Here is a 57069-nt window from a genome sequence, read left to right on the forward strand (position 1 = left end):
ATTCTTCGACTCGATTCCCGAGGACCTGATGTCCGCGGCGAAGATCGACGGCGCCGGGCCGCTGCGCACGCTGTGGTCGATCGTGCTGCCGATGTCGCGTCCGATCCTCGGCGTCGTGTCGATCTTCGCGGTGGTCAACGTCTGGAAGGACTTCCTCTGGCCGATGCTGGTGGAGCCCGACCCGAAGAACCAGCCGATCAACATCGGCATCAACTCGCTCTCGCAGGGCGTACCGCAGAACGTGCTGATCGCCGCGCTGGCCATCTCCGCGGTGCCGACCCTGCTGATCTTCCTGCTCTTCCAGCGCAACATCATGTCCGGCCTGACCGCGGGCAGCCTCAAGGGCTGACGGGTCACCGGACCGCAAGCCTTCCGTAACGCACCCCCAAGCACTCCGCCGCCGGCCTCTATGCCCACATCCCCGCCTCCGGGGCCGGCGGCGGGGTCCCACCTGCCCGAAAGGACGTTGACGTGGCAGACACCCCTCAGCCCGAGGCCGACGAGAACTGGTGGCGCGGCGCGGTCATCTACCAGGTCTATCCGCGGAGCTTCGCCGACAGCAACGGCGACGGCACCGGAGACCTCGCCGGGGTGCGTTCCCGGCTGCCCTACCTGGCCGAGCTGGGCGTCAACGCCCTCTGGTTCAACCCCTGGTACCCGTCGCCGATGGCCGACGGCGGATACGACGTGGCCGACTACCGGGACATCGACCCGGTCTTCGGCACGCTCGCCGAGGCCGAGAAGCTGATCTCCGAGGGCCTGGCGCTGGGCATCAGGACGATCATCGACATCGTGCCGAACCACATATCGGCGGCCCACCCGTGGTTCCGCGAGGCGCTGGCGGCCGGTCCCGGATCGCCCGCGCGCGACCGCTTCTGGTTCCGCCCCGGCCGCGGCGACGACGGCGAGCTGCCGCCGAACAACTGGCCTTCGCAGTTCGGCGGCCCGGCCTGGACGAGGACGACCGACCCGGACGGCACGCCCGGCGACTGGTTCCTGAACCTCTTCGACTCCGAGCAGCCCGACCTCAACTGGAACCACCCGGACGTCCGGGCCGAGCACGAGGACATCCTGCGGTTCTGGTTCGACCGCGGCGCGGGCGGCGTACGGATCGACTCCGCCGCGATGGTCGCCAAGGACCCGGAGCTGCCCGACCTGAGCAGCGACCCGGCCGCCCCGCACCCGTACATCGACCGGGACGACCTGCACGAGATCTACCGCGGCTGGCGGCGGATCGCCGACGGATACGACAACACGCGGATCCTGGTCGGCGAGGTGTGGCTGCCGGACGCGGTGCGTTTCGCGCACTATCTGCGGCCGGACGAGATGCACACCGCGTTCAACTTCGACTTCCTCGCCTGCCCCTGGGCGCCTGAGCAGCTCCGCAAGTCCATCGAGACGACGCTGGCCGCGCACGAGCCGGTGGGCGCGCCCGCCACGTGGGTGCTGTGCAACCACGACGTGACGCGTACGGTCACCCGCTACGGGCGGGTCGACACCGGCTTCGACTTCGCGACCAAGGCGTTCGGCATCCCGACCGACCTGGAGCTGGGCACCCGCAGGGCGCGGGCCGCCGCGCTGCTGACCCTGGCGCTGCCCGGATCCGTCTACCTCTACCAGGGCGAGGAGCTGGGGCTGCCCGAGGTCGAGGACATTCCGGCGGCCAAGCTCCAGGACCCGATGTACCTGCGGTCCGGCGGCACCGACCCCGGCCGGGACGGCTGCCGTGTGCCGCTGCCCTGGTCCGGTGACTCCTCGCCGTTCGGCTTCAGCCCCGAGGGTTCGGCGGAGCCGTGGCTTCCGCAGCCGGCCGACTGGGCGGGGCGCACCGCCGAGATCCAGTCCGCCGACCCGGCGTCGATGCTCTCGCTGTACCGGGCGGCGCTGCGGATTCGCAGCGCGGAGGCCGGTCTGGGCGACGGTCCCATGCACTGGCTCGACTCCGACCCGGGCGTCCTCGCCTTCAGCCGCACCGACGCGTTCGTCTGCGTCGTCAACCTGGCCGACACCCCCGCGGAGCTGCCCGCGCACAGTGAGCTCCTGCTCACCAGCGGACCTCTCCTCGACGGCCGTATCCCCGCCGACACCGCCGTCTGGCTGCGCCGCTGAAACGATTTTCTTGCGAGGGACGGTAAGCCGATCTTCTCCGGGGCGCGGCCCCGGCCGGTTCCCTGACCGGGGCGGTACGCCGAATTTTTGAGGGGCGCGGGGAACCGCGCGGCCAGCCACCAACGGGCCGGTGGCCCGGAGACAACCGATCCGCCCCGCGGGGGCCGGTGGTGACCTGCGGGAGCACGGTGGCTGAGCGCGCGGTTCCCCGCGCCCCTTGGGGCCTGACCCCCACCGCGAGGTGGCCGCGCGGTTCCCCGCGCCCCTTCGGGGCCGACCCCCTGGGCACGGGCACCCCGGGCGACATCTCGTCGCATTGACGATTAAGATGAGGCCATGCCTCAACTACGCCTCGCCCTGAATCAGATCGACTCCCGCGTCGGCGACATCGCCGGGAACACCGAGACCGTCGTGCGCTGGGCCCATCACGCGTCCGCGCGCGGAGCGCACCTGGCGGCGTTTCCCGAGATGATGCTCACCGGGTACCCGGTGGAGGATCTGGCGCTGCGCGCCTCGTTCGTGGACGCGAGCCGCGCGGCCCTGGTGGCGCTGGCGAAGCGGCTGGCGGACGAGGGCCTGGGCGAGCTGCCGGTGGTCGTGGGGTATCTGGGCCGCAGCGAGAACGCGCGGCCGAGGTTCGGGCAGCCCGCGGGGGCGCCGCAGAACTGCGCGGCGGTGCTGCACGGCGGCGAGGTGGCGCTGCGCTTCGCCAAGCACCACCTGCCCAACTACGGGGTCTTCGACGAATTCCGGTACTTCGTGCCGGGCGACACCATGCCGGTGATCCGGGTGCGGGGCGTGGACGTGGCGCTGGCGATCTGCGAGGACCTGTGGCAGGACGGCGGCCGGGTCCCGGCGGCCCGCGCGGCCGGCGCCGGTCTGCTGCTGTCGGTCAACGCGTCGCCGTACGAGCGGGACAAGGACGACACGCGTCTGGACCTGGTGCGCAGGCGCGCGCGGGAGGCGGGCTGCACGCTGGCGTATCTGGCGATGGTCGGCGGCCAGGACGAGCTGGTCTTCGACGGTGACACGATCGTCGTCGGCGAGGACGGCGAGGTGATCGCGCGGGCCCCGCAGTTCGCCGAGGAGTGCGTGCTGCTCGACCTCGACCTGCCCGCCGCGCCCGGGCGGGCGCCGTCCGGGCGGGTGGCCGACGGCCTGGAGATCCGCCATGTGACGCTCTCCGAGGCGCCGGTCGAGCCGTATCCGGCGGAGTTCACCGGCGGCGAGGCCGAGCGGCTGACCGACGACGCCGAGATCTACGGCGCGCTGGTCACCGGCCTGCGCGCGTACGTCGAGAAGAACGGCTTCCGCTCGGTGCTGATCGGTCTGTCCGGCGGCATCGACTCGGCCCTGGTGGCCGCCATCGCGGTCGACGCGATCGGCGCGGCGAACGTGTACGGCGTGTCGATGCCGTCGGCGTACTCCTCGGACCACTCCAAGGGCGACGCGGCGGAGCTGGCCCGCAGGACCGGCCTCAATCTCCGTACGGTGTCGATCGCCCCGATGTTCGACGCCTACATGGCGTCGCTGTCGCTGACCGGCCTCGCCGAGGAGAACCTCCAGTCGCGGCTGCGCGGCGTCACGCTGATGGGGATCTCCAACCAGGAGGGCCAGATCGTGCTCGCGCCGGGCAACAAGAGCGAGCTGGCGGTGGGGTACTCGACGCTGTACGGCGACTCGGTCGGCGCGTACGGCCCGATCAAGGACGTCTACAAGACGACCGTCTTCCGGCTGGCGCGCTGGCGCAACGCCGACGCCGAGGCGCGCGGCGAGACCCCGCCGATCCCGGAGAACTCGATCGCGAAGCCGCCGAGCGCGGAGCTGCGCCCCGGCCAGGTCGACACCGACTCGCTGCCGGACTACGACGTCCTCGACCGGGTCCTGGAGATGTACGTCGACCGGGACCAGGGCCGCGAGGCGATCATCGCGGCGGGCTTCGACGCCGAGTTGGTGACGCGTATCCTCAAGCTGACCGACACCGCCGAGTACAAGCGGCGGCAGTACCCGCCGGGCACGAAGATCTCCGCGAAGGGCTTCGGCAAGGACCGCAGGCTGCCGATCACCAACCGCTGGCGCGAGGGCGAGCAGAGCTGACCAACACCGCCCGGTGACCGCCGCGTTCGGCGCGCCGGAGCCGCGGGCGGCCGGATCACGCGCAGGATCGTCCTGACGGAGCCGAGCCGCGCCCCAGCGCCCGGCGCACCGGGAAGGGGACGCGGAAGTGGACGACGAACGCGAGCACCCGGCCGCGAAGGGCCCGGCGCCCCAGCCGGGCGCCCAGGGCCCGCCGCCCGGCCCGTACGCCCGTCCCGCGGACGACGGCGCGCCGCCCGGTCCGGCCCGGCGGCGCGTGCTCCACGCGGCCGTCGCCGGGGTCGTCGGCGCGGCGGCGGCCGGGTGCGACAGCGGCTCCGCCGCGGTGCGCCGCACCCCCACCAGCGGCCCCACCCCCGTCCGGCGGGCGGGCACCGACGACTGGCGGATCCGCTCGCTGGGACCGCCGGACGCGATCGAGGGGTACGCCGACAGGGTCAGCGTCCGGCCCGGTGAGCGCGTGGGGCTGTACGTGTCGACGACCGCGCCCGGCTTCCGCGTCGCCGCCTACCGGGTCGGCTGGTACGGCGGGTCGCAGGCCACACGGGTGTGGACGTCGCCGCGGACAGCGGGGCACCGGCAGCCGGGGCCCAGGACGTCCGGGTCCACCAGGACCGTGACGGCGGGCTGGGAGCGCGGCCTCGACGTCCCCACCGACGGCTGGCCCGAGGGCGCCTATCTGCTGCTGCTCACCTCCGACGACGGCCATCAGCGGTACGTCCCGCTCGTGGTCCGCTCGGCCGCGGCCACCGGCCGGACCCTGATCATGCACGCGCCCGCGACCTGGCAGGCGTACAACGACTGGGGCGGCTACAGCCTCTACAACGGCCGGGACGGCGGCTACGGAGACCGGTCGCTGGCCGTGTCGTTCGACCGGCCGTACGCGAAGAACGGCGCCGAGAAGTTCCTGGTGTACGAACGCGCCCTGGTGGTCCTCGCCGAGCGGCTCGGGCTGCCGCTGGCGTACACGACGGGGATCGACGTCCACCGCGACCCCGGCGTGCTGCGCGGCGCGACCACGGCCGTGGCGCTCGGCCACGACGAGTACTGGACGCCGGAGCAGCGCGCGCACGTCACGGCGGCGCGGGACGCGGGCACCAATCTGGTCTTCCTCGGCGCGAACACCTGCTTCCGGCGGATCCGCCTCGAAGCCGTCCGGGGCGGCGAACCGCGCACCGTGGTCTGCTACAAGACCGATTATCAGAGCGACCCCGGCCTCGCGCGCGACCCGGCGAAGCCGACCAACGACTTCCGCGCCCGGCCCGCCCCCGACCCCGAGTCCTCGCTGACCGGCGTCATCTACGAGGGGTATCCGACCGACGCCCCGTACGTGGTGGAGAGCGCCGACCACTGGCTCTTCGCGGGCACCGGCGCCGCGCGGGGCGACCGCTTCGCGCACCTGGTCGGCGTCGAGTACGACCGGGTGGACCCCGGCTACCCGACTCCGGCGCCGATCGAGGTCGTCGCCCACTCGCCGCTGGTGTGCGACGGCCGCGCCAGCCACTCGGACTCGGCGTACTACACGGTGCCCGGCGGCGCGGGCGTCTTCGCCACCGGGACGATGCGCTGGGTCGAGGGGCTGATGGCGGGCACCGGTCTGATGGGCCGCGACCACGGCATGGACGAGCGCACCCGGACGTTCGTCACCAAGGTCACGGAGAATCTGCTGACCGGCTTCGCCGCGGGGCGGGCCGCCGCTTCCCGGCCCGCCCCGCGGGCGAACGTGAGCCGGCTGTACGGGACCTGAGGCGGGCTCCGCGGGAGCGCGCCGCGCGGGCCGGGGGCGGGGACTCGGTACGCAGCGCCGTGGTCACCACGCGGCCCGCGACGGCGAGGAAGGCGAGCCCGGCCAGCGGGTAGCAGGCCGCGAGGAGCATCTGGGCGGGGTTCTCGCGCAGTTCGGGGCGTCCCCGGCCGTGCGGGAGGGCCCAGAGCGCGTACGAGCAGAACACCAGGACGGCCGCCGCCGCGCCCCAGACCCACCGCCGGTCGTGGCGGCGTACCCCCTCGGCGACGAGCAGCACGGCCATGGGCACCGCCCAGACCCAGTGGTGGGTCCACGACACCGGGCTGACCAGGAGGGCCGTCACACCGCAGGAGACCGCGGCCCAGGCGGCGGCGAACGGCAGCCGGTCCCCTGCCGTGAGCGCGCCCACCGCGACGGCCAGTCCCGCGAGGGCGACGGCGAGCGCGACGCAGAGCCAGAGCGTGCCGGGGTCGCCGCTGTGCGTCAGCCGGGCCAGGACGCCGCGCAGCGACTGGTTGGCGACCTCTTCGGCGTAACCGGCGCGGTCGGGCGAGAAGACGTCCTGGGTCCAGTAGCGGACCGAGTCGTGCGGGAGGGCCAGCGCGGCGACTCCGACGGTGGCCGCGAAGGTCCCGGCCGCGACCGACGCGCGGCGCAGATACGGGGTGCCGCGCCCGCGGGTGGTGAAGGCGGCCAGGGCGAGCAGCGCGACGAACAGCACCGGGGTGAGCTTGATGCCCGCGGCGATGCCGATGCCGACCCCCGCCCACCTGCGGTCGGCCCGGCAGGTGAGGTCGGCCAGCACCAGCACGGCGAGCAGCAGATTGACCTGCCCGTAGCGCAGGGTCGCCCAGACCGGCTCGCACCACACCACCAGCGCGGTCAGGAGCAGCGCGGACGCCACGGTCGGCCGCCGGTCGACCAGCCGCAGCGACAGGGCGGCGAAGGCCACCGCGAGCAGCAGATTCGCCACGGTCGCGCCGGTGCGCATGGCGCCCACGTCCAGCCAGGTCAGCGGGACGAACAGCAGTCCCGCGAACGGCGGATACGTCATCGGCAGTCCGTCGGCGCGCAGCGAGTACAGGTCGCCGCCGGTGCGTACCGTCCAGCCCGCCGCCCGGTAGACCATCACGTCGATCATCGAGACCCGCACCAGGCGCTGCACCAGCCACACGCCCGCGACGGACAGCAGGCACCACCCGGCGGCGACGGCGGCCCGGGCGGGGGAAAGCCACTCACGCCACCCGCGTCTGCGCGCGGCGGCGGACATCGGTTCTTGCATGGCGACACCCTCACGGCAGCGGACCGGGCGCCGGCGACGAGCACCTGCGGGTCACGCTCGCGCAACCGCCGCCGGGCCGCCACCTCGGTGCGCCATCCGGCGGAGCGCGCCGAGCCGCGGGAAAGCCGTGTGCGGAGGGGCTACGGCACCTGGAGGCGGGCGGCGACCGGGAGGTGGTCGCTGCCGGTCTTCGGCAGGGTCCAGGACGCCTTGGGCTCGATGCCCTTGACCATGATCTGGTCGATCCTGGCCATCGGGAAGGACGCGGGCCAGCTGAAGCCGAAGCCGTTGCCCGCCGCGCCCTGCGTGGAGCGCATCTGCGAGGTGACCGAGGCCAGCGCCCGGTCGTTCATGGTGCCGTTGAGGTCGCCGAGCAGCACCACGCTGTGCAGGTTCTCGCCCGCGATGGCCCGGCCGAGCGCGTCGGCCGCGTTGTCGCGCTGTCCCGCGGTGAATCCGGCGTTGAACTTCACCCGCACGGACGGCAGATGCGCCACGTACACCGCGACCTGGCCGTCCGGGGTCTTCACCGCGGCCCGCATGGCGCGGGTCCACCCCATCTTGATGTCCACCGTGCGCACCCCGGACAGCGGGTACTTGCTCCACAGTCCGACCGTGCCCTGCACCGAGTGGTACGGGTAGGCGGCGGCGAGGTCGCGGGTGTAGCGGGGCGCCTGGCTCTCGGCCAGTTCCTCCAGGGCGACGATGTCGGCGCCGGCCGCGATGACGTCCTTGGCGGTGCCGTCGGGGTCCGGGTTCTCGGCGTTCACATTGTGGGTGAGCACCGTCAGATCGCCGCCGGAGGACGTCTTGTCGGTGACCAGGCCGCCGAAGAGGTTGAGCCAGATCACCGACGGCAGCAGCAGGGCGATCAGCGCGGTCGTGGAGCGCCGCAGCACGGCGGCCAGCAGCAGCACCGGCACGGCCAGGCCGATCCAGGGCAGGAAGGTCTCCAGCAGACTGCCGAGGTTGCCGATCCGGTTGGGCAGGTCGGCGTGCACGAGCAGCAGGACGGCCACGAGGACGGCGACGACGGCGAGAATGACGCCGCGCCGCCACATGCCTTCGGGCTGCCACCAGTGACGGAACCGGGCGCGGGCTCCGGAGGCGTTCCTGGGCGGCATGGCGCTGCCGTCCGTGGTCGCGTCCGTGCCGCTCTGCGCCTGGGTCATGAGGGTCCTCACTGCCTTGCCGGGTGCTCTGCCGACCTTAGGGGATCGTTATGAGAACCGACGGACAGCGGGGTGCGGCGGGTTCCTTCACCCACCGCATCGGCCCCACCTGTGACACGACGGGGACACGGAGGACATATGTGGGGGGCGCGGTGGAGATCCCCCGCGCCCCCGTGTACTCCCGTACGCCCCGCCGCTGGTCAGCCGCGTGGGCGCATCCCGTCGAGCAGCAGATCGACCAGCCGTTCGGTGAGGTCGGGCGACAGTTCGGCGTCCGGCCGGAGCGTGGAGCGCGCCAGCATCGGTCCGGTCACGAAGTCGACCAGCAGCTCGACGTCCCTGCCCAGTTCCGGCCGGATGTCGCCGTCGGCCATGCCGCGCCGCAGCAGTTGGGCCAGCGCCTCACGGCGGGTGGCGATGACCGTGTCGTGGTAGCAGCGCCACAGATCGGGGCTGCTCTGCGCCTCGGTCAGCATCGTCCGCATCAGCGCGGACTCCCGCTTGGCCACACCGCGCCGCCGTATCGACTCGACCGCGACGATCAGGTCGTCACGGAAGGACGTGCCGGGCAGTTCGGGCAGCGGGTGGGAGTCGACCGTGGCGAGCACGTCGATCAGCAGCGCCTCCTTGCCCGGCCAGCGGCGGTAGACCGTGGCCTTGCCGACCCCGGCCTCCCGCGCGATGCCCTCCATGGACAGCTCGGACAGCGAGGTGCCCTCGGCGATCAGCCGCAGCACGGTCTCGATGACCGCGCCGTCGACGGCCGCGGAGCGCGGGCGACCGCGCCGCGCGGCCGACGTACTGGGAGGGTCGATCACTGCTCGGCACCCACCTTCTCCGGCTCCGCCGCGGCGTCGGGCGCCTGTCCGACCCGCTCCTTGGCGGGCAGGAAGACCAGGGTGACGACGGCGCCGACCAGGGCGACCGCGGCCGAGCACGCGGCGGTGATGTGCATGGCGTGGATGAAGGCGTCGTTCGCGGGCTGGATCAGCGACTGGCCCTTGGGGCCGAGCTTCTCCGCGATCCCGATGGTGGCCTGGATGGACTCCCCCGCCGAGTGCCGCGCGCCGGCGGGCAGGACGTCGAGGTGGTCGTCGATGCCGTTGCGGTAGACGGTGGACAGCACCGAGCCGAGGACCGCGACGCCGATCGCCCCGCCGACCTGCCGGAAGGTGTTGTTGACCGCGGACCCGGAGCCCGCCTTCTCGCGCGGCAGCGACGACATGATCATGACGGTGGCGGGCGGCATGACGTGCGCCATCGCCGTACCCATCAGGAAGAACAGCACTTCCAGCACCCAGATCGGCGTGGACTGGCCGAGCAGCAGGAAGCCGAGGAAGGAGATCGCGGTGAGGGTCAGGCCCGCGGTGCACACCGCGCGCGCCCCGAAGCGGTCGACCACCAGCCGGGCGCGCGGCGCGAAGACCATCTGCGCGGCGGCCAGCGGGAGCAGCAGCAGACCGGTCTTGAGCGGGCTGTAGCCGCGCACGGTCTGGGTGTAGAAGACGATGAAGAAGGTGACGCCCATCAGGGCGAAGAAGACCAGGCCGATGGCCGCGACGGAGGCGGAGAAGCGGCGGTCCTTGAAGTAGGTGACGTCGAAGGCCGGGTGGTCGCTGCGCTTCTCGAACAGCACGAAGGCGCCGAGGACGACGAGGCCGCCGACGATCGTGGCCCACACCTCGGGCTTGGTGAAGTCGCCGAACTGGCCGCCCTTGATGATGCCGTAGATCAGCAGGACCAGGCCGACGATGGAGAGCACCACACCGACCGGGTCGAGGCGGCCGGGGCGCGGGTCGCGCGAGTCGGGCACCAGGATGAACATGGCGATGAGCGCGGCGATCACGATCGGCACGTTGATCAGGAAGACCGAGCCCCACCAGAAGTGTTCGAGCAGCGCGCCGCCGGTGATCGGGCCGATGGCGATGGCGAGGCCGACCACGCCGGTCCAGATGCCGATCGCCTTGGGCTGCTCCTTGCGCTCGAAGACGTTCATGATGATCGCCAGGGTGGCGGGCATGATGAAGGCGCCGCCGAGGCCCATCACCGCGCGGTAGCCGATCAGTTCGCCCGCGGAGCCGGAGAACGCGGACAGCGCGGAGCCGGCGCCGAACACGACCATGCCGAAGAGCAGGACCTTCTTGCGGCCGAGGCGGTCGCCGAGCAGGCCGGCGGTGAACAGCAGGCCCGCGAAGACCAGGGTGTAGGAGTTGATCGCCCATTCGAGCTGGCTCTGCGAGGCGCCGAGGCCGGTGGGTGAGGGCTGGGCGATGGTCTTCATCGCCACGTTGAGGATCGAGTTGTCCAGCACCACCACGAGGAGGCTGAACAGCAGCACGGTGAGAATCGCCCAGCGGCGGCGGTGGATCGCCTCCGGCACGTGGGACGGCGGGGCGGTTATCGAGTTGTCGGCCATGAGGGTCAGCCTAAGGTCTTATTCGATACGATCCCGTCTCGTATCGTAAAGGGGCGGCAAAAACGTGCCCCCTCTTTCCGGACCGGGCGAGCCGTGCCAGCATGGAAGGGATCCGGGGACGCCGTCAGGGCGCCTCGAGATGACTGAAGGAGCCGTCACCATGACGCAGCTTTCGGCTGCCCGCGCGCAGGGCCGTGACTCCCAGGCCGGCCAGGGCACGACCGCGACCGGCACGTCCGGCGCCCAGCCCGCCGACCACCCCAAGGCGCTCTACGGGGGCACCGGCACCCGTCGTATCACCGTCCGCGATCTGGCCCTGGCCAAGGAGCGCGGCGAGAAGTGGCCCATGCTCACCGCCTACGACGCGATGACCGCGTCGGTCTTCGACGAGGCCGGTATCCCGGTCATGCTGGTCGGCGACTCGATGGGCAACTGTCACCTCGGCTACGAGACCACCGTCCCGGTCACCATGGACGAGATGACGATCCTGGCCTCCGCCGTCGTACGCGGCACCAGCCGCGCGCTGATCGTCGGCGACCTGACCTTCGGCGCGTACCAGGAAGGTCCCGTGCAGGCCCTGCGCAGCGCCACCCGGCTGATCAAGGAGGCCGGGGTCGGCGCGGTCAAGCTGGAGGGCGGCGAGCGCTCCCTGGCCCAGACCGAGGCGATCGTCCGGGCCGGTATCCCGGTCATGGCGCACCTGGGCCTGACCCCGCAGTCCGTGAACACCATGGGCTACCGCGTGCAGGGCCGCGGCGACGAGGCCGCCCACCGGCTCGTCCAGGACGCCAAGGCCGCGCAGGAGGCCGGCGCCTTCGCCGTCGTCCTCGAACTCGTCCCCGCCGAGGTGGCGGCCGAGGTCACCCGCTCGCTCCAGATCCCCACCATCGGCATCGGGGCGGGCCCCGACACCGACGCCCAGGTGCTGGTCTGGACCGACATGGCCGGGCTCACCGGCGGCAAGGTGCCGCGCTTCACCAAGCAGTACGCCGATCTGCGCCGCGTGCTCGGCGACGCCGCCAAGTCCTTCGCCGAGGACGTCGTGGGCGGCGCCTTCCCCGCCGAGGAGCACACCTTCCACTGATCCCCTTCCCCTGATCCCCGCGCCCGTCAGCGCAGGGCGGCGCCCCGGTTCTCCCGGGTGCGCCGCCCTTCTCGTTTCCGTCCGAAAACCTGTCCGCGTTCCTGCCCGCGTTCTTGCCCGCGTTCTTGCCCGCGTTCCCGTCCGGAACGGTTTTGTCCGGAACGGCATGAGTCATCCGGGCCCGGCGTCCGTATACGGGGGGGAGCGGCGCGGAACGGGAGGAGGTCGGCATGGGTCCCGGCACGGGCGAACTCGACCCACGGCAGCGGGTACGGCAGGATGCCGCCGTGGACGGACCACCTCCCGGCGCCCCCGGGCCGCCGGAACCGCCGGAACCGCCGGTGTCGGCTCCGGAGGAGGAGCTGATGCGGGCGCTGTACCGCGAGCACGCGGGCGCGCTCTACGCCTATGTGCTGCGGCTCGTCGCGGGCGACCGGTTCCTGGCCGAGGACGTCGTGCAGGAGACGCTGCTGCGGGCCTGGAAGAGCGCGGCCAAGCTCGACCCGGCGGCCCGTTCACTGCGGCCCTGGCTGGTGACGGTGGCCCGGCGGATCGTGATCGACGGCCACCGCAGCCGCGGCTCCCGGCCGCCGGAGACCTCGCCCGCCGCGCTCGACCTGCTCCCCGCCAGGGACGAGCTGGAACGGTCGCTGCGGCTGATGACCATCTCCGACGCCCTGCGGGACCTGTCGGACGCGCACCGCGAGGTGCTGGTCGAGACATACTTCCGCGGCCGTACGGTCAACGAGGCGGCGGACGAACTGGGACTGCCGCAGGGCACCGTACGGTCGCGGGTGTTCTACGCGCTGCGGGCCCTGCGGAACGCGCTGGAGGAGAGAGGGGTGACCACTTCATGACACCGCACGTCGATGTGGGCGCCTATCTGCTCGGGGCGCTGGACGAAGCGGAGATGACCCGCTTCGAGGAGCACTTGGCCGAGTGCGAGAGCTGCGGCCGGGAGCTGGACGAGCTGAGCGGGCTGCTGCCGGTGCTCCACGAGATGCGCGAGGACGGCGTCGCCTTCGCGCACCCGCCCGGCGGTGACGCGATGCTCGGGCGGCTGCTCGACCAGGTCGCGCGCGAGCGCGGGGCGCGCAAGCGGCGGCGGCTGGCCGCGGTGGCCGCCGTGGCGGTGCTGGTGGTCGGCGGACCGCTGGTCGCGCTGCTGGCCACCGACGACGGCGGCGGGCGCCCGGCCGCCGGGGCCTTCGCGTCCGACCAGCGCTCCGCGACCAACCCGGAGACCGGCGTCAGGGCGACCGTCGGCATCGCGGACAAGGGCTGGGGCAGCGTGGTGGACCTGCGGCTGACGGGCGTGCGCGGCCCGCAGACGTGCCGCCTGGTCGCGGTCGCGCTGGACGGCAACGGCCAGACGGTGGCCACCTGGGCGGTGCCGGAGACCGGCTACGGCACGGACGCCCAGCCGCGACCGCTGACCGTGCACGGCGCCGCAGGACTGCACAAGGACTCGATCAGCCGCTTCGAGATCCGGGCGGCGGACGGAACACTGCTGGTCAGCGTGCCGCTCTAGCGTTACCGACCGATCGGTGACCGGTCGCTGACAGGTCGCTGACACGCCACCGATACGGTCGGTCCCCGGCTGTCGGCGCGATGTCGGCGCGGTGTCAGCGGCGCCCGCCATTGTTGTCGGCATGACGAAGCGACTGACTGACGGCGGCGGGCACTCCGCCGTAGAGGTACGGGGTCTGGTCAAGCACTACGGTGAGACCAAGGCCCTCGACGGGGTGGACCTCGATGTCCGCCAGGGCACCGTACTCGGCGTGCTCGGCCCGAACGGAGCGGGCAAGACCACCCTGGTGCGCGTGCTGTCCACGCTGGTCCAGCCCGACGCGGGCTCGGCGTGGGTCGCCGGATACGACGTGCTCAAGCAGCCCCGGCAGCTCCGCCGGGTGATCGGCCTGACCGGCCAGTACGCCTCGGTGGACGAGAAACTGTCCGGCCGGGAGAACCTGTACATGATCGGGCGGCTGCTCGACCTGTCCGGCAAGGACGCCAAGGCCCGCGCCAACGAGCTGCTGGAGCGCTTCTCGCTCACCGAGGCCGCCAAGCGCCCGGCCCAGGAGTACTCGGGCGGCATGCGCCGCCGCCTCGACCTGGCGGCCAGCATGATCGGCAACCCGGCGGTGCTCTACCTGGACGAGCCGACCACCGGCCTGGACCCCCGCACCCGTAACGAGGTGTGGGCCGAGGTCCAGCGGATGGTCTCCGAGGGCGCGACCGTCCTGCTCACCACCCAGTACATGGAGGAGGCCGAGCAGCTCGCCAACGAGCTGACGGTCATCGACCGCGGCCGGGTGATCGCCAACGGCCGGGTGGAGGAGCTGAAGGCGAAGGTCGGCGGGCGCACCCTGGTGATCCGGCCGAGCGAGCCCTCGATGGTGGCGGCGATGGCCGAGGCCATCTCCGGCGCCGGACTCGACGGGGTGGCGGGCGCCATCGCCGACCGCGAGGACGGCGTGGTGAGCGTGCCGATCCTCAGCGACGAGCAACTGACCGCCGTGGTGGGCCTGCTGGGCACCCGCGGTTTCTCCATCGCGCACATCGGCACCCACCTGCCCAGCCTGGACGAGGTCTTCCTCGCCATCACCGGCAAGAAGTCCGACGACGGCGCGGGCCAGCCCGACGCCCGGCCGGACGAGGACACCCGGATCGACGACAAGAATGAAGTGGAGGTCGCGGCATGAGCGCGGCTACGGCGACGGTCACCGCGCCCGCGAAGGCAGCGGCCACCGGTGAGGGACGGATCGGCCTGCGGGCCAACCTCCGGCACATCGGCGCGCTCGCGCGCCGCAACATGCTCCAGATCAAGCAGGACCCGGAGTCGATGTTCGACGCGGTCCTGATGCCCGTCATCTTCACCCTGCTGTTCGTGTACGTCTTCGGCGGCGCGGTGGCGGGCAAGGGCAACCAGCAGGAGTACGTGAACTACGTGATCCCCGGCCTGATGGCCATGATGGGCATGAACATCTCCATGGCCGTCGGCAGCGGGGTCAACGACGACTTCCGCAAGGGGGTCATGGACCGCTTCCGCACGATGCCGATCGCGCGGTCCTCGGTGCTCATCGCGAAGATCGTCGTCGAGATGGGCCGGATGATGATCGCCATCGCGATCCTGCTGGGCATGGGCTTCGCGCTCGGCCTGTCCATCCACACCGATGTCCTGCACCTGTTCGGGGCCATCGCCCTGTCGGCGGTGTTCGGCGCCTCCCTGATGTGGATCTTCATCCTGCTGGGCCTGGCCATGAAGACGCCCCAGGCGGTCCAGGGCGTCGCCATGCTGGTGCTGATGCCCCTTCAGTTCGGCAGCTCGATCTTCGCGCCGCCGACCACCATGCCCGGCTGGCTGGAGGGCTTCACCAAGGTCAACCCGCTGTCCAACCTGGCCGACGCGGCCCGCGGGCTGATCAACGGCGGCTCGGTCACCCACCCGGTGCTGATCACGCTGGCCTGGTCGGTCGGCATCACCGCGGTGACGATGCCGCTGGCGGTGGCGCGCTTCCGCAAGAAGACCTGACCCGGCCGCCGGGCCACCCGGCACCGGTTCGCGTCAGTCCACGTCACGCATGAGAGCGACGGCCTCCTCCAGGGTGAGGCCGTCGCTCTCCGCGTACGCGGCCTCGTACCCGGCGTCGGTGAGCAACTCCCGCAGCCGGCCCTCCGCCTGCTCCATGTCCTGCCGCTCGGCCGGGGCCATCACGGACGGCCGCAGGCGGCCGTTGGCGTTGAGCAGCGCCACCGCGCGGCGCGCCCTGCGCAGCGCGCGCTCCTGTTCGGCGCCGTCCGCGGTGGCGAGCATCGTCAGCAGATCCACCACCCCGGGCGAGAGCATGATCGCCAGCCGCGGGGTGATGACGGTGGCCAGCGGGTGGCGGCTGAGCTCCGCGACACCGTCGTCGATCAGCCGCAGCCCGGTCTCCGGGTCACCGGCCCGGCCGATCAGGGAGCCGCGCATGGCGTGCAGCAGCCCCTTGATGAAGCCGGGCACACCGTTGGCGTGGCGGACCGTCGCGTCGAGGGCGTCGTCGATCAGCTCCAGCGCCTCGTCGAACCTGCCGCGGCGGCTGAGCACCTGGGCGAGCAGCACCCGGCCGAAGAAGCCCGCGCCCTCGCTGGCCGCCGCGTACTTGTCGGCGTCCGCGACCCCCTCGCGCAGCAGCCGCTCGCCCTCGTCCTCCTCGCCCGAGTGGAACAGCGCCTCGCCCATCCGGACGGTGAGCACCGGTACGTGCTGGTGGGAGCCGATCTTGCGGGCCAGCGCGATGCCCTCGCGGCAGCATTGCGCGGCGCGCGCCCACTCACCGCCGTTGGAGGCCGCCTCCGCCTCGGCGGACAGCGTCTCCGCGGTGCCCCACTCGTCACCGAGCCGCTGGAAGAGCCCGCGGCTCTCCGCGATGTCGGCCAGCGCGTCGGCGAGCCGTTCACTGATGTCGTTGTTGATCTTCGCGCGCAGTTGCAGCGCGAAGGCCAGCTCCCACTGCCGCCCGTGGACGCGGCAGCTCTCCACGGTCTCGTCCATCAGCGGGCCTAGCCGGGAGAAGTCGCCGGAGAAGAAGGCTCCGTAGGGCCGCAGGATGCCGGGGAAGCGGGCGGACTGCGGCAGATGCGGCGGGTAGGTCTCTATCAGCGCGCGGCCGATACGGGCCAGCTTCGGGTGCTCCCACCAGTCGGTCTCGCCCTGCATGGACGCCATGTCCTCGATCCGCACCCAGCGCCTGGCCTCCAGCAGCCGCTCGCCCTCCAGCGGCGGCGGATCGTCCAGCGGGCCGCGGTCCAGCGGTTCGAGGGCGGGCGGCGTCCCGAACGGATCGGGACCCATCGCGGCCACCGCCGCGGGCCAATGGCGGCGCTCCGACTGGTAGTTGCGGACCTCCCAGAACCAGCAGCAGCTCAGCACCAGCAGCAGCGCGTCCTGCTCGTCGCCGGTCTCCACCGCCCGGCGCAGCGCGGCCCGCAGATTCTCGTGCTCGCGCTCCAGCCGTTCCAGCCATACGAGTTGGCCCACGCCCTCCTCGCCCGCGCCCCGGTGCTGACCGCGCCCCGCGCCGCGCAGCATCGGGTCGGCGGTGCGCACGTACTCCCTGAAGTACGTGAGGTGCCGCCGCTCGACGGCCGCGCGCTCGCCGGATTCCTCCAGGCGCTCGGTCGCGTACTCCGAGATCGTCTCCAGCATCCGGTGGCGTACGCCGTCGTCGGTGAGGTCGGCCAGCACGAGGGACTTGTCGACCAGGGAGGCGAGCAGCGCCGCGGCGTCGAGGGCGTCGATGCGGACGCCCTCGCGGGCGCCGTCCGCCGCTTTCGCCGGGTCGGCTTCGTCGGGGCCGGTCCCTTCGGGGTCCGGGCAGATCGCCTCGACGGCCTCCAAGGTCCAGCCGCCGCGGAAGACCGCCAGGCGGCGGAGCAGCACGCGTTCGGCCGGGTCCAGCAGGTCCCAGCTCCAGTCCACGACGGCGCGCAGCGTCTGCTGGCGGGGCAGCAGCGTACGGCTGCCGCCGGTCAGGAGGCGGAAGCGGTCGTCGAGGCGGTCGGCGAGCTGGCGCGGCGAGAGGCTGCGCAGCCGGGCCGCGGCCAGCTCGATGGCCAGCGGCAGCCCGTCCAGGCGGCGGCACAGCTCGGCGCAGGCCACCGGGTCCTCGTCCACCGAGAAGCCGGGCCTGGCCGCCGCGCCCCGGTCGGCGAGCAGCCGCAGCGCCGTGGGGTCCGGCAGCGGGTCCAGCGGCCGTACCAACTCGCCCGGTACGCCCAGGGGTTCGCGGCTGGTGGCGAGCACCGAGACGCCCGGGCAGTGCGCGAGGAGCTGTTCGGTCAGGGTCGCGGCAGCGCCGATCACGTGCTCGCAGTTGTCCAGCACCAGCAGCAGCTCGCGGCTCGCACAGTAGTCGGTGAGCTGCCGGGCCGGGTCCTTGGTCTTGGTCTCGACGGACAGCGCGGCCTCGGTGGCGCTGCCGGAGTGCAGCAGCGTCTCGCGCAGCCCCAGCGAGCTGATCACCGCCTCGGGCACCGTCCGCGGATCGCTGACCGGCGCCAGTTCGACGTACCAGACGCCGTCCTTCCAGCGCGGCGCCACCAGGTCACCGGCCTCCTGCGACAGCCGCGTCTTGCCCGTGCCGCCGGGTCCGGTGAGCGTGACGAGCCGGGCGCGCGACAGGTCGCCGCGCACCGCGGCCAGGTCGGCCTCGCGGCCGACGAAGCTGGTCAGCCGCGCGCGGGCGTTCCCCGGTACGGGCCGGGCCCCGCCCGCAACGGCCGCGCCCCGACGCCCGAACGCACCGCCGTCAGCCGCCTCGCCCGCGGCGGCGCCCATGACGGCCCCGCCGGGGCCGTACTCGGCCGGGCCGCCCTGCCCGTCTCCGCCCGAAGCGGGTCCGGTCCGGTGGTCCTGGCCGACCTGTCCGTGATCGGCCGGGCGTGGGCCGGGGGCCGCGGTCGGGCCGCGGGTGTCGGATCCGGGGGTGGGCGGGCGGGTGCCGCGGGCCCGGCTCTGCGCCCTTCCGGCCGCGGAACCGCCCGGGCCGGGCGGAGCCCCGACCGGACGGTCACCCGGCAGCGGCGGGGGGTTCAGCAGTTCCGCGTGCAGGGCGCGCAGTTCGGGGCTGGGGTCGGCGCCGAGCTGGTCGGCGAGGTCACGGCGGACCGCCTCGTACGCGGCCAGGGCGTCGGCGGTACGGCCCGCGGCGCGCAGGGCGCGGATGTGGAGGGCGCGCAGCGGCTCGTCCAGGGGGTGCGCGGCGGCCAGCTCCGCCAGCTCGGGGAGGATCGGACCTGCCCTGCCGAGGGCCAGTTCCGCGGTGAGCCGCTGCCGCTGGGCGTCCCGGCGCAGCGCCTCGCTGCGGACGGCGGCCGTGCCCCGGTCGGGCAGGTCCGCGAGCGCGGCCCCGCGCCACAGCGCGAGCGCGTCGCCGAGCAGCCCGGCGGCCTTGACCGGGTCGCCGTCGGCCAGCGCCCGCGCCCCCTCGTCGGCCAGCCGCTCGAACCGGTACAGATCCACGTCCTCGGGCGCCGCCTCCAGCCGGTAGCCGCCGTCGACCGAGCCGACCGCGTCATGGCCGATGGCCCGGCGCAGCCGACCGATCAGCGCTTGCAGCGCGCCGGTCGCCCCGGCGGGCGGGTCGCCGTCCCACACCTCGTCGATGAGCGCGTCCGCGCCGATCACCCGGCCGGGCCGCAGTGCGAGCGCCGTCAGCAGCGCGCGCAGCCGACCGCCCGCCAGTGCGGCGGGCGTGCCGTCGTCGCGCAGAGCCTGGGTGGTGCCGAGAATCGCGTATCGCACGGCCCCATTGTTACGGAGCCCGCACGGTCACCGCGCCCCGGTCGGCCCCGGTCCGCCCGCGGCGGCGAGGGCGTACGGTCCACGCGGGGGCGGAGGCGTGGCGTCCGCTCGCGCGCCTCCGTACAGCGGTGGCCCGGCGTGACGCGGCGTTGGAACCTGGTCACGCCGCCGGACGTTTCCCGGGCACGGCCTGTGTCGTTTCCGTCCCGGATGGCATGATCGGGCGGCTGCCTCAGGCCGCGTCCGTCCCCACCACCGTCGGTCCCCCCGCCGTCGGGCCGCCGGGCCCGCGCACGACCTCCCGTAGCCTCAGCGCCCCACCGCCCACGCCAGGAGCCCGTCCATGAGCGTCACATCGATCCGCAGGGCCGACCGTCGCGGCGACAGCGACCGGAGGATCAGCCCGATCTTCCTCGCCATCGTCGCGGTGATGGCCGTGTCCGGCTGGGCGGTGTGGAGCCAGTTCGCCTCCGACCACGGCTTCGCGGTCTTCCTGTTCGTGGTGTCCGGCTGGGTCGTCTCCCTGTGCCTGCACGAATACGCGCACGCCCGCAGCGCCCTGCACAGCGGTGACATCTCCATCGGCGCGAAGGGCTATCTGACCCTCAACCCGCTGAAGTACACGCACGCGCTGCTGTCCATCGTGCTGCCGGTGGTCTTCGTGATCCTGGGCGGCATCGGCCTGCCCGGCGGGGCCGTCTTCATCGAGCGCGGCCGCATCCAGGGGCGCTGGCGGCACAGCCTCATCTCGGCGGCGGGCCCGCTGGTCAACGTCGCCTTCGCGGTGCTGCTGATGCTGCCGTTCGCGCTCGGCGCGCTGGACTCCTGGCCGACCGAGTTCCTGTGCGCGCTCGCCTTCCTGGCGATGCTCCAGGTGACCGCCGCGATCCTGAACCTGCTGCCGGTCCCGGGCCTGGACGGCTACGGCATCATCGAGCCGTGGCTCTCGCCCGCGGCCCGCCGCCAGTTCGAGCCCTTCTCACAGTTCGGCCTGCTGGCGGTCTTCGGTGTGCTGTGGATCCCGGCGGTGAACGTGAAGTTCTTCCACGCCATCGACACCGTGATGGGCTGGCTGCACGTGCCGCGCGACTACGTGGACTACGGCTACACGCTGTTCCAGTTCTGGCGGAAGTGACGTCAGCTCTGCGGCTGGCCCGTCGCGTCGGCGGCAGCGGCGGCGTCCATCTTCGCCTTGCGGAAGTAGTACCAGCACATGTTGCTGGTCAGCCCGGCGAGCAGCACCCACACGATGCCCAGGAAGCTGCCGTGCGCGAAGGACACCACCGCGGCGGCGACGGCGAGCAGGCACGCGATGAGGGCGTAGAGGGCGAGGCGGGGCATGGGGTGCGGCTCCTGTCCGGGCGGACGCGTACGGTCGTCCGCCATTGTCCCCCATGCCCCGGACCGCTCGGGACGGGCTCGTACGTCTCGGACGTACGGCTCGCGTGGCCGGCCCGTGTGGCCGGCTCGGCTACGGCTCGGATGCGGCGCGGCTACGGCTCGATGCGGCTCAGACGTCGGTGAGGCGCAGGCCCGCGTGGGCCTTGTAACGGCGGTTGACCGAGATGAGGTTGGCGACCAGCGACTCGACCTGGTGGGCGTTGCGCAGCCGGCCCGCGAAGACACCGCGCATGCCGGGGATACGGGCGGCGAGCGCCTGGACGATGTCGGTGTCGGCGCGGGCCTCGCCGAGAACCATCACATCGGTGTCGATCTCCGCGATCTCCGGGTCCTGGAGCAGCACCGCCGACAGGTGGTGGAAGGCGGCGGTGACCCGCGAGTCCGGGAGCAGGGCGGCGGCCTGCTGGGCGGCGCTGCCCTCGTCGGGCTTGAGGGCGTACGCGCCCTGCTTGTCGAAACCGAGCGGGTTGACGCAGTCCACGACGAGCTTGCCCGCCAGTTCCTCGCGCAGTGACTCCAGGGTCTTGGCGTGGCCGTCCCACGGCACCGCGACGATCACGATGTCGCTGCGGCGGGCGCACTCCGCGTTGTCCGCGCCCTCGACGCCGAGGCCGAGTTCGGCGGCGGCGGTCTGCGCGCGCTCGGCGTTGCGGGAGCCGATGACGACCTTCTGGCCCGACCTGGCCAGCCGGTAGGCGAGCCCGCGGCCCTGGTCACCGGTGCCGCCGAGCACTCCCACCACCAGGCCCGACACGTCGGGCAGCTCCCAGGGGTCCTTGGCCGGTGCCTTGGCCGGGGTCTTCACGTCCTCAGGGGTAGTCATACCGGCGATCCTGCCAGGTGCGGGCGGTGTTCGACGGCGTTCGGTGGCGCGGATCACTCCGGGGGCGCAAGGATGCCGTGCCATGGACGCCGTACGGGTCGCGCTGCTGCGCGAAGTGCTCGCCGGAACGGAGTGGCCGCGCGCCGCCCGCGCCTTCGGCGGGACGCTCAGAACCGCGGTCCAGCGCGGGCCGGGACCGCTGTTGCTCGTCGGCACCGACGCGTACGAGCCGTGGCATCTCGCCGCGCACCTCGACGACGAGGCCGCCTGGAGCGGGGTGCCCGAACTCTCCCCCACGCTCCTGCGGTTCCGCGTGCCGCCGGGCGCGCCGCCGCATCTCGCCGTCGGTCTGCGGCGGCTGGCCGCCGCCGGGCGCGGCGAGACCGTGCTGCTCGTCGCCCCCGACCGGCCGGGGGCCGGCATCCTCGAACGCGTCCACGACGCCAGGCGCTCCGGCGCCACCGTCCTCGCCCTGTCCGCTTCCGCGGAGGGGCACTCTTTCGACGGCGTCGCCCACGACGTCCTGAGCCTGCCCTCGCCCGACGCGCCCGCGCTCTCCCTCGACGTCCTCCAGCACCTTGTCAGCTCCGCTGCGGGTGAGGCCACGGCCCCTCGCCGCCCCCCTTTCCGCGACCCCCTCTCCCGCCTGGCCGACCACCTCTCCACCCCACCCCCCCGCTGGTAACCCCACCCCGTTCACAAGCCCTCCCGCACCTCACCACCGGCCGGTGGGGGCGGCCCGCGCTCCCGCAGGTCACCACCCGCCCCAGCGGGGCAATTCGGTTGTCGCCGGGCCACCGGCCCGGTGGGGGGGGCGGGTCGGGCGGGGGGAAAAAGGCTTTGCGGGGGGAGGCCGGGCCGGGGAGCATCGCCCTACGTGACAGTGACCGTGACCGATGACCCCCCACCCCCGCGGAAGCGGAAGAGGGCGTTGCTCCCCGACATGACGCCGTGGCGCACCTCGGCGGACTTCCGGCGAATGTGGCTGGCGGGAGCCATCACGACGTTCGGAAGCTTCCTGACGTTCGTGGCCCTGCCGGTGCAGATCAAGGAGCTGACGGGCTCGGCCGTCGCGGTGGGAGCGATCGGCGCGGTGGAGCTGGTGCCGCTGATCGTGTTCGGGCTGTACGGCGGGGCGCTCGCGGACGCGATGGACCGGAAGCTGCTGATCAACGCGACCGAGGCGGCGCAGGGCCTGCTGGCGTTGGGGCTGCTGGTCAACACGGTGGTGCCGCACCCGGTGGTGTGGCCGCTGTACGTGGTAGCGGCGCTGTCGAGCGCCCTGACGGGACTCCAGCGGCCCGCCCTGGACGCGATCGTGCCCAGGATCGTCCGGCGCGACCAACTCGCCGCCGCTGCGGCGCTCAACGCGCTGCGCTGGCAGGTCGGGGCCATCGCGGGCCCGTCCGTCGCGGGCCTGGTGATCGCGTACGCGGGCCTTTCGTGGGCGTACGCGGCCGACGCGGCGACCTTCGCGCTCTCCGTCGCGCTAGGCCTGGGGCTGAGCCGTTCACCGGCCGCGCACGACGCGAAACCGCCCTCGCTGCGCTCGATCGCGGAGGGCGCGCGCTACGCGTGGAGCCGCAAGGAACTCCTCGGCACGTACGCGATCGACCTGGCGGCGATGTTCTTCGCGTACCCGGCGGCGATCTTCCCGTTCCTCGCGGACGACCTGCACGCGCCGTGGTCGCTGGGCCTGATGTACGCGGCCGGGTCGGTCGGCTCCCTGGCGGTCAGCCTGACCAGCGGCTGGACCACCCGGATCCACCGGCACGGCCGGATGGTGGTGTACGCGGCCGTGGGCTGGGGCCTGGCCATGGCCGCGGCGGGCTGGACCGGCCGGATCTGGCTCGTACTGCTGTGCCTGGCGGCGGCGGGCGGCTGCGACATGATCAGCGGCGTCGGCCGCTCCACGATGTGGAATCAGACGATCCCCGACGAGCTGCGCGGACGCCTGGCGGGGATCGAGCTGCTGTCGTACTCGGTCGGCCCGCAGCTCGGTCAGCTCCGCAGCGGCGGCGTGGCCGCCCTCACCACCGCCCGTACCTCCGTCTGGACCGGCGGTGTCGCGTGCGCGGCGGCGGTCGTCGCCCTGGCCGCCGCTCTCCCGAAGCTGATGTCGTACGACGCGCGGCAGCACCCGGCGGCGGCGGAGACGAAGAGCGGGACGGAGAGCGGAGCGGAAGGCGGCACGGAAACGGCACCCGCGACCGCGTCCTGACGACCGGCCCCGCCCGACTGCTCCGTCAGGAGGCCCCCGGCCTGTCGTTCCCGGCGTCCTGGCCGTCACCGTCGGCGGTGTCGTGCCACTTCGGGTCGGTGTCCCACTGGAGATTGCGCTCGGCGGCGGTGTCCATCGCCCGCTGCGCCTCCTCGCGGGTGGAGTAAGGGCCGAAGCGGTCCTTGGCGGGGCATTCGGGCCCCTCCTCGACCTTGTGGTGCTCGATGCAGTAGAACCATTCGCCGGGCTTTCCGGCCGGCTTCTTCGCCCTGAACAGCGCCATGATCGTCTCCTGTGGTCGGGGGTGCCGCGGGTGGCCGCCTGCGGCCATGTTCCCCGATCGGGCGCGGATACACTCGTCGGCATGTCTGGTCAGTCGCTGCTCGTTCCCGGCAAGCTCTCCCCCACCCGGCACGTGCCGGCCTCGATCCCGCGCCCCGAGTACGTGGGCAGGCCGGGGCCGGCGCCGTACACCGGGCCCGAGGTGCAGGACGCGGAGACGGTCGAGAAGATGCGGACCGCCTCGCGGATCGCGGCGCGCGCGATGGAGGAGGCCGCGAAGGCCATCGCCCCGGGGGTGACGACCGACGAGCTGGACCGGATCGCGCACGCGTACATGGTGGACCATCAGGCGTACCCCTCTGACCTGGGCTACCGCGGCTTCCCCAAGTCGCTGTGCACGTCGGTGAACGAGGTGATCTGCCACGGCATCCCGGACTCGACGGTGCTGCGCGACGGCGACATCGTGAACCTGGACGTGACCGCGTTCATCCACGGGGTGCACGGGGACTGCAACGCCACGTACTTCGTGGGCGACGTCGCCGAGGAGTCGCGGCTGCTGGTGGAGCGCACACGGGAGTCGCTCGACCGGGCGATCAAGGCGGTACGTCCCGGGCGGCAGATCAATGTGATCGGCCGGGTCATCGAGTCGTACGCGAAGCGCTTCGGGTACGGCGTGGTGCGGGACTTCACCGGGCACGGCATCCACACCGCGTTCCACTCGGGGCTGATCATCCCGCACTACGACGACCCGCGGGCGACGACGGTGATGCGGCCCGGCATGACGTTCACCATCGAGCCGATGCTGACGCTGGGCACGCACGAGTACGACATGTGGGACGACGGCTGGACCGTGGTCACCAAGGACCGCAAGCGCACCGCCCAGTTCGAGCACACGCTGGTGGTCACGGCGGACGGCGCGGAGGTGCTGACCCTGCCATGAACCGTCGGAGCCTGTGTCTGGCGGCGGCGGCGACCGCGCTGGCGGTGCCGTTGGCCGGTTGTGTCACCGTGCACGGTGAGCGCGCGGACATCGCGTCGGTACGGCCCGCGGAGGCGGCCGAGGTGCTGGCGAATTTCGCGAAGGTCAACAACGCGGCGACGAAGGCGTACGACGAGTCGCTGGTCGCCGAGATCGAGTCGGGCGCGCTGGGCGCCATCGACGAGGCGGGGGTGCGGGCCAAGCACGCCAACCACCCCGAGGGCAACGCGTCGTTCACGCCGCTGGCCTTCTCCGACTCGCGCTTCCTGGTGCCGAGGCAGCGCGGCTGGCCGAAGTTCTTCGTGGCGGACACCGCGACCAACCGCGGCGGCGACTCGCGGTGGCTGCTGGTCTTCCGCCGGTTCACCGCGGGCGACCCGTGGAAGGCGTCCTTCCTTGCCGTCATGGCACCGGACGCGCTGCCCGCCCTCGCCACCGACAAGGACGGTCTGGTCGAGGCGTTGCCGGCCGCGGGCACCGATCTGCTCGTGCAGCCGGGCCGGTTGAGCACGGCGTACACCTCGTATCTCCAACAGGCTCCCGCCGCACCGGCGTTCGCCGACGGTCCGGCGACCTCCGAGCTGCTGGCCGGGCGCGACAAGAACCGGCGTACGGCCAACTCCGTGACGCAGTACGCCGATCAGCCCGCCGACGGCGGCGACTTCACCCCGGTCGCGCTGCGTACCAGGTCCGGCGGCGCGCTCGTGCTGTTCGCCAGTCGGCATCAGACCCGCGCCACGTACCGCGAGGGCTACCAGCTCAGCATCGACCAGGACACCAAGGCTCTGATGACCGGCACCCCCCGCACCTCCGTCACCCTCTCCCGCATGTCCCAGCAGGCCGCCACGGTCCCCGCCCGCAGCGCGGGACCGGACGCGAAAACGGCCGTCCTCAGCCGCCTGGCGGGCCTGGTCTCGGCGACGGGCGCGTAGGGACTCAGCGGGGACGGGTTCTGCGAGGACGGGCCTCAGCGGGGACGGGCCTCAGCGGGGACGGGCTCAGCGCGTGCGGGCGACCGGTTCCGGCTCGGGTTCGTAGGCGAACTGGGCGCAGGCGTCGGTGAGGATGTCGAGGACGGGGAGCGGGTCGGGCAGCGGGAGGTCGGGGCCGAGGTCGGGGAGCCAGACGACCGTGCCGCCGGACGGCAGCCGGGCCGGGGGCAGCAGCACATAGCTGCCGCGGCAGTGCCAGCGGATGCCCGGGTGCTCGTCGGCGGTCTCCGGGTTGCAGTCGAGGGCGCAGGGCCACCACTCGTCCTCGTCGGCGGGGGTGCCGCGGGTGGCGGTGAAGAACAGCATCCGGTCCTCGCCCTGGAGGGCGACCGGGCCGATGGTGGCGCCGTCGGCGGTCAGCCGTTCCAGGGCGACGCGGCCCGCTTCCGCGGGGACGTCGAGGACGTCGTGGTTGAGCCCGGTGGCGGTGATGAAGTTGGCGAGCGGCTGGCCGCTGAGCCACTGGGCGACCCGCTGCGGGTCGGTGCTCGCCTGGGTCTGCCACGCCTGCGAGACGGGGTGCACACCGGGGATGTGACAGCCGATCCGGTCGCACGAACAGCCGAAGCCCTCGGGGTGCACGGCCGGTGCGACGGGATACGAGGCGGCGACGGCCGCCTGGATCAGCTCGTCACGGCGCAGGTCGTCGGCGGCAGCGGCGGCTGCCGCCCTGGCCGCCCGGCTGTTGCCCGAAGCGCTCTCCGTACGGCGGCGCAACCAGTCGGACACCCTGCTCTTGCCTGCCATCGGGCTCCTTTCCTCGCCACTCCCGTCCCGCGGACCACGGTACGCGGACGGTGGAGCACATCCTCCCTCTTGCCAGGAATGAACACCCACCCGGGGTGGAAGTGTTCCCGTGGCGGCCGTTTCCGACATCATGTCGGCAACCTATTGACTTAGGTAAGCCTAAGTTGGGAGGATCGAGGTCGGCGCACAGCCTTGACCAGGAGGTTCCTTTGACCACGTCGATTCCGTCGGCCACTTCGGACACGTCGGCCACTCCGGACGCACCGTCCGCCGCATCCCCCTTCTCCGCCGTGATCCGCGCCGCGACCCGGGCCCAGCACCAGGAGGCGCACGACTCGACCTTCATGGACGACCTGCTCGGCGGGCGGCTCGGCGTGGACGCGTACGCGCGCTACACCGAGCAGCTCTGGTTCGTGTACCGGGCGCTGGAGGAGGGCGCGCACCTGCTGGCCGACGACTCGGTGGCCGCGCCCTTCACCCGCACCGAGCTGCTGCGCGTCGCCTCCCTCGAACAGGACCTCGACCACCTGCTCGGCGAGGGCTGGAAGGAACGCGCGACCGCGCTGCCCGCCACCGCCCGGTACGCGGCCCGGGTGGCCGAGGTCGCCCGCGAGTGGCCCGCCGGTTATGTCGCGCACCACTACACCCGCTACCTCGGCGACCTCTCCGGCGGCCAGGTCGTCCGAGGTGTCGCGGAGAAGACCTGGGGCTTCGCCCGCAAGGGCGACGGTGTCCGCTTCTACGTCTTCGAGGGCATCGACAACCCGGCCGCCTTCAAGCGCGAGTACCGCGAACTGCTGGACGGCCTCGCGGTCGACGACCTGGAGAAGCAGCGGGTGGTCGAGGAGTGCAGGACCGCCTTCGCGCTGAACATCGCGGTCTTCCGAGAGCTGGGGGACGCCTTCCCGCTCTCCGCGTGAGGGCGCGCTGTCCGTACGACCCCCGCGAAGCCGGGCGGCCCACCTGAACTCACGGTGGGCCGCCCGGCTTTCGGCTGTGCCTGAGGTCTTCGCGTCGGACGGTGTTGCGTCAGACGGTGCTGCGGCGGACGTTTTCGCGTCAGACGGTGTTGCGGCGGCGGGCCACGGTGACGGTCGCGGCGGCGCCGGTCACCAGCAGGGCGCCCGCGGCGGCGAGCAGCGCGGCGGACGGGGTGCCGGAGCCGGTGGAGGCCAGCTCGCCGTCGGTGGTGAAGTCGTTGCCGGTGCCGCCGACCGTGCTGCCGGAACCGCCGGTCGTACCGCCGCTGGTGGAGCCGCCGGTCGTACCGCCGTCGGAGGAACCGCCCGACGAACCGGCCGACGGGCTCGGCGAACCGGTCGGCAGGGTGGCGCTGTCGTCCAGCGAGACGGCGACCGTCACCGGGTCGAGCGCGTCGCCCGCCTTGTAGAAGCCGCTGAACGCCTTCGCGCCGTCCTCGGTGAGCACGGCGGAGGCGCCGGAGACCGTGACGACGTCGCCGTCGGCGGTCGGCGCGACACCGCTCAGGGTGGCCACGGCGATGCCCTTGTAGTCGGTGACCTTGCCCGAGGCCATGTCCTTGGCCGACACATCGGCGGTGAGGGTGCCGGTGGCGCCCTTGGTGGCCACCGCGAAGTTGCCGAACTTCAGGTCGAGCGCGTACGTGCCCTGCTGGAGGTGGCCGAGGAAGCGGACGCCGCCGGAGAAGGAGGCGTTGAGGGTCTTGGTGTCGGCGTCGTAGGTGCCGGCGCCCTTGGGGAAGCGGTAGCCGGAGGCGGTGCCGGTGGCGCCGTCGGTGAGCTCCACCTTGCCGTCGGCGATCGGTCCTGTGACGTAGGAGCGGAAGGACTGCTTGACGCCCCAGTCGAGGTTGCCGTCCACGACGGCGGCGGGGCCGCCGGGCGCGGTCGTGGTGGGCGTGGCGGTCGGCTCGCCCGTGGGCTCACCGGTGGGCTCGCCGGTCGGCGGGTTGGTGGTCGGTGCGGTGGTCGGCGGCGTGGTGGGGGCGGTGGTCGGCGGGGTGGTGGGCGGCGTCGTCGTCGGGGCGGCGCCCGGAGTGACGGACAGGTCGGCTGCGTCCAGCGCCGTACCGGGCTGGTACATGCCGTTGAAGGCGCTCGACCCGTCGGCGGTCAGCGTGGCCGGGATGCCGTTGAAGGTCATCGCGCCGCCCGCGCCGCCGCCGGGCCTGACGTTCGACAGGTCGAGCGTGGCGAATTCCACGTCGTTCGACGTGCTGCCCGCGGCGGTCACGTCGGCGGTGATCCTGCCCGTGGTGCCGACGGTGACGACCTTGAGGTCGGCCAGCTTGATGTCGAAGCCGTGCAGCGTGGACGCGAACTCGACGCTGCCGTCGAAGCCGACGGTCACGCCGTGCGTCGACGTGTCGTACGAGCCTTGGCCGTTGGTGAAGTGGAAGGTGCCGTTGGAGTTGGCGGTCGCGCCGTCCGCGGTGGTGATGGTGCCCCCCGCGGGGCCGGTCACGTACGAGCGGAACGACTGCTTGACGCCCCAGTCGAAGGTGCCGCCGGTGAGCGGTACGGCCGGGGACGACGGCGAGTCGGCGGCGGCGAACGCCGGGACCAGCAGGGCGGTGGCCGCCCCCGCGGTGGCGGTGGCTATGGCCAGGGCGAGCGCGCGGGAGCTGAGGCGGGCGGTCATGGGGTGGTGTGCTCCTTGTGTTCCTCGGAAGGTGGTGCTCGGTGCGGTGGTGCCCGGTGCGGGCATGCGGCCGTACGGAGGGCGTACGGACCCTGCGGCCGCACGCTGCGTGCGGCCGTACGCGTCCTGCGGTGCTGCGGTTCGAGCGGGTGGTGCGAGGTGCGGGGGGAGGTGACGCGCCGTCAGCCGACGTCTGGGTGACGCGCCGTCAGCCACCGTCTTCGGTACGGCGTTTGCGCCGTACGACGGTGAAGACGACCGCCGCCGCGGCGAGGACCGCGGCCGACCCGCCGGCCAGCAGGCCGACCGGCGCGCCGTCGTGCGAGCTGTCCGCGGCGGACTCGGTGCGCGGCGCGGCGGGCGCGGTGCTCGGCGCCGGGGACGCCGCCGGGGTGGCGGACGCCGCGGGGTCGGAGCCGATGTCGGGCAGCGCGGGCAGGGCCGCCGCCTTGTCGAGGGCGACGGAGAGGGTGAGCGGGTCCATCGAAGTACCCGCGGTGTAGAGGCCGTTGAACGCCTTGGCGCCCTGCGCCGTCAGCGTGGTCGGGACCTCGGTCAGGGAGATCAGACCGTTCTTCGGCGCGAGCGCGGCGGTCGCGGCGAAGGTGATGAACGGCTCGCCGTCCGCGTACAGCGTGCCCTTGCCGTCGGTGACCGTGACGCGGACCGCGCTGATCGACAGGTCGAGCCCGTACGTGCCGTCCGCCGCCTTCATCCCGACGAAGCGCACCGTCCCGCCGAACCGGGCGTCCAGCGAGTGGTGCGAGGCGTCGTACGTGCCGCGGCCCGCGCCGAAGCGGAACAGGGCGCCGCCGTCCCGTGCGCCGTCGGCCACCGTCCAGCGGCCCTTGGCGATGTCGCCGGTCACGTACTCGCGGAAGGTGCGGCGTACGCCCCAGTCGGCGGCGGCGTCAACGACCGTGCCGGGCACGGCCGTCGGGGTGGCGGTCGGCTTCCCCGACGCCTTGTCGCTCGCGCCGCCGGTCGGGGTCCGCGGCGGGGCGGTGGTCGGCGAGGCGGGTGCGCGCAGGTCGACCGAGAGGCTGACCGGGTCCAGCGGGGTGCCGGTGGTGTAGTAGCCCGCGAAGGCGCGGGCGCCCTGCGAGGTGAGGGTGGCCGGGATGCCGCTGAGGGTGATCTGCGACCCAGTGACCCCGCGGGTGTTGACGCCGCCGACGGCGAGCGAGGCGAGCGGCACCTGGGCTGTGATGGTGACCCGACCGGTGTTCTTGTCCTTGCTGCGCATGTCGGCGTAGAGCGTGCCGTGGCCGCCGGAGATCTTGACGGTGGGACGGCTGATGGTGAGGTCGAGTTGATAGGCGCCGCTGGTCTGCCGGTGCCCCAGGAAGTGGACGCCGCCCGCGAAGGCGGCGGTCAGCGCGCCGCTGCCCGGATCGTACGAGCCCCGCGCCGAAGGGAAGCGGAACTGGTTGCTGCCGAAGGTGCCCGCGCCGCCGGTCATCGCCCAACTGCCTTTCGCGATGGGCCCGGTGACATAGCTCTGGAACGACGCCTTGATTCCCCAGTCCAGCCGTCCCCCGGCGACCGTGCGGCTCGTCGCGGCGTCCGCCCTTGACGCGGGCAGCACCGCGGTCAGCGCGGTCAGCGCGACCGCGCCGAGCAGCGCGGTGCTCACGGCCGTGAGCGAGACGGCCCGGCCGCCGGTACGGCGCACGCGGGCATGACGGAACAACGGCATGGACCCCTCCAGGACTGGCAAACTCAGGTAAGGCTAACCTAAGCTAATCACCGACCGGCGGGGAACCCTCCCGCGACGTCGCCGAACGCGCTGGCGCGCGGGCACAGCGGCATCACGACATGACGGCACCACGGCAAGGGACGGGTTGGCAGTGCGAACAGGTTCCGAACGACGTCCCGACCGAGCGGATGCCGAGCCGCATGCCGCGGGCTTCCCGACGACGGCCTCGCAGGCCGGGCGCTCCCTGGGCGCCCCGGACGCCGACACTCCGCAACGCGGGCATGCCCAGGCCGACTTGGGCGACCGCACCGCGCCGGAACCCACCCGTCCACCGGCCGCCGGTCCACAGCCGACCGCCGTCCGAGCCGCCCCGGACCTCGCCGCGTCACCAACCCCGCCTTCGTCCCCCGCCGGTTCACCACCGACCGCCGTCCGGGCCGCCCCGGAAGCCGACGGCTCGGGGCGCGGTCGCTCGCGGCGCCGCGCTCCCGTGCGGCGGAACGCGTGCGCCGCGCGGGGCGTGGCCTTCTCGCTGCTCGGCGGGCTGCTGGCGCTCGCGCTCACCGCGTGCGGCGGCTCGGCGGGGAAGGCGGGGCCGTCCGCGAGCGGTTCGGGGGCGACGTCGAGCGCGGGAGCGGACGCCGACCGGATCGAACCGCTGGCCGGTGCGGCGCCCGTGCCCGTACTGCCCGCCACCGTCACCTCGGCGGACGGCCGGAAGGTCACCGTCACCGCCGCCGACCGGATCGTGCCGCTCACCGGCGGGCTGTCCGAGATCGTCTTCACGCTGGGCCTCGGCAAGAACGTCGTCGCGCGCGACATCACGGCGACCTTCGCGCAGGCGGCGAAGCTGCCGGTGGTGACCCGCGCCCACGACGTCTCGGCCGAGGGCGTCCTGTCCCTGCACCCCACCCTCGTCCTCGCCGAGGACACCACGGGCCCGGCCGAGGCGATCCGCCAGATCCGCGACGCGGGCGTCCCGCTCGTCGTCGTCAAGACGGCGACCTCGCTCGACGACGTGGGCCCGCGGATCGACGCCGTGGCCGCCGCGCTCGGCGTGAAGGCCGCGGGTGACACGCTGCGCGCGCGTACGGCGCAACGGATCGACGCCGTCCGCGCGACGATTCCGAGCACGTCCGACAAACCGCGCGTCGCCTTCCTCTACCTGCGCGGCACCGCGTCGGTCTATCTGATCGGCGGGCGCGGCTCCGGCGCCGACTCCCTCATCGCGGCGGCGGGCGGCGTCGACGCCGGGACCGCCTCCGGCCTCGACAAGGACTTCACCCCCATCACCAGCGAGGCCCTGGTGAAGGCCGCGCCCGACGTCATCCTCGTCATGACCAAGGGGCTCGACTCCGTCGGCGGGGTCAGCGGCCTCGAAAAGGTCCCGGGCGTCGCCCAGACCCCCGCCGGTCTCGACCACCGTGTCGTCGCCATCGACGACGGCACCCTCCTCAACTTCGGCCCCCGCACCGACTCCGTCCTGCGCCGGCTCACCACCGGCATCCACCAAAAGGCCCGGTGACCCGGCCCATGACGACCACGGCCTCCCCGAACGAGGAACACACCGCGCCCGCCGGGACGGACGACGACACCCGGCCGACCACGACTGCGGCTCCCGCTCGGGACGCCGGCCCAGGAGCCCAGGACTCCGTACCGGCGCACGATGACGCGGCGCATACGCGCACGGGGCCCAAGGAAGCGAGCGGCCCCGGGGAGATCGCGGACGACGGGCCGCGGCCGACCGGCCGTCAGGCCAACCGGCGTGGCCGGGCAACCGTGTTGATCGCGGTGCTGGCCGCGGGACTGGTCGTGCTGAGCGTCGTGTCGGCCGGGATCGGGGCGTACGGGATTCCGGCGGGGGACGTGCTGGCGTCGGTGGCGCACCGCTGCGGCCTCGGGGGCCACCGGCTGGACCGGGTGGCGGAGTCGGTGCTGTGGGACGTACGGCTGCCGCGCATCGTGCTGGCGCTGCTGGTCGGCGGCTCGCTGGGGTGCGCGGGGGCGCTGATGCAGGGCGTGTTCGGGAATCCGCTGGCCGAGCCGGGGGTGATCGGGATCTCGTCCGGCGCCGCGGTGGGCGCCGTCGGGTCGATCGCGCTCGGCCTGACCTTCGCGGGCACCTGGTCGGTGACGGTGTGCGCCTTCGTCGCCGGGCTGCTGACCGTCCTCCTCGTGTACGGCCTGTCCCGGTCCGGCGGCCGGACGGAGGTCGTCACCCTCGTCCTCACCGGCATCGCGGTGAACGCCTTCGCGGGCGCCCTCATCGGCCTGTTCGTCTTCTTCGCGGACAACTCGCAGCTCACCCAGATCACCTTCTGGCAGCTCGGTTCGCTGGCCCAGGCGAGCTGGCCGAAGGTGCTCGCGGTGCTGCCCTGCGCGCTGGCCGGTCTCGCCGTGGCGCCGTTCTTCTCCCGCCGCCTGGACCTGCTGGCGCTCGGCGAACGCCAGGCCAAGCACCTCGGCGTGGACGTCGAACGGATGCGGATCGCGGTGATCCTGATCGTGGCGCTGCTGACGGCGGCGGCCGTCGCGGTCGCGGGGATCGTCGCCTTCGTCGGGCTCGTCGTGCCGCATCTGCTGCGGATGGCCGCGGGGCCGGGACACCGTTTCCTGGTGCCGGGCAGCGCCCTCGGCGGCGCGCTCGTCCTGGTCGCGGCCGACCTCGCCGCCCGTACGCTCGCCTCGCCCGCGGAGCTGCCGCTGGGCGTGCTGACCGCCCTCGTCGGCAGCCCCTTCTTCTTCTGGCTGCTGCGCAGGACCCGCGGCCGGCAGGGGGGTTGGGCATGAGGCCGCTCGCGGTACGACGCCGCGCCCGTACGTCCCTCCCGCCGCCGCCCGCCCCCGGCGACGTCCTGGCCGAGGCCCACGACCTGGTCGTACGGCTCGGCGGGCGCCCCGTGCTCGACGGGGTCGGCGTCGCCGTCCACGCGGGCGAAGTGCTCGCCCTGGTCGGGCCCAACGGCGCGGGCAAGTCCACGCTGCTGGGGGCGCTGGCCGGTGACGTGCCCGCCGACTCCGGGGAGGTGCGGGTCGGCGGCGCGCCCCTCGGCCGCTGGACCGCCCGGCAGCTCGCCCTGCGCCGGGCCGTGCTCCCGCAGTCCTCGCCGCTCGCCTTCCCCTTCACCGCCGACGAGGTCGTACGGATGGGGCGCGCGCCGTGGGCCGGGACCGTCCTCGCCCACGAGGACGAGGCCGCGGTGGCGGCGGCCATGCGTGCCACCGAGGTCACGGGCTTCGCCGAGCGGGCCTATCCCGCGCTCTCGGGCGGCGAGCGGGCCCGCGTCGCGCTCGCGCGGGTGCTCGCCCAACGCGCGCCGCTGCTGCTGCTCGACGAGCCGACCGCCGCCCTTGACCTTCACCACCAGGAGCTCGTCCTGCGCGTCTGCCGCGAGCAGGCCGCTCTCGGGCGCGGGGTCGTCGTCGTCCTCCACGACCTCGGTCTCGCCGCCGCCCATGCCGACCGTGTCGCCGTCCTGTCCTCCGGCCGCGTCACCGCCAACGGTTCGCCTGCGGCGGTGCTCACCGCCGAACGGCTCTCCGCCGTCTACCGCCACCCCGTCGAAGTCCTCCCCCACCCCCGCAGCGGCACCCCCCTGATCCTCCCCCTCCGCTGACCCCCCACCCACCGGCCCGGTGGTCCGGAGACAACCGAACTGCCCCACCGGGACCGGTGGTGACGTGCGGGAGCGTCGTGGCTTGTCGCGCAGTTCCCCGCGCCCCTAAAAGGATCGGCTCACCGCCCCGACGAAAGACAGCCCGCCCCGCCAGGGGCGCTGGGGGCACCTCCCGGCCGAAGGCTGGGGGAGGAACTGCGCGGCCCGCCCCCACCGGCCCGGTGGTCCGGTGACAACCGAACTGCCCCGCCGGGGCCGGTGGTGACCCGCAGGAGCATCGTGGCCGAGCGCGCAGTTCCCCGCGCCCCTTAAAGATCGGCTCGCCGCCCGACGCGAAGGAACCGTACGGGGGGAAAGGGGGGAACCCTTTGGGGTACTTGGTGGTGCGGGACCCCAGCGGGAGGCGCAGAATCGGGGCGTACGTACGAACTCCGGGGGGCCGACCGTCCGCCGGAGGCGGCCCTTCACCACCCCCCGAGGAGCCCTCTTTGCGCACTGCGACACCCCGCCGGTACCTGATGTGTCCACCGGCGCACTTCCGAGTGACGTACTCGATCAACCCGTGGATGGACCCGACGAAGCCGGTGGACCCGGCACTGGCCCTGTTCCAGTGGGAGGACCTGCGCGACAGGTACCGGGCGCTGGGCCACACCGTGGAGCTGCTGGACGCGGTGGAGGACCTGCCGGACATGGTGTTCGCGGCGAACGGCGCGACCGTCGTGGACGGGAAGGTGCTGGGCGCGAGGTTCGCGAACCCCGAGCGCGAGGCCGAGGCCCCGGCGCACCTGGCGTGGTTCAGGAGCAACGGCTTTCCCGATCCGCGCGAGCCGGTGCACATCAACGAGGCGGAGGGCGACTTCGCGGTCACGGCGACATGGATCCTGGCGGGCCAGGGCTTCCGGAGCAGCCCGCTGTCGCACTCGGAGGCGCAGGAGTTCTTCGGCCGTCCGGTGATCGGCCTGGAGCTGACCGACCCGCGCTACTACCACCTGGACACGGCGCTGGCCGTGCTCGACGACGCGCGGGACGAGATCATGTACTACCCCGGCGCCTTCTCCCCCGGCAGCCGCGCCGTGCTGGCCCGGCTCTTCCCCGACGCGCTGCTGGCGACGGCGCAGGATGCCGCCGCGCTCGGCCTCAACGCGGTCAGCGACGGCCGCAACGTCCTGCTGCCGCGTACCGCCACCGGCCTGCTCGGGCCGTTGCGCGACCGGGGCTTCGAGCCGGTCCCGGTGGACATGTCGGAGCTGCACAAGGCCGGCGGCAGCGTGAAGTGCTGCACGATGGAGCTGCGCCCGGCCGTCGGCTGACCGGCGCGCGGCCCGAGCCCGCGCACGCCACGCCGCGGGTCCTCCCGGCCGGGGGCCTCGGCGTGGTGGCGGCTCGGCCACCGACCAGCTGAACCGCCCGGTCCCGACCGCCCCATGCCGTGCGCCGCCGCGTCATAGGGTGCGGGGATGGACGTTTCGAGCGGGGCACGGCATGACGTGGTGATCGTCGGCGGCGGCCACAACGGGCTGGTCGCCGCCGCCTATCTGGCCCGCGCGGGCCGCCGGGTGCTGCTGCTCGAACGGCTGCCCGCGACCGGCGGCGCGGCCGTGTCGACCCGGGCCTTCGCCGGGGTGGACGCGCGGCTGTCGCGCTACTCCTACCTGGTGAGCCTGCTGCCCGCGCGGATCACCGACGAGCTGGGGCTGCGGTTCGCGGTGCGCCGCCGCCGGATCTCCTCGTACACCCCGCGCGGCACCGGCGGCCTGCTGGTGGACGCGGGCGACGCGGCCCGTACGCGGGAGCAGTTCGCCGCGCTGACCGGCGACGACCGGGACTTCGAGGCGTGGCAGCGGTTCTACGCGATGACCGGGCGGGTCGCGCAGGCGGTGTTCCCGACGCTGACCGAGCCGCTGCCCTCGCGGGCCGCGCTGGAGAGCGCGATCGGTGACACCGCGGCCTGGGAGGCGCTGTTCGAGCGGCCGCTGGGCGAGACGGTGGAGGCGGCCTTCGCGGACGACCTGGTGCGGGGCGTGGTCCTCACCGACGCGCTGATCGGCACCTTCACGCACGCCCACGACCCGTCGCTGCGGCAGAACCGCTGTTTCCTCTACCACGTGATCGGCGGCGGGACCGGCGACTGGGACGTGCCGGTGGGCGGGATGGGCGCGTTCACCGACGCGCTGGCGGACGCGGCCCGCGCGGCGGGCGCCGAGATCGTCACCGGCGCCGAGGTCACGGGCATCGCGGCGGACGGCGTACGCGCGGAGGTGACGTACGAGCGCGACGGGCGGCAGGTGACGGTCGGGGCGCGTGACGTGCTGGTCAACGCGGCGCCGCACACGCTGGCCGGGCTGCTGGGCGAGGCGGCGCCGGGTCCGGCGCCCGAGGGCGCGCAGCTCAAGGTCAACATGCTGCTGCGCAGGCTGCCGCGGCTGCGCGACACCTCGGTGGACCCGCGCGAGGCGTTCGCCGGGACCTTCCACATCGCCGAGGGCTACGAGCAGTTGGCGACCGCGTACGAGCAGGCCGCCGCGGGGCGCCTGCCGGACGCGCCGCCGTCGGAGATCTACTGCCACAGCCTGACCGACCCGTCGATCCTCTCGCCGGAACTGGCCGGGCGGGGCGTCCACACGCTGACCCTGTTCGGACTGCACACGCCCGCGCGGCTGTTCGCGGCGGACCCGGCGGGGGCGAAGGACGCGCTGCTGGAGGCGACGCTGGCGCAGCTCGACGCGGTGCTCGCCGAGCCGCTGGCGGACTGCCTGCTGCTGGACGGCGACGGCAGGCCGTGTCTGGAGGCGAAGTCGCCGCTGGACCTGGAGCGCGAGGTGGGCCTGCCCGGCGGCCACATCTTCCACCGCGACCTGTCGTGGCCGTACGCCGCGCCGGACGCGGATCAGGTGACGTACGCCACAGGCCGCTGGGGCGTCGGCACCCCGCATGAGAACGTCTTCCTCTGCGGCGCGGGCGCGGCCCGCGGCGGCGGGGTGAGCGGTGTTCCCGGGCACAACGCGGCCATGGCGGTACTGGAGAAGGCACGATGACCACCGACGAACGCGGCATCACCCCTGGCCGGCGTCTGGACCCGCGGCTGATCGACCCCAGGCGGCTCGCCCGCCGCACGGTCGGCCGCAGGCAGTGGCGGCGCGGCGGCACCTGGCACACCCTCGGCGAGGACGGCACGGTGCCCGAGCAGCGCCGCCGCACCGCGGACGTGGTGGTCGACTGCGCGGTGTACGCGGACGGCTCGCGGGTGGCGTCGCTGCCGCCGCGCGAGGCGCTGGCGGAGGCCAGGAAGCACACCGGCGGCTTCGCCTGGATCGGGCTGCACGAGCCGGAGGCGGAGCATCTGACCGAGATCGCCGAGGTGTTCGGGCTGCATCCGCTGGCGGTCGAGGACGCGGTGACCGCGCACCAGCGGCCCAAGCTGGAGCGGTACGGCGACTCGCTGTTCATGGTGGTCAAGACGATCGTCTTCGTCGAGCACGAGAAGCTGACCGCGACCAGCGAGGTGGTCGACACCGGTGAGCTGATGATCTTCCTCGGCGCGGACTTCGTCGTGGTGGTGCGGCACGGCAGCGCGCCGGGGCTGACCCGCGTACGGCACGCCCTCGAAAGCAGCCCTGAGATGCTGGCGCACGGCCCCTCGGCGGTCCTGCACGCCATCGTCGACCAGGTCGTGGACGACTACCTGGACGTCGCCGACGAGGTCGAGCTGGACGTGGACGACCTGGAGGCCGACGTCTTCGCCGACTCGCACCGCGACGACGCCGAGCGGATCTACCAGCTCAAGCGGGAGCTCATCGAGTTCAAGCGGGCCGTGCACCCGATGGCCAGGCCCTTGCAGCGGCTGAGCGAGGAGCCGGACCGGCTCATCGGCGCCGAGGTCGCCCGCTATCTGCGCGACGTCGCCGACCACCTGACCCACGTCCGCGAGCGGCTGGTGGGCTACGGCGAGCTGGTCGACGGTCTGCTGGCGGCCAATCTCAGCCAACTCGCCGTGCAACAGAACGTCGATATGCGGCGGATCAGCGCGGGCGCCGCGATCCTCGCCGTCCCGACGATGATCGCGGGCTTCTACGGCATGAACTTCGACCACATGCCCGAGCTGCGCTGGTCCTTCGGCTACCCGCTGATGGTGGGCGTGATGGCCACGCTGTCCTTCCTGTGCTACCGCGCCTTCCACCGCTACGGCTGGCTGTAGGGCGCTAGCTCCAGCGGTCGCCCCAGGAGGCGTCGCGGGCCGCGCGGTAGGTGTCGCCGTGCCGTTTGCTGACGGTGTCGCGGACCAGGCCGCGGTCGGCGGTGCACAGGTCGAGCAGGACCAGGCCCTTGCGGATCTGCGGGTGGCGCACGACGCGGCTGGGGGCGGGGGCCGCGGGGAACCGCGCGGCGGCCACGTAGCTGAACTTCTCGTCCTCGTAGGGCAGTGAGCCGCCCTTGACCTGCCGGTGCAGCGAGCTGCGCTGGACGCGGGCGGCGAAGTGGCACCAGTCGTCGCCGGTGACCGGGCAGGCCGCGTCGTGCGGGCAGGGCGCGAGGACGGTGAGCCCGGCGGCGAGCAGCCGGTCGCGGGCGGCGATCGTGCGCGCGTACCCCCCGGGGGTGCCGGGCTCGACGACGAGCACCGCCCCGGTGGCCGCCACCGCGGCCGCGTCGATCAGTGCGGTGCGGTCGGCGGCGGTCAACTCCCCGATCACGTACGAGACGGTGACCAGGTCGGCGGCGGGCAGCGCGGGTCCGCCGCCGAGCGGCGACCGGGTCCAGCGCGCGGCGCGCAGGGCGGGCGACTCGGCGGCGCGCGCCAGTTCACCTCCCAGGTCGAGGGCGGACTGCGACCAGTCGAGGACGGTGGAGGTGTGCGCGCTCGCCGAGGGATCGCCCGGGAACGCGTCGGCCACCGCCCACGTCGCCGCGCCGGTCCCGCCGCCGAGGTCGAGATGGGTCGCGGGCGACCACCGCCCGGCCTGCAAACGGAATGCCTCGAGCGCGGCCCTGACGGCCGCGTACGTGGCGGGCATACGGTAGGCCGCGTAAGCCGCCACCGACGCCGCGTCCCGCAGAATGGGCGCTGACGTCGGCGACTTGCCACGATATGTTTCGATGAGGCGTTCCACCTCGGCGGAAGCCCTGGTGGGGGCCGTGGCGCTCAGTCGCGCCGACAGGGCTGTACGCAGGTCGTCGGGTAGGTGCACAGTGGACACAAGTCCCAAGGGTAAGGGTCGTGCACACCCGTAACGGCCTCCTTACACTCTGTGGCCATTCGATATCCATACTTGTGTTAACTCGGTCATAACAACGGCTCGAATCTGCGTAAACCGCAGCGGAAAGCCCTCGTGTTGGCCTAGCGTTCGCTCTTATCCAGGCGCACTACCCCTTGGGGAAGTGGTAGAGCGCCTCGTCGGTCGCGATGTGCCAGGGGGGTCCATGCGGCGTGTCGAAGCAAACCGGGTTCTACCGGTCATACCCATGAGTGCCGATACGAGACCCGTGCGCGCGAAAGCCGCGCACGCGTTCGGCAGGAGGGCATCGGGTTCCACCGGTGCCCTCGCCGCGCCCGGCCCTTACGGCGGGCACGGCAGGTTCAGTGACAAGGCGCGGTGGTATCTGCCGCTCGCGCTCACCGTCGACGTGCTCGGGATCACGTTCCCGGTCGCGGCGATCTTCCATGCCACCGACCAGCCGCACCCGCTGGTCTGCGCCGCCGTGGCGGCGCTCGCCTGGGTCGGTGTCCAGGCGGTCAGGCGGCGCTACGCGGCGGACGTCCTCGGCGAGCACCGCGGCGCCGGGGCGGTGCTCCGGGACTGGCTGATGCTGCTCGGGGTGCTCGCCGTGCTCAGGACCGCCTTCGATCAGGTGGCGGAACCGTCGTACGCGCTGGCCGGGCTGACCGCCGGTCCCGTGCTGACGGCGGCCTGCCGGATGCTCACCCACCACCATCTGATCGCCGCCCGGCGCGAGGCCCACGCCGTGCGCAGGGTGCTGGTCATCGGCGAGCCGAGCTCCGCCGACCATGTGGTGGGCCACCTCGCGGCCCGTACCGAACACGCGTATGTGGTGGTCGGGGTGGTCCCGGTGGGCAACGCCAAGCTGGAGTGCGGGGCCCCGGTCACCGCACGGCTCGGCGCGGTCGCGCCGTCCGGTCTCGCCGAGGACGCGGGCATCGTGCTCGGCGCCGCCCGCGACCACGGGGCGGAGCTGGTCCTGGTGGCGCCGGGACCGCGGCTGTCCGCGGAACGGCTGCGCAGGCTGTCCTGGTCCCTGCACGACGCGGGCCTGCCGCTCGCGGTGCTGCCGGGGCTGATCGATGTGGCCGTGCGCCGGGTGCAGTTGGACGCGCCCGCGGGCCTGGCCATGCTGCACATCGCCCCGCCGTCCAGGCGCGGCGTCCAGCCGGTGCTCAAGTCGGCCCTCGACCGGGTCGGCGCGGGGCTCGGACTCCTGCTGCTCTCCCCGGTCTTCGGCCTGGTGGCGGCGGCGGTCCGGCTGACCTCGCAGGGCCCGGCCTTCCACCGGCAGATCCGGTACGGGCAGGGCTGTGTGCCGTTCACCATGTGGAAATTCCGCACGATGGTGGTCGACGCGGAGCAGCGCAAGCCCGATCTGCACGGGTCGAACGAGAACGACGGCCTGATGTTCAAGATGCGCCGTGACCCCCGGGTCACCCGCGTCGGGCGGCTGCTGCGGCGGCTGTCGCTGGACGAGCTGCCGCAGCTCGTGAACGTGCTGCGCGGCGAGATGTCGATGGTCGGCCCGCGTCCGCCGCTGCCCGACGAGGTGGCGCGGTACAACGAGGTGGAGGTCAGGCGCCTCGCGGTCAAGCCGGGCATCACGGGTCTGTGGCAGGTCAGCGGCAGGTCGGAGCTGTCCTGGGACGAGACCCTCGCGATCGATCTGCGGTACGTCGACAACTGGTCGCTCTCGGGCGACGCGGATGTGATGGCCCGCACCCTGCGGGCCGTGGTCGACGGACGCGGGGCGTACTAGTGAGTCACTGTTCCGGCCACAGACCCGGCGGTCGCCCGCCAGTCCGCGTACACCGCGGCGATCCCGTCCCGCAGCGCGATCTCCGGCCGCCAGCCGAGCGCCTGAAGACGGGACACGTCGAGCAGCTTGCGTGGCGTGCCGTCGGGTTTTGTGGTGTCCCAGCCGATCGTGCCGCGGTAGCCGACGACGTCCCTGACGGTCTCGGCCAGTTCGCGGATGGTCAGGTCCTCGCCGCAGCCGACGTTGACCGGCTCGGCGCCGTCGTAGACCCGCAGCAGCAGCGCGCAGGCCGCCGCGAGGTCGTCCACGTGCAGGAATTCGCGCCGCGGTGTGCCGCTGCCCCACAGGGTCAGTTCGGCCGCGCCGTCCCGCTCGGCCTCGTGGAAGCGGCGGATGAGGGCGGGCAGCACGTGCGAGGTGGCGAGGTCGAAGTTGTCGCCGGGGCCGTAGAGGTTGGTGGGCATCGCGGAGATGTACGAGGCGCCGTACTGCTTGCGGTAGGACTGCACCTGGACGATGCCGGCGATCTTGGCGAGCGCGTACGCCTCGTTGGTCGGCTCCAGCGGGCCGGTGAGCAGCGCGTCCTCGTGGATCGGCTGCGGGGCCAGCTTGGGGTAGATGCACGAGGAGCCGAGGAAGAGCAGGCGGGCGACGCCCGCCTCGTGGGCCCCGGCGACGACGCTGAGCTGGATCCGGAGGTTGTCCTCCAGGAACTGCACGGGGTAGGTCGAGTTGGCCATGATCCCCCCGACCTTGGCCGCCGCGAGCACCACCGCGTCGGGCCGGATGTCGCGCAGATACGCGGCGGTCGCCGCCGCGTCCCGCAGGTCCAGTTCCGCGCGGCCCCGGGTGAGCACCTGGTGGCCGTCGGCGGTGAGGCGGCGGGCCACGGCGGAGCCGACGAGGCCGCGGTGGCCCGCGACGAAGATCCGGGCCGCGTCCGGCAGTAGGTCTGTCATGGAACGGCATTCTGCCAGCACACTTCACCCGATCGGGTGCCAACCCATCTTTACGTACGAAATACAGCACAACCCGACCAGTTGGGGGGACTCACATGGGCAAGACCGCGCTCATCACCGGCGTCACCGGCCAGGACGGCTCGTATCTCGCGGAGCTGCTGCTGTCCAAGGGCTACACCGTGCACGGCCTCGTGCGCCGCTCGTCGACGTTCAACACCGAACGGATCGACCACATCTACCAGGACCCCCAGGAGAAGAACCGCTCCTTCGTGCTGCATCACGCGGATCTCACCGACGGCATCGCGCTGGTGAGCCTGCTGCGTGACCTGCGGCCGGACGAGATCTACAACCTGGGCGCGCAGTCCCATGTGCGGGTCTCCTTCGACGCGCCGCTGTACACCGGGGACGTCACCGGCCTGTCCGCGCTGCGGCTGCTGGAGGCGCTGCGGGCGAGCGGCATCGAGGCGCGGATCTACCAGGCGTCGTCCTCGGAGATGTTCGGCGCCGCCCCGCCGCCGCAGAACGAGCGCACCCCGTTCCACCCGCGCAGCCCGTACGGCTGCGCGAAGGTCTTCGCCTACTGGGCGACGGTGAACTATCGCGAGGCGTACGGGATGTACGCCGTCAACGGCATCCTGTTCAACCACGAGTCCCCGCGCCGCGGTGAGACCTTCGTCACCCGCAAGATCACCCGCGCCATCGCGCGTATCCAGGCCGGCCTCCAGGACCGGCTCTACCTGGGCAATCTGGACGCGGTGCGCGACTGGGGCTACGCGCCGGAGTACGTGGACGCGATGTGGCGGATGCTCCAGCGCGACGAGCCGGAGGACTACGTGGTGGCGACCGGCGAGGCCGCGACCGTGCGGCAGTTCCTTGAGGTGGCCTTCGAGCACGCGGGTCTGGACTGGGCCGAGCATGTCCGGTACGACCCGAAATACGAGCGGCCCAGCGAGGTCGACGCGCTCATCGGCGACGCGAGCAAGGCACGGGACCTGCTGGACTGGAAGGCGCAGGTCAGGGTGGCGGAGCTGGCCCGGATCATGGTCGACGCGGACATCCGACAGGTGGCGGACCAGTTGTCGGGGGCCACGATTCGCATCGACAGATGATGTGATGTCACTTTATTCGTCAAAAAGGCAGACCGGGCTAAGCGGAACCCCCTACTCTGCCGTGCATCACGACGGCCGTATCGGCCGTTGCAACACATCAGGGGCCTGGGGGGCAACTCATGCGTAAATTGCCGGTGTTCTCGGCTGCCATATTGCTGGCAGCCGCGACGCTGGGAGTGATGTCGTCGCCATCGGCGACCGCGCTCCAACCACCGGTCGGCATCACCGCCGACAATCTCAGCACGTACCAGACCAACGGGATCGTGTGGGCCATGGCCCAGGCGAACGGCGTGGTCTACACAGGGGGCACCTTCTCCGCGATCCGGCCCGCCGGGTCCGCGGCCGGGACCAACGAGACGTCCGTCGCGAACTTCGCGGCCTTCGACGCCGCGACCGGCGCGCCCACCGGCTGCCAGCTCAACTTCACGGTGGGCTCCAACAACGCCACCGTGCGCGCGCTGGCCGTCTCGCCCGACGGCCAGACGCTCTACGCGGGCGGCTTCTTCGGCGCGGTCAACGGTGTCGGGGTGAGCAGCCTGGCCGCGATCAACCTGGCCACCTGCGCGGTCAGCACGACCTTCCACCCGGCGGCCTCGGGCACGGTGCGCACCATCGCCGCGACCTCGGACGCCGTGTACTTCGGCGGCGACTTCACGTCGGTCGGCGGCCAGTCCCGTGGCAAGTTCGCCGCGGTGAACACCGCGGGCGCCCTGCTGCCGTGGTCGCCCAACGCCGACCTGCCGGGCCGGGCGCTGGCGATCACCCCGGACGGCCAGAACGCCATCATCGGCGGTGACTTCAACTACGTCGGCGGCACCTACTCGCACTCGCTCGCCGTGGTCGACACCACGACCGGCGCGCTGACCAAGGCGTACCCGCCCGGGTTCCTCGACGCGACCTCGGTGACGAAGTCGATCATCGTGGACCCGGCGAGCAACGCCTTCTACACCGCCAACGAGGGCACCGGCGGCGGCGTGTTCGACGGCCGGGTGGCGCTCAGCCTCACCGACTTCAACCAGATCTGGCGGGACACCTGCCTGGGCGCCACGCAGAGCCTGGTGGTCCACGGCACCGTGCTCTACAGCGGCTCGCACGCCCACGACTGCTCCAGCATGGGCGAATTCCCCAACTCGACGCGCAAGCACCTGGTCGCCGAGTCGGTCACCGACCCGCACCTGCTGTCGTGGTACCCCGACACCAACGACGGGATCGGCGAGAAGATCGGCCCGCGCGTGATGGCGATCTCGTCGTCCGGCGGCCACGACTACATGTGGGTCGGCGGCGAGTTCACCACCGTCAACGGCGGCGCGCAGCAGGGCCTGACCCGCTTCGCCGACGGCCCCGACACCGGCGCCCCGACGCTGCCGCAGACCGCGGTGAGCAGCATCGACCCCAGTGCGGTGAAGGTGACCTGGCAGTCGAGCACCGACAACGACGACGGCACGCTGATCTACAACGTGTACCGCAACGGCGCGGCCACCCCCGTCTACACGGTCAGCGGCGACTCCAAGCCCTGGATCCGCCCGCAGATCACGTTCACCGACACCAATGTCACGCCCGGCGTGAAGTACACCTACCGGGTGTCGGCCAGTGACGGCGTCAACACCAGCGCCCAGTCGCCGAACGCGGCGGCCACCGTTCCGGCCACGGCCGAGCCGTACGCCACGCAGGTCCTCGCCGACGGCGCGAATCTGTACTGGCGCTACGACGCCGCCGCCGGTTCGTACAACGCGGACGCCTCCGCGGCCGACGACAGCGGGATCAGCGTCGGCGGCCCGGTGCACGCCGTCTCGCCGGGCGCGGTGCCCGGCTCGAAGGCGTACACCTTCAACGGCTCCACCCAGTGGACGTACAGCGACCGCTCGCACCCCACACCGTCCGCGTACAGCGTCGAGACGTGGTTCAAGACCACCACGACCTCCGGCGGCAAGCTGATCGGCTTCGGGAACCTGGCGACCGAGACCAGCGGCAACTACGACAAGCACGTCTACATGACCGACAGCGGTCAGCTCATCTTCGGCGCCTACACCGGCAGCACCCGCATCGTCTCCACGCCCACCGGCGGCTACAACGACGGCAACTGGCACCAGGTCGTCGCCACGCAGGGGGCGAACGGGATGCGGCTGTACGTGGACGGCGTCCTCAAGGGCAGTGACGCCACCGTCACCACCAGCCAGAACTACGACGGTTTCTGGCGGGTCGGCGGCGACAACCTGAACGGCTGGCCTTCCCAGCCGAAGAGCCAGTTCTTCGCGGGCTCGATCGACGAGGCGGCCGTCTTCCCGACGGTCCTCAGCCCGGCCCAGATCGCGAACCAGTACGCGCTCGGGACCGCCGGGTGACCCGGAAACACCGCTCCGCCACTGCCGCCGCCGTCCTCGTGACGGCGGCGGCGGTGCTGCTCGGCGCCTGCGGCGGCGGGGGTGGCGGAGGCGGCCACGACACGGCGAGGAACGACGCTAAGGCGTCGCCCGGCGTCTCCGCGACGGCCACGGGCGGCACTTCGGGACCGTCCGCGACCACGAGCCCCGACGCCGGTGCCGGTTCGGACGACAGCACCGAGGCGCCGGGTTCCGCGGCCGACGCCCCGAAGGTGCCGGACGCGCAGCTCACCCCGCCCGGCGGCGGGACCTTCAGCAAGCCCCAGAAGTCGTATCTGTCGGGGCGGGTGCCCAAGGGCACCGACCCGGTGGCCGTCCTCGAGGGCGGCCAGGAGATCTGCGACCGGCTGACCCGTACCGCGAAGATCGACAAGGACGCGGCGGCCGGGGCGATCGTCACCGGCGACATCAGCGGGTCCGGCGCGGCGGCGGCCGTCCGCAGCCTCTGCCCCGACCAGCGGTCGGTGATCGACGCCGCCGCGCGGGGCTTCGCCGACGGGACGTTCACGGTGGCGGCGAAGGCCGTCCCCGGCACGTCGGTCGCGCCCGGCACCTACCGCGCGCCGCACCCGTCGACGCACTGCACCTGGCGGGTGACCAGCTCGAACGGCACCCTGTCGGCCGGCAGCGGCGCCCGGATGACCGTCCCCGCCGCCGCGCGCGGCGTCACCTCCAGCGGCTGCTACGTGTGGCTCGCGGGCACGGGGTGAGCGATGCGCCGTGAGCCGCAGGACGAGACCGAGATGAACGGAGGGACCGCATGAGCAAGCTCCCGATCGTGGTGGCGATACCGACCAAGAACGAGGCGGAGAACATCGCCCGTACGGTGTCGTCGGTCATCGACCACGTCGAGGCCGTGGTGGTGGTCGACTCGGCCAGCACCGACGACACCTGCAAGATCGCCGAGGGCCTCGGCGCGGAGATCGTCGAGTACGCGTGGGACGGCAAGTACCCCAAAAAGAAGCAGTGGTGTCTGGACCATGTGCGCACCGAGATCCCCTGGCTGCTCTTCCTCGACGGCGACGAGACGCCGAGCCCCGAGCTGCTGGCCGAGCTGAAGGCCGCCTTCGCGGCCGGGCCGCCGTCGGTGGCCGCCTTCGACATCCCGCTGGGCTACTGGTTCGCGGGACGGCGGCTGCGGCACGGCTACACCATCGTCAAGCGCGCGCTGCTGGACCGCACCCGCTGCCACTTCCCCGAGGTCGGCGACCTCGAAGCGCCCGGCATGGGCGAGCAGGAGGGCCACTACCAGCCGGTCGCGCCGTCGGCCGCCCGGCTGCGCTCACCGATCGAGCACGAGGATCTCGACCCGGTGCGCACCTGGTTCGAGCGGCACAACCGCTACTCCGACTGGGAGGCGTGGCTGGAGCTGAACCCCCGGGTGAAGGAGGAGATCCGGCAGGTCAAGACCCGCCAGGGCCAGCTCTTCCACAAGGCGCCGTTCAAGCCGCTGGTGTCCTTCACCTACGCCTACGTCTACAAGCGCGGCTTCCTCGACGGCCGGGCGGGCTTCGACTACGCGCTCGCCATGAGCTTCTACCGCTGGCAGATCGGCCTCAAGACGCGGGAGGGGCGCAAGCCCTGAACCGCGGTCGGCCGTGAACCGCGGTCGGCCGTGAACCGCGGTCGGCCGTGACCCGCGGTCGGCCGTGACCCGCGGTCGCTGATCGCGCCGCCCGAGGCCGGCCCCGGTCCTCCCGGGGCCGGCCCGCGGACCGCGCTCCGGGACCCGGGGTCCGGAAGCGCACGCGGGGGCGTCACCCGGCGCGGGTGACGCCCCCGTACACCTCCATGAGCGTGTCGACGACGGCGCCGATGGAGAAGCGGTCGCGGATGAGCCGCCAGGCGGCGTCCGACGCCTCCTCGTTGGCGGCCGGGTCGAGCAGTTCCAGGATCGCCTGGCCGACCAGCGGGCCGTTGTCCGCGTCGGGGTCGCTGTCGGTGATCCGCCCCGCGCCCGCCGCCTCGACGTCGGGCGACAGGCCGCCGGTCCGGGTCACCACCACGGGCAGGCCGACCGACATCGCCTCCAGGATCGAGACGGCGAACGGCTCGACCACCGACGGCAGCACGTACACATCGGACTTCCTGAGCTGCTCCAGCACCTGCTCGTGGCCGAGCGCGCCGACGCACTCCAGCGAGTCCGCCACGCCCAGCTTCGCCGCCAGCTCCCGCATGGGGCCGGTCAGATCGCCGGTGTCGGGGCCCGCCAGCACGAAGCGCGCGTCCGGGTACTTCGCCAGCACCACGGGCATCGCCGACACGAAGTCCTCGGGGCGCTTGCGCTTCTGCACCCGCGCCAGATAGAGCACGGTCGGCGGGCGGTCGGCCCGCGCGGGCCTGCGGTCCTGCAACGTCACGCCGTTGACCAGCCGGTGGAAGGTGGTCAGCGGAGTGTCGGGCACCACCGCCTGCACACCGTCGCGCTCCATCCGCGTCAGGTGCAAGATCGCGTCCGCCTTGCGCAGCACCCGCTTCATGCCCAGGACGTCGACGGCCTTCGCGAACAGCTTCTCCGTCGGGTCGATCATGCCGTGCGTCTGGATCACCAGCGGCACCCCGGCCTCCAGCGCGACCAGCGCGAACGGCAGCGTGATCAGGTCCCGCATCAGGTGCACATGGACCACGTCCGCCGACTTCACCATCCGGCGCGCCTTCGCCAGCAGCCCCGGCGACGTGATGCCGCTCACCTCGAACGGCAGCACGTGGCGCGCCTGGTGCACGAACGACGGCACGCCCTCCAGCTCCGTCGGCAGCGGGCCCGTGAAGCCGTCGCCCAGCGTCGCGATCCGGGCGTCGACACCCTGGGCCCGCAGGCCCTTGGACAGATTCAGCGCCACCCGTGTCGGGCCGCCGAAGTCGTTCGTCGGCGTATGCAGCGTGACGACATGCAGCACCTTCATATGACTCCCCACCCCTGATTTTCGGCGCCCCCGCGCCTCGGGTTCACAATATCGACACCGAACCCTCATCGGGGCACTTCCGGCCCCGGACGCCCTGATCCTCCCGGCCGGAGGCCATAGACTCGGCGCGGGGAGCATGAAGGGGGTGGGCCATGGCCCTGGACGTGGCACAGGACCAGGCCGGTGCGGGCGGGCCGCTGGAGCGGCCCGGCCCGGACGAGGCGCGGGCCACGACGTCGGTGCCGCGTGCGGCGCTGTCGCGGGCGCTGGCGGTGCCGCTGGTCATCGCGTTGGTGGGGTTCCTGCCCGCGTACGTGGCGGCCCAGCCCGGCACGGGCGTGCGGGACACCGCGTACTGGCTCCAGTTGACGCTGACGGTGTACGGCGGCGGCCGGTTGGCGGCGATGGTGCTGACCCGGCGACGGCGGCTGATCCAGGGCGCGTTCTGGCTGTTCGTGTACGTGGCGATGGGCGTGGCCCCGCTGGCGCAGGCGGTCATCGGGCAGGTCCCGACGCCGGTGGTGGGCCCGCGCTCCGACACGACGACGGCGATCACGCTCGTCCTGATCGGCTGCGTGGCCTTCGACGTCGGCGCGCTGCTGGCCCGGCACCGCCCGGCGGCCCGTATCCGCAAGGCCCGCCCGCAGGCGTCCGTGTCGCGGCGCCGCCTGTGGCTGCTGATCGTGGTCGCGTACCTCGGCAGCGCGCTGTGCATCATGAAGCTCGGCGGCCCGACCGTGTTCTTCTCCAGCCGTCAGGGCATCAGCGAGTCGGTGCAGGCCAGCGGTCTCGCGGGCAGCGGCGGCGACAGCCATGTCGGCTCGGCCTTCATCCGCGGCTTCGGCACCGTACCGGCGCTGCTGGCCATGCTCTTCCTGATCCGCTGGATGATCACGTCCCGGATCGCCCGCCGCAGGCCGCTGGCCATCGCCGCGCTCACCGGCCTGGTGCTGATCAACGTGATCGTGAACAACCCGATCTCCAACCCGCGGTACTGGTTCCTGACCGTCGTGTTCTCGCTGCTGTTCACGGCCTTCCCCAAGAGCCCGGTGATGTACCGCACGGCCCTGGTGACGGGCGTGGTGGCGGCGCTGCTGCTCTTCCCGTTCCTCGACCGCTTCCGGTACGACTCGGGCGGCTACCACCCGGTGGAGACGACGTCGGCGCTGGAGCCGCTGACGCTCAAGGACTACGACCAGATCGGGATGTTCGCGAACACCATCACCTTCGTGCAGTCCGGCGAGGGCCACTCCCACGGGCGGCAGCTCGCGGCGGACGTCTTCTTCTTCGTGCCGCGTTCGATCTGGCACGGCAAGCCGCTGGACTCCGGTGTGCAGGTCGGCCAGTGGATGGGCATGACCAACACCAACCTGTCGTCGCCGCTGTGGGCGGAGCTGTGGCTGGACTTCGGCCCGGTCGGCATGACCGGCGGCTTCCTGCTGCTGGGCTACTTCTGCGCCCGCGGCGACCGCAGATACGCCCAGCGCACGCTGGAGGACGGCCGCCCCGGCACGGTGATGGCCGTGGTGATCCCGCTGGTGTGCGGCTACTCCTTCATCCTGCTGCGCGGCCCGCTGCTCCAGGCGTCGGGCCGGATCGGCATCGCGGCGGTGTGCCTGCTGCTGGTGACGACCTTCAGCGCGGACCGGCGGAAGATCCTGCGGTGACGCCCTCGGCGGAGGCGTCCGGCGCCTGAGGGTCGGTGGCGGCGGCGGGCGCGCGCTTGACGGCGACGATCCGCAGCCACAGCGCCACCGCCTTGAGCGCGGAGCCCAGGGCCAGGCCCCAGGCGGCGCCCATCACGCCGTCCCACTGGTAGCCGGCGAGCATGAAGACCACGGACGCGAGCGAGAAGACCACCTGGATCGGCAGCGTGGCGCGGGGCCGCAGCACGCGCAGCGTCAGCAGGGCGCTGGTGCCCAGCGCGATGCACGCGTACTGGCTGCCGGAGGCGGCCAGCAGCGCGGACGACGACGCCCAGGTGTCACCGAGCAGTTGGCGGCCCACATGGGCGGGCAGCAGCATCAGCACGACCGTCCAGGACACCGCGATCCAGGCGAGGACGGTGGCGAGGACGGCGGTCGCGCGCACCTTGTCGTCGGAGCCGCGGACCCGGTTGAGCAGCGGCGGCCCGAAGGCGGTCGCGGAGTTGAAGAGCACGTTCATCGGGCCGAAGAGCGTGGTGGCGCCGCGCAGGGCGCCGACGGCCAGCGGCGCGGCGAACAGGCCGAGGCCGACGACCGCGAGCTGACTGGTGGCGTTGCCGACGCCGAACTCGATGACGAAGCGCTGCCCGAGGTGCCCGCGGCGGACGAATTTGCGCAGGTCCACGGGCGCGCCCTTGACCTTCGGCCACAGCAGGGCGGCGCCCACGAGCAGCGCGGGCACGGCGGACACGCCCCAGACGGCGACGAGCCGGACCGCGCCCGCGCCGTGCGGCTGCATGGCCAGCGCCGGTACGGCGACGGCCAGTCGTACGGTGTCGGCGGCGAGCGCGTAGTGCGGCAGCCGCAGGGCGGAGAAGCAGTACCGCATGCCGTCCTGGGTGAGCACGATCGGCAGCACCAGGCCGAGGACCGCGAGGCCGCGCGCGGTGCCGCCGGGCACGAAGGCGAGCCCCGCGGCCATCGAGAAGCCGATCACGGTGGACGCCACGGCGGTGAAGGTGGCCGCGCTGCGGCAGGCCGCCCGCACCTGCGCGGCGCCGCGCTCCAGCACCAGCGCCTGTCCCACGTAGGAGACGCCGACGCCCAGCAGCACCGTGAACACCATGTAGACCATGGAGAACACGGAGAATCCGGCGGCGCTGGACAGCCGGGCGGCCACGACGAGCACGATGATGTTGGTGAAGGCGGCGACGCCCTGGTCGGCCACCGAGCTGATGATGGCGGCCTTGGTGCCGGGCCCGCCCTTGGACGTGCCGGACCCGGCCGGGTCGCCGGACTCGTCCTCGCCGTCCGCCGACGCGTCGGTCGGGCCGGACGGCGCTGAGGCGCCCGGGGGATCGGGCGGGCCGCCGTACGCGAACTCGGCCCCGGGGCCCACGGCCGCCGTCGTGACCGGGTGGGTGACGGGGCGCCGCGGGTCGGGGCCCGTCAAGGGACCGGGTGTCGTTCCGGAGCGGCCGGGCTGTGGGACTGGGCGGACGGCTCCCCGTCGTGGTGCCGGGGCTGCTGCGGTATCCCGCCGCCACCGCCGGAACCGCCGCTCCCGGTGCGGCCGGTGGCGGCCCTGCGGCGGCCGAGGCGGAAGCGGCGCCCGCCGCCGGTCTCCGCGGCCGAGTGCAGGACGACGCCGAGCACGGCGCCGCCCGCCGCGTTGACGAGCTCGCGGACGCGGACGAGGTCGGCGCGGTGCACCTCGCGCGGGTCGCAGACCACGACCACGCCGTCGACCCGGTCGGCGAGCGCCAGCGCGTCGGCGTAGGCGAGGACCGCGGGGGCCAGTACGACCACGGCGGCGCCGGGGGTGTCGGCCTCGGAGAAGAGCCTGGTGGCCGGGGCCGAGGTGAGCGCGCGGGCCACATTGCGCACCCGGCGGCCGGGCACGAGGTCGAAGGAGCCGGACTCGCCCGCGTCGATGGAGACTTGCAGCCCGGCGGGCCAGCCGCCCTCGCCGAGGCCCGGCGAGCGGGCCCAGCCGGGGCGCGCGCCGCCGTCGGCGGTGCGCAGCCGGGCCGACAGCGACGGGGTGCGCAGATCGGCCTCGACCAGCAGCACCTCCATGCCCATCTCGGCGAAGGACGCGGACAGGTTGACCGCGACGCCCGCCGCGGTGTCGCTGCTGCCGCGCGGCGCGACGACCAGCAGCCGCCGCCGGTCGGCGAAGCGCTTGTCGTGGGCGAGCCGGAAGCCGACCGCGCGGTACTCCTCGGCGAGCCGTCCGCCGCTCTGCCCCTCGGCGAGCAGCGACGCGGGGCCGCTGCCGCGTCGGCGGCGGCCGCGCGGCAGCGTGCCGAGCACCGGGGCGCCGAGCGTGCGCGTAACCTCGCCCTCGGAGCGGACGGTCGGGTCGAAGACCAGCCTGACCCAGGCGCCCAGCAGGCCGAGCGCGATACCGACGCCGCCGCCGAGGCCGAGCATCATCGGCAGTCCGGGACCCGCGGGGGCCTTGGGCGCCACACCGGGCCTGATGATCGAGCCGGGCGTGGTGTCCAGGGCGCGCAGGCCGCTGATGTTGCCGTTGAGTTCGAGGATGCGCGAGAGCAGGTTGGTCTGCTGGGTGGTCAGGGCGCTGATCACCTGGGCGTTGACGGTGTTGTCGATCTGCTTGAGCAGGCCGTCGCGCTGCTTGTTCAGCGGGTCGAGCTGGGCCTTGTAGCCGTTGACCATCGTGTTGATGGTGGACTTGGTCTGCGCCTGCCGGTTCTCCAGATACGCCTTGGTGAAGGCGTTGACCCACAGCGCGGACTTGGCCGCGTTCCCGGTGCTGCACGTGAAGCGCAGGACGAGGGTGTTGGGCGGGTTGGTGACCTGGAGGCAGTGCTCCATGGCGTCGGCCGGCGCCTTGACGATCTTCGCCGCCGCGTCGGAGACGGTGCTGCTGACCGCGGTCTGCCGCTCGGAGCCGATGTCGATGCCCTTGTCGGCGGAGGCGCCGGTGGCGAACGGGTCGACGGTGGCGGCCCTGATCCGTACCTCGCTGGTGGCCGCGTAGGAGTCGGCGCCGGTCAGCGCGAGCCAGGCGCCGCCGAGGAGGCCGACCAGCACACCGGCCACGATCAGCGCCCGGTAGCGGATGAGCTGGCGGAACTGGTCGCGGAGCAGATCCGGTTCGTCCTGCGCCTCGGTGGCGCGCGTCGTGTCGCTCACTTGCCCACTGCCCCCTCGATCTCCCCGGTTCCCCCGGCCGTCCCGGGCTCCCGGGCCTCCCCGTCCTCAGGAGGCGTCTCGCGGGGCGCCCCCAGCGCCTCCGCGAGCAGTGCGTCGATCCGCGCGAGACCCGCCTCGCGGCTGAGATGCGCGTCCACGTACTCGGGCCCGCGCGCCCCCAGCGCGTCGGCCCTACCAGGATCATCGGCCAGAGCGCGTACTACGTCCAGCAGTGCACGCGGATCCTCCGGCGGTACGACGATTCCCGCCTCCGAGCGTTCCACTTCCTGGGCGGTGCCGCCCTCGGCCGCGACGGAGGCGACGACCGGCCGCCCGGCGGCGAAGTAGGAGGTGAGCTTGGAGGGGATGCTCATGTCGAGCACGGAGGCGCGCTGGGTGACCGCGAGCGTGTCGGCGGCGGCCAGCATGTCGGGGAAGTCGTCGTCATCGGCGGGGGGCGCGAATTCCAGGTTGGGCAGGCCGCCGGCCAGCGAGCGCAGGTGCTCGCGCTGGTTGCCGTCGCCCATCAGCACCACGCGCAGCGCCGGGTCGAGGCGCGCGGCCTCGACGAGCACTTCGAGGCCCTGTTTGAGGCCCATGTTCCCGGAGTGCAGCAGCACCGTCTGGCCCGGACGCCAGCCCAGCCTGGCGCGCATCTCCTCGCGCGGCCTGCTCGGGCGCTTGACGTGCGACCAGTTGGGCACCAGCCGTATTCGCTCCTCGGGCACGCCCATCGCGGCGACCTTGGCGACGAAGCTCTCGTGGATGACGCCGACCAGCGTGGCGCGCTTGAGCGCGTACGCCTCGACCGCGCCGGCCGCGGAGGCCGCCCTGCCGCCGCCGCGTATGCCGCTCTGCGCCGCCGCCGCGCCCATCAGGTCCTGCACGACGGGGATGTACGGGACGCCGTGCCGCCGGGCGATCCGGGCGCCGACCAGGCCGCCGCCGAGGCTGGGCATCTGGGCGATCACCGCGTCGGGGCGGTTCATCGCGGGCGGCGCGAGCAGGCCGTGGCCGAGCACGGTGGCCTCGAACAGGGCGCGGGTGACGGCGCTCTGGCGCGGCGGCACGAGGTGCTTGCGGCGGTGCACGCTGACCCCGGCGCGCCGCTCCTCGGTGCGCCACACCCGGGCGTACTCCGGGTCGAGCCGCCAGGCCGGGTAGTGCGGCATACCGGCCAGGACGTGCACCTCGTCGCCGTTCGCCGCCCAGTGCTCGGCGATCTGGGTCGCGTACGGACCGATCCCGGCGTGCTCAGGCGCGTAATTCGTGGAGACCAGCAGCAGACGGCGGCGCGCGCCGGACTCAGCCACGGAGTGTTCCCTTCCCCCGGCGTCCCCAGACCCCCCAGAGACCGCCAATGACGAACAAGTGCCCACCCTAGCTGTTCACCAGGAGAGCACACGCCCGCTTACCATCGGTTGTACTTTCGCTAATCGCCGCTTGACCGCAACACGGCACGGCTATCGTCTGAGACTCCGCGACGCTGGGGAGCGTCGCACAGCTCACCGTACGACCGGGGGGTCGTTTTATGTCACATCGGGTCGGTTACGCGCCTGGGGTCTACGACCTCTTCCACGTGGGGCATCTCAACATCCTGCGGCACGCCCGCAGCCAGTGCGACTACCTGGTCGCGGGCGTCGTCTCGGACGAGATGGCGCAGCTCGCCAAGGGCCGCAGTCCTGTGGTGCCGCTGGTGGAGCGGCTGGAGATCGTCCGCAGTGTGCGCTTCGTGGACGCGGCCTTCGTCGAGACGGTGCCGGACAAGCTGGAGACCTGGCAGCAGGTCCGCTTCGACGTGCTGTTCAAGGGCGACGACTGGCGCGGTACGGACAAGGGGCGCCGTCTGGAGCGGGACTTCGCGACGGTGGGCGTGGAGATCGTCTACTTCCCGTACACCGTGCACACGTCGAGCACCCAGCTCCGCAAGGCGCTCGACGTGCTGACCGAGCCGGCGCAGCCCTCGGTCAGACCCTCCGAAGCTCTCTGAACCACTTGGTGAGGAAGGCCGCGAGGAAGAGCGCGTGCACGGCGAAGAGGACCAGGTATCCGGTCCTGAAGGCGCTCTGGCTGCCGAGCAGCAGGAAGACCAGGCAGAAGACGCCGTAGTCGACGGGCAGCAGGGCGACCGCGCGCAGCCGTGAGGGCGCGGGTGACGGCGCGGGGGCCGCCCCCTGGCTCTTCGGCTCCTTCGGCTTGAGCTTGTCGGTGAGCAGGCCGCCGAAGAAGATCAGGACGGCGGCGAGCTGGAAGCCCAGCGGCAGCAGCAGCCAGCCGTCGCCCGGCAGGTCGAAGTGCCGGTAGAAGGTGATCAGCACGGCCGCGTGCACGGCGGTGATCTTCGCGCAGTCGACGACGTGGTCGAGCCACTCCCCCGCCGGGCTGCCCGCGCCGAGCAGCCGGGCGAGCTGTCCGTCGGCGGAGTCGAAGGCGAAGCCGACCACCAGGCCCGCCCACACGGCGAGGGCCAGCGGCCACGAGGGGCGGCCGAGCGCGAGCGCGGCGACGGCCGCGCCGCTGAACACGGCGCTGACCAGGGTCACCTGATTGGGCGTCAGTCCGATCCGGTACGCCCCCGCGGCGAGCACCCGGCCGACCGGCCGGTTCACGTAACGGGAGTAGAGCGACACGCCCTTGGCGGTCTTCTGCGCGGCGCGCAGCCGCCGGACGGCGGTCAGGAATCCGGCGTCGCGGACGGGCGCGGTACGCGTGCCGCGCGCCACCACCGGGCCCGCGCCGCCGTTCGTCGCGGGGGTCGGACCTTCGCCCGCGCCGCCGTCCGTCCCGGGGGCCGGACCTTCGCCCGCACCGCCGTTCGTCCCCGGAGACGTCCCGGCACTCGCGGCGCCGCCCGCGTCCATGCCGACGCCGCTACCGGCGCCCGTGTCGGCGCCGTCGCCCGCACGGGCATCCGTGCCGTCGTCCGTCCCGGCACCCGTCCCCGCCGTTGCCCCGGCCACGCAGCCCCCCACGCACCTCTTCGCGGTCACCCGCGGTCCACCCCCCGGTCACCGCGGCGCGGTGCCTTCGTCGGCCCATGATGGCAGGCGGCCCAGCGGACTGACTCATCCGTGCGACTCCGCGCGACGCGGGCCCGGCGACATGGGCCGAAAGTGGCGTTACGTCATAAGGTGATGCCCGATGTCCATCTCCCGCCGAAATCTGCTGCAAGTGACCGCGTCCGGGGCGCTGCTGGCCGGGTGCTCCGACGGCCGTCCGTCCGGCGCCGCACCCGCCCCCGCGCCCGGCACGTCGTCCTCGCCCACGTCCCCCGCCCCCACCGGCGCGCCCTCGTCCCCGCCGCACGCGCCCGCGGGGGAGCCCGCCACGTCCGCGCCGCCGCTGCCGCC

The 57069-nt window shown here is 73.0% G+C and carries 47 protein-coding genes (2 of these 47 running past the window's edge); 29 read left to right on the top strand and 18 right to left on the bottom strand.

What is annotated here, in order from left to right:
- The 4 genes from ACIQCJ_RS20945 to ACIQCJ_RS20960 form a co-directional block, all read left to right on the top strand.
- Positions 1-349, top strand: partial view of a carbohydrate ABC transporter permease gene (locus tag ACIQCJ_RS20945; protein ID WP_355334473.1) — the final stretch only. The gene continues 542 nt to the left of window position 1, outside the view; only the last 349 of its 891 coding nucleotides appear in the window; its start codon lies off the left edge, out of view; it ends in the stop codon at positions 347-349.
- A gap of 122 nt (positions 350-471) precedes the next feature.
- The gene (locus tag ACIQCJ_RS20950) at positions 472-2109 is read left to right on the top strand and encodes an alpha-amylase family glycosyl hydrolase (protein WP_355334474.1); all 1638 of its coding nucleotides are present in this window, start codon (positions 472-474) and stop codon (positions 2107-2109) included.
- 336 nt (positions 2110-2445) lie between these two features.
- Complete coding sequence (locus ACIQCJ_RS20955) at positions 2446-4206, top strand: NAD+ synthase (protein WP_391043735.1); 1761 nt, start codon at positions 2446-2448, stop codon at positions 4204-4206.
- Between the two features lie 127 nt (positions 4207-4333).
- Positions 4334-5953: a N,N-dimethylformamidase beta subunit family domain-containing protein gene (locus ACIQCJ_RS20960; protein ID WP_401714858.1), complete on the top strand. Its 1620-nt coding sequence runs from the start codon at positions 4334-4336 to the stop codon at positions 5951-5953.
- On the opposite strand, the gene ACIQCJ_RS20965 is transcribed toward ACIQCJ_RS20960, so the two are convergent.
- The 4 genes from ACIQCJ_RS20965 to ACIQCJ_RS20980 form a co-directional block, all read right to left on the bottom strand.
- Complete coding sequence (locus ACIQCJ_RS20965; RefSeq protein ID WP_402712359.1) at positions 5859-7223, bottom strand: glycosyltransferase 87 family protein; 1365 nt, start codon at positions 7221-7223, stop codon at positions 5859-5861. The two genes, ACIQCJ_RS20960 and ACIQCJ_RS20965, sit on opposite strands and share 95 nt — an antisense overlap.
- Positions 7224-7375: 152 nt before the next feature.
- On the bottom strand, positions 7376-8359 hold the full coding sequence (locus ACIQCJ_RS20970) for an endonuclease/exonuclease/phosphatase family protein (protein WP_402712360.1): 984 nt from the start codon (positions 8357-8359) through the stop codon (positions 7376-7378).
- Between the two features lie 248 nt (positions 8360-8607).
- A complete protein-coding gene (locus tag ACIQCJ_RS20975; protein ID WP_355334485.1) occupies positions 8608-9225 on the bottom strand; it encodes a TetR/AcrR family transcriptional regulator in 618 nt (205 codons plus the stop codon).
- On the bottom strand, positions 9222-10823 hold the full coding sequence (locus ACIQCJ_RS20980; RefSeq protein ID WP_391043728.1) for a DHA2 family efflux MFS transporter permease subunit: 1602 nt from the start codon (positions 10821-10823) through the stop codon (positions 9222-9224). Before ACIQCJ_RS20980 ends, ACIQCJ_RS20975 begins: the two co-directional genes overlap by 4 nt.
- A 160-nt stretch (positions 10824-10983) precedes the next feature.
- Here ACIQCJ_RS20980 and panB point away from each other — a divergent pair, with 160 nt between their 5' ends.
- From panB to ACIQCJ_RS21005, 5 genes are all read left to right on the top strand, one after another.
- Positions 10984-11907 (top strand): 3-methyl-2-oxobutanoate hydroxymethyltransferase, encoded by a 924-nt coding sequence (gene panB, locus ACIQCJ_RS20985; RefSeq protein WP_391160029.1) that lies wholly within the window; start codon positions 10984-10986, stop codon positions 11905-11907.
- Between the two features lie 230 nt (positions 11908-12137).
- Complete coding sequence (locus ACIQCJ_RS20990; protein ID WP_355334493.1) at positions 12138-12764, top strand: sigma-70 family RNA polymerase sigma factor; 627 nt, start codon at positions 12138-12140, stop codon at positions 12762-12764.
- On the top strand, positions 12761-13438 hold the full coding sequence (locus ACIQCJ_RS20995) for a zf-HC2 domain-containing protein (RefSeq protein WP_402712186.1): 678 nt from the start codon (positions 12761-12763) through the stop codon (positions 13436-13438). Before ACIQCJ_RS20990 ends, ACIQCJ_RS20995 begins: the two co-directional genes overlap by 4 nt.
- 121 nt (positions 13439-13559) lie before the next feature.
- Positions 13560-14612 (top strand): ATP-binding cassette domain-containing protein, encoded by a 1053-nt coding sequence (locus ACIQCJ_RS21000; protein WP_402712187.1) that lies wholly within the window; start codon positions 13560-13562, stop codon positions 14610-14612.
- Positions 14609-15442, top strand: coding sequence for an ABC transporter permease (locus ACIQCJ_RS21005; RefSeq protein WP_188280623.1), 834 nt, complete (start codon positions 14609-14611; stop codon positions 15440-15442). The genes ACIQCJ_RS21000 and ACIQCJ_RS21005 overlap by 4 nt, the downstream gene beginning before the upstream one ends.
- A gap of 33 nt (positions 15443-15475) precedes the next feature.
- On the opposite strand, the gene ACIQCJ_RS21010 is transcribed toward ACIQCJ_RS21005, so the two are convergent.
- The gene (locus ACIQCJ_RS21010; RefSeq protein ID WP_402712188.1) at positions 15476-19195 is read right to left on the bottom strand and encodes an AfsR/SARP family transcriptional regulator; all 3720 of its coding nucleotides are present in this window, start codon (positions 19193-19195) and stop codon (positions 15476-15478) included.
- Between the two features lie 343 nt (positions 19196-19538).
- Here ACIQCJ_RS21010 and ACIQCJ_RS21015 point away from each other — a divergent pair, with 343 nt between their 5' ends.
- Entirely contained in the window at positions 19539-20330 is a 792-nt protein-coding gene (locus tag ACIQCJ_RS21015; RefSeq protein ID WP_355334506.1) for a site-2 protease family protein, read from the top strand.
- A gap of 2 nt (positions 20331-20332) precedes the next feature.
- On the opposite strand, the gene ACIQCJ_RS21020 is transcribed toward ACIQCJ_RS21015, so the two are convergent.
- A complete protein-coding gene (locus ACIQCJ_RS21020) occupies positions 20333-20536 on the bottom strand; it encodes a hypothetical protein (protein ID WP_355334509.1) in 204 nt (67 codons plus the stop codon).
- Positions 20537-20705: 169 nt separating this feature from the next.
- Positions 20706-21419 carry an NADPH-dependent F420 reductase gene (npdG, locus tag ACIQCJ_RS21025; RefSeq protein WP_355334512.1) on the bottom strand — a complete coding sequence of 238 codons (714 nt, stop codon included), beginning with the start codon at positions 21417-21419 and terminating at the stop codon, positions 20706-20708.
- Between the two features lie 82 nt (positions 21420-21501).
- Between npdG and ACIQCJ_RS21030 the strand changes: the two genes are divergently transcribed.
- Positions 21502-22104 carry a hypothetical protein gene (locus tag ACIQCJ_RS21030; protein WP_401304051.1) on the top strand — a complete coding sequence of 201 codons (603 nt, stop codon included), beginning with the start codon at positions 21502-21504 and terminating at the stop codon, positions 22102-22104.
- 258 nt (positions 22105-22362) lie between these two features.
- The gene (locus tag ACIQCJ_RS21035) at positions 22363-23640 is read left to right on the top strand and encodes an MFS transporter (RefSeq protein ID WP_402712189.1); all 1278 of its coding nucleotides are present in this window, start codon (positions 22363-22365) and stop codon (positions 23638-23640) included.
- Between the two features lie 25 nt (positions 23641-23665).
- On the opposite strand, the gene ACIQCJ_RS21040 is transcribed toward ACIQCJ_RS21035, so the two are convergent.
- Positions 23666-23923: a hypothetical protein gene (locus tag ACIQCJ_RS21040; protein ID WP_391160044.1), complete on the bottom strand. Its 258-nt coding sequence runs from the start codon at positions 23921-23923 to the stop codon at positions 23666-23668.
- 81 nt (positions 23924-24004) lie between these two features.
- Between ACIQCJ_RS21040 and map the strand changes: the two genes are divergently transcribed.
- Together map and ACIQCJ_RS21050 are read left to right on the top strand one after the other, a co-directional pair.
- Positions 24005-24862, top strand: a complete 858-nt coding sequence (gene map / locus ACIQCJ_RS21045) for a type I methionyl aminopeptidase (RefSeq protein WP_355334521.1) — start codon at positions 24005-24007, stop codon at positions 24860-24862.
- Positions 24859-25833 carry a hypothetical protein gene (locus tag ACIQCJ_RS21050; protein ID WP_391043704.1) on the top strand — a complete coding sequence of 325 codons (975 nt, stop codon included), beginning with the start codon at positions 24859-24861 and terminating at the stop codon, positions 25831-25833. Before map ends, ACIQCJ_RS21050 begins: the two co-directional genes overlap by 4 nt.
- 66 nt (positions 25834-25899) lie before the next feature.
- On the opposite strand, the gene ACIQCJ_RS21055 is transcribed toward ACIQCJ_RS21050, so the two are convergent.
- The gene (locus ACIQCJ_RS21055) at positions 25900-26640 is read right to left on the bottom strand and encodes a bifunctional DNA primase/polymerase (protein ID WP_355334526.1); all 741 of its coding nucleotides are present in this window, start codon (positions 26638-26640) and stop codon (positions 25900-25902) included.
- 221 nt (positions 26641-26861) lie between these two features.
- On the opposite strand from ACIQCJ_RS21055, the gene ACIQCJ_RS21060 reads away from it, so the two are divergent.
- On the top strand, positions 26862-27560 hold the full coding sequence (locus ACIQCJ_RS21060; protein WP_402712361.1) for a heme oxygenase (biliverdin-producing): 699 nt from the start codon (positions 26862-26864) through the stop codon (positions 27558-27560).
- 139 nt (positions 27561-27699) lie between these two features.
- On the opposite strand, the gene ACIQCJ_RS21065 is transcribed toward ACIQCJ_RS21060, so the two are convergent.
- Together ACIQCJ_RS21065 and ACIQCJ_RS21070 are read right to left on the bottom strand one after the other, a co-directional pair.
- Positions 27700-29262, bottom strand: a complete 1563-nt coding sequence (locus tag ACIQCJ_RS21065; RefSeq protein ID WP_402712190.1) for an HtaA domain-containing protein — start codon at positions 29260-29262, stop codon at positions 27700-27702.
- Between the two features lie 208 nt (positions 29263-29470).
- Entirely contained in the window at positions 29471-30961 is a 1491-nt protein-coding gene (locus ACIQCJ_RS21070; RefSeq protein ID WP_402712191.1) for an HtaA domain-containing protein, read from the bottom strand.
- Positions 30962-31451: 490 nt separating this feature from the next.
- On the opposite strand from ACIQCJ_RS21070, the gene ACIQCJ_RS21075 reads away from it, so the two are divergent.
- The 6 genes from ACIQCJ_RS21075 to corA all read left to right on the top strand — a co-directional run bounded on the left by ACIQCJ_RS21075 (position 31452) and on the right by corA (position 38773).
- The gene (locus ACIQCJ_RS21075) at positions 31452-32486 is read left to right on the top strand and encodes a hemin ABC transporter substrate-binding protein (RefSeq protein ID WP_401304064.1); all 1035 of its coding nucleotides are present in this window, start codon (positions 31452-31454) and stop codon (positions 32484-32486) included.
- An 8-nt stretch (positions 32487-32494) separates the two neighbouring features.
- The gene (locus ACIQCJ_RS21080; protein ID WP_402712192.1) at positions 32495-33751 is read left to right on the top strand and encodes a FecCD family ABC transporter permease; all 1257 of its coding nucleotides are present in this window, start codon (positions 32495-32497) and stop codon (positions 33749-33751) included.
- A complete protein-coding gene (locus ACIQCJ_RS21085) occupies positions 33748-34578 on the top strand; it encodes a heme ABC transporter ATP-binding protein (RefSeq protein ID WP_355334538.1) in 831 nt (276 codons plus the stop codon). Before ACIQCJ_RS21080 ends, ACIQCJ_RS21085 begins: the two co-directional genes overlap by 4 nt.
- Before the next feature lie 488 nt (positions 34579-35066).
- On the top strand, positions 35067-35888 hold the full coding sequence (ddaH, locus tag ACIQCJ_RS21090; RefSeq protein ID WP_391043693.1) for a dimethylargininase: 822 nt from the start codon (positions 35067-35069) through the stop codon (positions 35886-35888).
- Positions 35889-36035: 147 nt separating this feature from the next.
- A complete protein-coding gene (locus ACIQCJ_RS21095) occupies positions 36036-37613 on the top strand; it encodes a phytoene desaturase family protein (RefSeq protein WP_402712193.1) in 1578 nt (525 codons plus the stop codon).
- The gene (gene corA, locus ACIQCJ_RS21100; protein WP_401304071.1) at positions 37610-38773 is read left to right on the top strand and encodes a magnesium/cobalt transporter CorA; all 1164 of its coding nucleotides are present in this window, start codon (positions 37610-37612) and stop codon (positions 38771-38773) included. The genes ACIQCJ_RS21095 and corA overlap by 4 nt, the downstream gene beginning before the upstream one ends.
- A 4-nt stretch (positions 38774-38777) precedes the next feature.
- Here the strand turns inward: corA and ACIQCJ_RS21105 are convergent, their stop codons facing one another.
- Entirely contained in the window at positions 38778-39764 is a 987-nt protein-coding gene (locus tag ACIQCJ_RS21105) for a small ribosomal subunit Rsm22 family protein (RefSeq protein WP_402712362.1), read from the bottom strand.
- Positions 39765-40059: 295 nt separating this feature from the next.
- Between ACIQCJ_RS21105 and ACIQCJ_RS21110 the strand changes: the two genes are divergently transcribed.
- Positions 40060-41556, top strand: a complete 1497-nt coding sequence (locus ACIQCJ_RS21110) for a sugar transferase (RefSeq protein WP_402712194.1) — start codon at positions 40060-40062, stop codon at positions 41554-41556.
- Here ACIQCJ_RS21110 and ACIQCJ_RS21115 read toward each other — a convergent pair.
- Positions 41553-42515: a GDP-L-fucose synthase gene (locus ACIQCJ_RS21115; RefSeq protein ID WP_355334550.1), complete on the bottom strand. Its 963-nt coding sequence runs from the start codon at positions 42513-42515 to the stop codon at positions 41553-41555. The genes ACIQCJ_RS21110 and ACIQCJ_RS21115 overlap by 4 nt on opposite strands.
- A gap of 95 nt (positions 42516-42610) precedes the next feature.
- On the opposite strand from ACIQCJ_RS21115, the gene gmd reads away from it, so the two are divergent.
- The 4 genes from gmd (at position 42611) to ACIQCJ_RS21135 (ending at position 47590) form a co-directional block, all read left to right on the top strand.
- Positions 42611-43624 (top strand): GDP-mannose 4,6-dehydratase, encoded by a 1014-nt coding sequence (gmd, locus tag ACIQCJ_RS21120; RefSeq protein WP_188285703.1) that lies wholly within the window; start codon positions 42611-42613, stop codon positions 43622-43624.
- A gap of 119 nt (positions 43625-43743) precedes the next feature.
- Positions 43744-45966, top strand: coding sequence for a LamG-like jellyroll fold domain-containing protein (locus tag ACIQCJ_RS21125; protein ID WP_391043679.1), 2223 nt, complete (start codon positions 43744-43746; stop codon positions 45964-45966).
- A complete protein-coding gene (locus ACIQCJ_RS21130; protein WP_402712195.1) occupies positions 45963-46715 on the top strand; it encodes a hypothetical protein in 753 nt (250 codons plus the stop codon). The genes ACIQCJ_RS21125 and ACIQCJ_RS21130 overlap by 4 nt, the downstream gene beginning before the upstream one ends.
- A 50-nt stretch (positions 46716-46765) precedes the next feature.
- Positions 46766-47590: a glycosyltransferase family 2 protein gene (locus ACIQCJ_RS21135; protein ID WP_355334560.1), complete on the top strand. Its 825-nt coding sequence runs from the start codon at positions 46766-46768 to the stop codon at positions 47588-47590.
- A gap of 172 nt (positions 47591-47762) precedes the next feature.
- On the opposite strand, the gene ACIQCJ_RS21140 is transcribed toward ACIQCJ_RS21135, so the two are convergent.
- Positions 47763-48908 (bottom strand): glycosyltransferase, encoded by a 1146-nt coding sequence (locus tag ACIQCJ_RS21140; RefSeq protein ID WP_391043673.1) that lies wholly within the window; start codon positions 48906-48908, stop codon positions 47763-47765.
- 152 nt (positions 48909-49060) lie between these two features.
- Between ACIQCJ_RS21140 and ACIQCJ_RS21145 the strand changes: the two genes are divergently transcribed.
- Positions 49061-50575 (top strand): O-antigen polymerase, encoded by a 1515-nt coding sequence (locus ACIQCJ_RS21145; protein WP_401304082.1) that lies wholly within the window; start codon positions 49061-49063, stop codon positions 50573-50575.
- Here ACIQCJ_RS21145 and ACIQCJ_RS21150 read toward each other — a convergent pair.
- The 3 genes from ACIQCJ_RS21150 to ACIQCJ_RS21160 form a co-directional block, all read right to left on the bottom strand.
- A complete protein-coding gene (locus tag ACIQCJ_RS21150) occupies positions 50544-51794 on the bottom strand; it encodes a hypothetical protein (RefSeq protein WP_355334747.1) in 1251 nt (416 codons plus the stop codon). The genes ACIQCJ_RS21145 and ACIQCJ_RS21150 overlap by 32 nt on opposite strands.
- A gap of 209 nt (positions 51795-52003) precedes the next feature.
- Complete coding sequence (locus ACIQCJ_RS21155) at positions 52004-53719, bottom strand: lipopolysaccharide biosynthesis protein (RefSeq protein WP_402712196.1); 1716 nt, start codon at positions 53717-53719, stop codon at positions 52004-52006.
- Positions 53716-55032, bottom strand: coding sequence for a glycosyltransferase (locus tag ACIQCJ_RS21160; RefSeq protein ID WP_402712197.1), 1317 nt, complete (start codon positions 55030-55032; stop codon positions 53716-53718). Before ACIQCJ_RS21160 ends, ACIQCJ_RS21155 begins: the two co-directional genes overlap by 4 nt.
- 218 nt (positions 55033-55250) lie before the next feature.
- Between ACIQCJ_RS21160 and ACIQCJ_RS21165 the strand changes: the two genes are divergently transcribed.
- The gene (locus ACIQCJ_RS21165; RefSeq protein ID WP_355334575.1) at positions 55251-55709 is read left to right on the top strand and encodes an adenylyltransferase/cytidyltransferase family protein; all 459 of its coding nucleotides are present in this window, start codon (positions 55251-55253) and stop codon (positions 55707-55709) included.
- On the opposite strand, the gene ACIQCJ_RS21170 is transcribed toward ACIQCJ_RS21165, so the two are convergent.
- On the bottom strand, positions 55687-56379 hold the full coding sequence (locus ACIQCJ_RS21170; RefSeq protein ID WP_401715822.1) for a CDP-alcohol phosphatidyltransferase family protein: 693 nt from the start codon (positions 56377-56379) through the stop codon (positions 55687-55689). The two genes, ACIQCJ_RS21165 and ACIQCJ_RS21170, sit on opposite strands and share 23 nt — an antisense overlap.
- Before the next feature lie 481 nt (positions 56380-56860).
- Here ACIQCJ_RS21170 and ACIQCJ_RS21175 point away from each other — a divergent pair, with 481 nt between their 5' ends.
- On the top strand, positions 56861-57069 hold the 5' portion of the coding sequence (locus ACIQCJ_RS21175; RefSeq protein WP_402712198.1) for a polysaccharide deacetylase family protein. 601 nt of this gene lie beyond the right edge of the window; 209 of the gene's 810 nt are visible here — the first part of the coding sequence; its start codon is at positions 56861-56863; its stop codon lies beyond the right edge, outside the window.

Source organism: Streptomyces sp. NPDC093221 (assembly GCF_044753885.1).
Lineage (GTDB): Bacteria > Actinomycetota > Actinomycetes > Streptomycetales > Streptomycetaceae > Actinacidiphila.

Excerpts from the sequence above, each read along its gene's own strand:
- ACIQCJ_RS20955 (WP_391043735.1), top strand. The coding sequence starts at position 2,446 with ATGCCTCAACTACGCCTCGCCCTGAATCAGATCGACTCCCGCGTCGGC.
- ACIQCJ_RS20965 (WP_402712359.1), bottom strand. The coding sequence starts at position 7,223 with ATGTCCGCCGCCGCGCGCAGACGCGGGTGGCGTGAGTGGCTTTCCCCC.
- ACIQCJ_RS20970 (WP_402712360.1), bottom strand. The coding sequence starts at position 8,359 with ATGCCGCCCAGGAACGCCTCCGGAGCCCGCGCCCGGTTCCGTCACTGG.
- ACIQCJ_RS20980 (WP_391043728.1), bottom strand. The coding sequence starts at position 10,823 with ATGGCCGACAACTCGATAACCGCCCCGCCGTCCCACGTGCCGGAGGCG.
- panB (WP_391160029.1), top strand. The coding sequence starts at position 10,984 with ATGACGCAGCTTTCGGCTGCCCGCGCGCAGGGCCGTGACTCCCAGGCC.
- ACIQCJ_RS20990 (WP_355334493.1), top strand. The coding sequence starts at position 12,138 with ATGGGTCCCGGCACGGGCGAACTCGACCCACGGCAGCGGGTACGGCAG.
- ACIQCJ_RS20995 (WP_402712186.1), top strand. The coding sequence starts at position 12,761 with ATGACACCGCACGTCGATGTGGGCGCCTATCTGCTCGGGGCGCTGGAC.
- ACIQCJ_RS21000 (WP_402712187.1), top strand. The coding sequence starts at position 13,560 with ATGACGAAGCGACTGACTGACGGCGGCGGGCACTCCGCCGTAGAGGTA.
- ACIQCJ_RS21005 (WP_188280623.1), top strand. The coding sequence starts at position 14,609 with ATGAGCGCGGCTACGGCGACGGTCACCGCGCCCGCGAAGGCAGCGGCC.
- ACIQCJ_RS21015 (WP_355334506.1), top strand. The coding sequence starts at position 19,539 with ATGAGCGTCACATCGATCCGCAGGGCCGACCGTCGCGGCGACAGCGAC.
- ACIQCJ_RS21020 (WP_355334509.1), bottom strand. The coding sequence starts at position 20,536 with ATGCCCCGCCTCGCCCTCTACGCCCTCATCGCGTGCCTGCTCGCCGTC.
- npdG (WP_355334512.1), bottom strand. The coding sequence starts at position 21,419 with ATGACTACCCCTGAGGACGTGAAGACCCCGGCCAAGGCACCGGCCAAG.
- ACIQCJ_RS21030 (WP_401304051.1), top strand. The coding sequence starts at position 21,502 with ATGGACGCCGTACGGGTCGCGCTGCTGCGCGAAGTGCTCGCCGGAACG.
- ACIQCJ_RS21035 (WP_402712189.1), top strand. The coding sequence starts at position 22,363 with ATGACGCCGTGGCGCACCTCGGCGGACTTCCGGCGAATGTGGCTGGCG.
- ACIQCJ_RS21040 (WP_391160044.1), bottom strand. The coding sequence starts at position 23,923 with ATGGCGCTGTTCAGGGCGAAGAAGCCGGCCGGAAAGCCCGGCGAATGG.
- map (WP_355334521.1), top strand. The coding sequence starts at position 24,005 with ATGTCTGGTCAGTCGCTGCTCGTTCCCGGCAAGCTCTCCCCCACCCGG.
- ACIQCJ_RS21050 (WP_391043704.1), top strand. The coding sequence starts at position 24,859 with ATGAACCGTCGGAGCCTGTGTCTGGCGGCGGCGGCGACCGCGCTGGCG.
- ACIQCJ_RS21055 (WP_355334526.1), bottom strand. The coding sequence starts at position 26,640 with ATGGCAGGCAAGAGCAGGGTGTCCGACTGGTTGCGCCGCCGTACGGAG.
- ACIQCJ_RS21065 (WP_402712190.1), bottom strand. The coding sequence starts at position 29,262 with ATGACCGCCCGCCTCAGCTCCCGCGCGCTCGCCCTGGCCATAGCCACC.
- ACIQCJ_RS21070 (WP_402712191.1), bottom strand. The coding sequence starts at position 30,961 with ATGCCGTTGTTCCGTCATGCCCGCGTGCGCCGTACCGGCGGCCGGGCC.
- ACIQCJ_RS21080 (WP_402712192.1), top strand. The coding sequence starts at position 32,495 with ATGACGACCACGGCCTCCCCGAACGAGGAACACACCGCGCCCGCCGGG.
- ACIQCJ_RS21085 (WP_355334538.1), top strand. The coding sequence starts at position 33,748 with ATGAGGCCGCTCGCGGTACGACGCCGCGCCCGTACGTCCCTCCCGCCG.
- ACIQCJ_RS21095 (WP_402712193.1), top strand. The coding sequence starts at position 36,036 with ATGGACGTTTCGAGCGGGGCACGGCATGACGTGGTGATCGTCGGCGGC.
- corA (WP_401304071.1), top strand. The coding sequence starts at position 37,610 with ATGACCACCGACGAACGCGGCATCACCCCTGGCCGGCGTCTGGACCCG.
- ACIQCJ_RS21115 (WP_355334550.1), bottom strand. The coding sequence starts at position 42,515 with ATGACAGACCTACTGCCGGACGCGGCCCGGATCTTCGTCGCGGGCCAC.
- gmd (WP_188285703.1), top strand. The coding sequence starts at position 42,611 with ATGGGCAAGACCGCGCTCATCACCGGCGTCACCGGCCAGGACGGCTCG.
- ACIQCJ_RS21125 (WP_391043679.1), top strand. The coding sequence starts at position 43,744 with ATGCGTAAATTGCCGGTGTTCTCGGCTGCCATATTGCTGGCAGCCGCG.
- ACIQCJ_RS21135 (WP_355334560.1), top strand. The coding sequence starts at position 46,766 with ATGAGCAAGCTCCCGATCGTGGTGGCGATACCGACCAAGAACGAGGCG.
- ACIQCJ_RS21140 (WP_391043673.1), bottom strand. The coding sequence starts at position 48,908 with ATGAAGGTGCTGCATGTCGTCACGCTGCATACGCCGACGAACGACTTC.
- ACIQCJ_RS21145 (WP_401304082.1), top strand. The coding sequence starts at position 49,061 with ATGGCCCTGGACGTGGCACAGGACCAGGCCGGTGCGGGCGGGCCGCTG.
- ACIQCJ_RS21165 (WP_355334575.1), top strand. The coding sequence starts at position 55,251 with ATGTCACATCGGGTCGGTTACGCGCCTGGGGTCTACGACCTCTTCCAC.